This window comes from Methylobacterium sp. 391_Methyba4, from assembly GCF_029691625.1.
GTDB classification, from domain to species: domain Bacteria; phylum Pseudomonadota; class Alphaproteobacteria; order Rhizobiales; family Beijerinckiaceae; genus Methylobacterium; species Methylobacterium fujisawaense.
This window is the reverse complement of record NZ_CP121475.1, coordinates 5,211,364-5,268,170: the sequence shown is the minus strand read 5'-3', so window position 1 is coordinate 5,268,170 and position 56,807 is coordinate 5,211,364. Positions and strand designations below refer to the sequence as shown.

At 71.2% G+C, this 56,807-nt stretch carries 52 protein-coding genes (2 of these 52 only partly in view); 37 read left to right on the top strand and 15 right to left on the bottom strand.

The window, feature by feature from the left end; genetic code table 11:
• The 12 genes from rho to P9K36_RS24790 all read left to right on the top strand — a co-directional run.
• On the top strand, positions 1-952 hold the 3' portion of the coding sequence (rho, locus tag P9K36_RS24845; protein ID WP_043386160.1) for a transcription termination factor Rho. 398 nt of this gene lie to the left of the window's left edge; only the last 952 of its 1,350 coding nucleotides appear in the window; its start codon lies off the left edge, out of view; its stop codon occupies positions 950-952.
• A 373-nt stretch (positions 953-1,325) separates the two neighbouring features.
• Entirely contained in the window at positions 1,326-1,937 is a 612-nt protein-coding gene (locus P9K36_RS24840) for a Maf family nucleotide pyrophosphatase (RefSeq protein ID WP_043353868.1), read from the top strand.
• A 12-nt stretch (positions 1,938-1,949) separates the two neighbouring features.
• Positions 1,950-2,936 carry a cation diffusion facilitator family transporter gene (locus P9K36_RS24835; RefSeq protein ID WP_278306179.1) on the top strand — a complete coding sequence of 329 codons (987 nt, stop codon included), beginning with the start codon at positions 1,950-1,952 and terminating at the stop codon, positions 2,934-2,936.
• Positions 2,933-3,781 (top strand): shikimate dehydrogenase, encoded by an 849-nt coding sequence (locus P9K36_RS24830; RefSeq protein WP_043353865.1) that lies wholly within the window; start codon positions 2,933-2,935, stop codon positions 3,779-3,781. The genes P9K36_RS24835 and P9K36_RS24830 overlap by 4 nt, the downstream gene beginning before the upstream one ends.
• Positions 3,778-4,416, top strand: a complete 639-nt coding sequence (gene coaE, locus P9K36_RS24825) for a dephospho-CoA kinase (protein ID WP_278306178.1) — start codon at positions 3,778-3,780, stop codon at positions 4,414-4,416. Before P9K36_RS24830 ends, coaE begins: the two co-directional genes overlap by 4 nt.
• Before the next feature lie 66 nt (positions 4,417-4,482).
• Positions 4,483-4,698 carry a hypothetical protein gene (locus P9K36_RS24820; RefSeq protein WP_043353881.1) on the top strand — a complete coding sequence of 72 codons (216 nt, stop codon included), beginning with the start codon at positions 4,483-4,485 and terminating at the stop codon, positions 4,696-4,698.
• 71 nt (positions 4,699-4,769) lie between these two features.
• Complete coding sequence (dnaQ, locus tag P9K36_RS24815; RefSeq protein WP_075381006.1) at positions 4,770-5,492, top strand: DNA polymerase III subunit epsilon; 723 nt, start codon at positions 4,770-4,772, stop codon at positions 5,490-5,492.
• A 201-nt stretch (positions 5,493-5,693) separates the two neighbouring features.
• Positions 5,694-6,923, top strand: coding sequence for a PHB depolymerase family esterase (locus P9K36_RS24810; protein WP_278306177.1), 1,230 nt, complete (start codon positions 5,694-5,696; stop codon positions 6,921-6,923).
• A 117-nt stretch (positions 6,924-7,040) separates the two neighbouring features.
• Positions 7,041-7,937, top strand: a complete 897-nt coding sequence (locus tag P9K36_RS24805) for a TIGR01459 family HAD-type hydrolase (RefSeq protein ID WP_043353860.1) — start codon at positions 7,041-7,043, stop codon at positions 7,935-7,937.
• A 220-nt stretch (positions 7,938-8,157) separates the two neighbouring features.
• Complete coding sequence (locus P9K36_RS24800) at positions 8,158-8,556, top strand: DUF350 domain-containing protein (RefSeq protein WP_043353858.1); 399 nt, start codon at positions 8,158-8,160, stop codon at positions 8,554-8,556.
• 7 nt (positions 8,557-8,563) lie between these two features.
• Positions 8,564-9,259 (top strand): DUF1190 domain-containing protein, encoded by a 696-nt coding sequence (locus tag P9K36_RS24795; protein WP_278306176.1) that lies wholly within the window; start codon positions 8,564-8,566, stop codon positions 9,257-9,259.
• Positions 9,259-10,419 (top strand): glutathionylspermidine synthase family protein, encoded by a 1,161-nt coding sequence (locus P9K36_RS24790; RefSeq protein ID WP_075381003.1) that lies wholly within the window; start codon positions 9,259-9,261, stop codon positions 10,417-10,419. The genes P9K36_RS24795 and P9K36_RS24790 overlap by 1 nt, the downstream gene beginning before the upstream one ends.
• A 19-nt stretch (positions 10,420-10,438) precedes the next feature.
• On the opposite strand, the gene P9K36_RS24785 is transcribed toward P9K36_RS24790, so the two are convergent.
• A complete protein-coding gene (locus P9K36_RS24785; RefSeq protein ID WP_053611335.1) occupies positions 10,439-11,035 on the bottom strand; it encodes a hypothetical protein in 597 nt (198 codons plus the stop codon).
• A 376-nt stretch (positions 11,036-11,411) separates the two neighbouring features.
• Here P9K36_RS24785 and P9K36_RS24780 point away from each other — a divergent pair, with 376 nt between their 5' ends.
• Positions 11,412-12,383, top strand: a complete 972-nt coding sequence (locus P9K36_RS24780; RefSeq protein WP_278306175.1) for a YiiG family protein — start codon at positions 11,412-11,414, stop codon at positions 12,381-12,383.
• A 12-nt stretch (positions 12,384-12,395) separates the two neighbouring features.
• Here the strand turns inward: P9K36_RS24780 and P9K36_RS24775 are convergent, their stop codons facing one another.
• Positions 12,396-13,268: a hypothetical protein gene (locus P9K36_RS24775; RefSeq protein WP_278306174.1), complete on the bottom strand. Its 873-nt coding sequence runs from the start codon at positions 13,266-13,268 to the stop codon at positions 12,396-12,398.
• Between the two features lie 717 nt (positions 13,269-13,985).
• Between P9K36_RS24775 and P9K36_RS24770 the strand changes: the two genes are divergently transcribed.
• The 8 genes from P9K36_RS24770 to P9K36_RS24735 all read left to right on the top strand — a co-directional run bounded on the left by P9K36_RS24770 (position 13,986) and on the right by P9K36_RS24735 (position 25,149).
• Positions 13,986-14,564: a peroxidase-related enzyme gene (locus tag P9K36_RS24770; protein WP_043759571.1), complete on the top strand. Its 579-nt coding sequence runs from the start codon at positions 13,986-13,988 to the stop codon at positions 14,562-14,564.
• Positions 14,565-14,641: 77 nt separating this feature from the next.
• A complete protein-coding gene (locus tag P9K36_RS24765) occupies positions 14,642-15,571 on the top strand; it encodes an AEC family transporter (protein ID WP_278306173.1) in 930 nt (309 codons plus the stop codon).
• A 213-nt stretch (positions 15,572-15,784) separates the two neighbouring features.
• Positions 15,785-18,040, top strand: coding sequence for an ATP-binding protein (locus P9K36_RS24760; protein ID WP_043759567.1), 2,256 nt, complete (start codon positions 15,785-15,787; stop codon positions 18,038-18,040).
• A gap of 1 nt (position 18,041) precedes the next feature.
• Positions 18,042-18,503, top strand: a complete 462-nt coding sequence (locus P9K36_RS24755) for a response regulator (RefSeq protein ID WP_043353847.1) — start codon at positions 18,042-18,044, stop codon at positions 18,501-18,503.
• Positions 18,500-20,227, top strand: coding sequence for a response regulator (locus P9K36_RS24750; protein WP_043759565.1), 1,728 nt, complete (start codon positions 18,500-18,502; stop codon positions 20,225-20,227). The genes P9K36_RS24755 and P9K36_RS24750 overlap by 4 nt, the downstream gene beginning before the upstream one ends.
• A 200-nt stretch (positions 20,228-20,427) precedes the next feature.
• The gene (locus P9K36_RS24745) at positions 20,428-21,558 is read left to right on the top strand and encodes an FAD-binding domain-containing protein (RefSeq protein WP_278306172.1); all 1,131 of its coding nucleotides are present in this window, start codon (positions 20,428-20,430) and stop codon (positions 21,556-21,558) included.
• An 88-nt stretch (positions 21,559-21,646) separates the two neighbouring features.
• The gene (locus tag P9K36_RS24740; RefSeq protein ID WP_043386130.1) at positions 21,647-22,252 is read left to right on the top strand and encodes a heme-binding protein; all 606 of its coding nucleotides are present in this window, start codon (positions 21,647-21,649) and stop codon (positions 22,250-22,252) included.
• Positions 22,253-22,542: 290 nt separating this feature from the next.
• Positions 22,543-25,149 (top strand): TonB-dependent receptor, encoded by a 2,607-nt coding sequence (locus P9K36_RS24735; protein ID WP_043759558.1) that lies wholly within the window; start codon positions 22,543-22,545, stop codon positions 25,147-25,149.
• Positions 25,150-25,318: 169 nt separating this feature from the next.
• Here the strand turns inward: P9K36_RS24735 and paoC are convergent, their stop codons facing one another.
• The 6 genes from paoC to P9K36_RS24705 all read right to left on the bottom strand — a co-directional run bounded on the left by paoC (position 25,319) and on the right by P9K36_RS24705 (position 32,878).
• Entirely contained in the window at positions 25,319-27,538 is a 2,220-nt protein-coding gene (paoC, locus tag P9K36_RS24730) for an aldehyde oxidoreductase molybdenum-binding subunit PaoC (RefSeq protein WP_043386124.1), read from the bottom strand.
• 3 nt (positions 27,539-27,541) lie between these two features.
• A complete protein-coding gene (locus tag P9K36_RS24725; protein ID WP_043386121.1) occupies positions 27,542-28,492 on the bottom strand; it encodes a xanthine dehydrogenase family protein subunit M in 951 nt (316 codons plus the stop codon).
• The gene (gene paoA, locus P9K36_RS24720; RefSeq protein ID WP_043759553.1) at positions 28,489-29,079 is read right to left on the bottom strand and encodes an aldehyde dehydrogenase iron-sulfur subunit PaoA; all 591 of its coding nucleotides are present in this window, start codon (positions 29,077-29,079) and stop codon (positions 28,489-28,491) included. Before paoA ends, P9K36_RS24725 begins: the two co-directional genes overlap by 4 nt.
• 356 nt (positions 29,080-29,435) lie before the next feature.
• Complete coding sequence (locus P9K36_RS24715) at positions 29,436-29,633, bottom strand: hypothetical protein (RefSeq protein WP_043353828.1); 198 nt, start codon at positions 29,631-29,633, stop codon at positions 29,436-29,438.
• A gap of 140 nt (positions 29,634-29,773) precedes the next feature.
• Positions 29,774-32,215, bottom strand: a complete 2,442-nt coding sequence (locus P9K36_RS24710; RefSeq protein WP_278306171.1) for an EAL domain-containing protein — start codon at positions 32,213-32,215, stop codon at positions 29,774-29,776.
• Positions 32,216-32,410: 195 nt separating this feature from the next.
• Positions 32,411-32,878, bottom strand: coding sequence for an NUDIX hydrolase (locus P9K36_RS24705; RefSeq protein WP_051044698.1), 468 nt, complete (start codon positions 32,876-32,878; stop codon positions 32,411-32,413).
• A 245-nt stretch (positions 32,879-33,123) separates the two neighbouring features.
• On the opposite strand from P9K36_RS24705, the gene P9K36_RS24700 reads away from it, so the two are divergent.
• The gene (locus tag P9K36_RS24700; RefSeq protein WP_043348059.1) at positions 33,124-33,597 is read left to right on the top strand and encodes a CYTH domain-containing protein; all 474 of its coding nucleotides are present in this window, start codon (positions 33,124-33,126) and stop codon (positions 33,595-33,597) included.
• 267 nt (positions 33,598-33,864) lie between these two features.
• Here P9K36_RS24700 and P9K36_RS24695 read toward each other — a convergent pair whose 3' ends face one another.
• Positions 33,865-34,503, bottom strand: a complete 639-nt coding sequence (locus P9K36_RS24695; RefSeq protein ID WP_236961930.1) for a hypothetical protein — start codon at positions 34,501-34,503, stop codon at positions 33,865-33,867.
• A 375-nt stretch (positions 34,504-34,878) separates the two neighbouring features.
• A complete protein-coding gene (locus P9K36_RS24690; protein ID WP_278306170.1) occupies positions 34,879-35,415 on the bottom strand; it encodes a PAS domain-containing protein in 537 nt (178 codons plus the stop codon).
• Between the two features lie 239 nt (positions 35,416-35,654).
• On the opposite strand from P9K36_RS24690, the gene P9K36_RS24685 reads away from it, so the two are divergent.
• From P9K36_RS24685 to P9K36_RS24670, 4 genes are all read left to right on the top strand, one after another.
• Entirely contained in the window at positions 35,655-35,975 is a 321-nt protein-coding gene (locus P9K36_RS24685) for a hypothetical protein (RefSeq protein ID WP_278306169.1), read from the top strand.
• A gap of 90 nt (positions 35,976-36,065) precedes the next feature.
• Positions 36,066-37,637, top strand: a complete 1,572-nt coding sequence (locus P9K36_RS24680; RefSeq protein ID WP_043348046.1) for an ABC transporter substrate-binding protein — start codon at positions 36,066-36,068, stop codon at positions 37,635-37,637.
• A 525-nt stretch (positions 37,638-38,162) separates the two neighbouring features.
• Complete coding sequence (locus P9K36_RS24675; protein WP_043348042.1) at positions 38,163-39,473, top strand: MFS transporter; 1,311 nt, start codon at positions 38,163-38,165, stop codon at positions 39,471-39,473.
• A 332-nt stretch (positions 39,474-39,805) separates the two neighbouring features.
• Positions 39,806-40,219 (top strand): VOC family protein, encoded by a 414-nt coding sequence (locus tag P9K36_RS24670; protein ID WP_278306168.1) that lies wholly within the window; start codon positions 39,806-39,808, stop codon positions 40,217-40,219.
• A 120-nt stretch (positions 40,220-40,339) separates the two neighbouring features.
• On the opposite strand, the gene P9K36_RS24665 is transcribed toward P9K36_RS24670, so the two are convergent.
• Positions 40,340-41,176 carry a porin family protein gene (locus P9K36_RS24665; protein WP_083683604.1) on the bottom strand — a complete coding sequence of 279 codons (837 nt, stop codon included), beginning with the start codon at positions 41,174-41,176 and terminating at the stop codon, positions 40,340-40,342.
• Between the two features lie 392 nt (positions 41,177-41,568).
• Between P9K36_RS24665 and P9K36_RS24660 the strand changes: the two genes are divergently transcribed.
• From P9K36_RS24660 to P9K36_RS24635, 6 genes are all read left to right on the top strand, one after another.
• Complete coding sequence (locus tag P9K36_RS24660) at positions 41,569-42,099, top strand: GAF domain-containing protein (RefSeq protein WP_274926586.1); 531 nt, start codon at positions 41,569-41,571, stop codon at positions 42,097-42,099.
• A gap of 104 nt (positions 42,100-42,203) precedes the next feature.
• The gene (locus P9K36_RS24655; protein ID WP_164706361.1) at positions 42,204-42,353 is read left to right on the top strand and encodes a hypothetical protein; all 150 of its coding nucleotides are present in this window, start codon (positions 42,204-42,206) and stop codon (positions 42,351-42,353) included.
• A gap of 132 nt (positions 42,354-42,485) precedes the next feature.
• A complete protein-coding gene (locus P9K36_RS24650; protein ID WP_278306167.1) occupies positions 42,486-43,091 on the top strand; it encodes a PAS domain-containing protein in 606 nt (201 codons plus the stop codon).
• Between the two features lie 642 nt (positions 43,092-43,733).
• Positions 43,734-44,192 carry a MucR family transcriptional regulator gene (locus tag P9K36_RS24645; protein WP_043348035.1) on the top strand — a complete coding sequence of 153 codons (459 nt, stop codon included), beginning with the start codon at positions 43,734-43,736 and terminating at the stop codon, positions 44,190-44,192.
• A 319-nt stretch (positions 44,193-44,511) separates the two neighbouring features.
• Positions 44,512-44,853: a hypothetical protein gene (locus P9K36_RS24640; RefSeq protein WP_244538979.1), complete on the top strand. Its 342-nt coding sequence runs from the start codon at positions 44,512-44,514 to the stop codon at positions 44,851-44,853.
• Positions 44,854-44,882: 29 nt separating this feature from the next.
• On the top strand, positions 44,883-45,161 hold the full coding sequence (locus P9K36_RS24635; RefSeq protein WP_043348032.1) for a hypothetical protein: 279 nt from the start codon (positions 44,883-44,885) through the stop codon (positions 45,159-45,161).
• Between the two features lie 9 nt (positions 45,162-45,170).
• Here the strand turns inward: P9K36_RS24635 and P9K36_RS24630 are convergent, their stop codons facing one another.
• Positions 45,171-45,299: a hypothetical protein gene (locus P9K36_RS24630; protein WP_257787387.1), complete on the bottom strand. Its 129-nt coding sequence runs from the start codon at positions 45,297-45,299 to the stop codon at positions 45,171-45,173.
• Positions 45,300-45,504: 205 nt separating this feature from the next.
• Between P9K36_RS24630 and P9K36_RS24625 the strand changes: the two genes are divergently transcribed.
• From P9K36_RS24625 to P9K36_RS24615, 3 genes are all read left to right on the top strand, one after another.
• Positions 45,505-46,074 carry a DUF3016 domain-containing protein gene (locus tag P9K36_RS24625; protein WP_278306166.1) on the top strand — a complete coding sequence of 190 codons (570 nt, stop codon included), beginning with the start codon at positions 45,505-45,507 and terminating at the stop codon, positions 46,072-46,074.
• 332 nt (positions 46,075-46,406) lie between these two features.
• Positions 46,407-47,897, top strand: a complete 1,491-nt coding sequence (locus P9K36_RS24620) for an HWE histidine kinase domain-containing protein (RefSeq protein ID WP_043348026.1) — start codon at positions 46,407-46,409, stop codon at positions 47,895-47,897.
• Positions 47,894-48,259 carry a response regulator gene (locus P9K36_RS24615; protein ID WP_043759537.1) on the top strand — a complete coding sequence of 122 codons (366 nt, stop codon included), beginning with the start codon at positions 47,894-47,896 and terminating at the stop codon, positions 48,257-48,259. The genes P9K36_RS24620 and P9K36_RS24615 overlap by 4 nt, the downstream gene beginning before the upstream one ends.
• Before the next feature lie 190 nt (positions 48,260-48,449).
• Here P9K36_RS24615 and P9K36_RS24610 read toward each other — a convergent pair whose 3' ends face one another.
• Entirely contained in the window at positions 48,450-48,647 is a 198-nt protein-coding gene (locus tag P9K36_RS24610) for a hypothetical protein (protein ID WP_043348020.1), read from the bottom strand.
• Between the two features lie 46 nt (positions 48,648-48,693).
• Positions 48,694-53,154: a S8 family serine peptidase gene (locus P9K36_RS24605; protein WP_278306165.1), complete on the bottom strand. Its 4,461-nt coding sequence runs from the start codon at positions 53,152-53,154 to the stop codon at positions 48,694-48,696.
• 526 nt (positions 53,155-53,680) lie between these two features.
• On the opposite strand from P9K36_RS24605, the gene P9K36_RS24600 reads away from it, so the two are divergent.
• A complete protein-coding gene (locus tag P9K36_RS24600; protein WP_236952740.1) occupies positions 53,681-54,703 on the top strand; it encodes a helix-turn-helix domain-containing protein in 1,023 nt (340 codons plus the stop codon).
• Between the two features lies 1 nt (position 54,704).
• A complete protein-coding gene (locus P9K36_RS24595; protein ID WP_278306164.1) occupies positions 54,705-55,919 on the top strand; it encodes a transporter substrate-binding domain-containing protein in 1,215 nt (404 codons plus the stop codon).
• On the opposite strand, the gene P9K36_RS24590 is transcribed toward P9K36_RS24595, so the two are convergent.
• A protein-coding gene (locus P9K36_RS24590) for an LLM class flavin-dependent oxidoreductase (RefSeq protein WP_278306163.1) crosses the window boundary here: on the bottom strand, positions 55,907-56,807 show its 3' portion. 479 nt of this gene lie beyond the right edge of the window; only the last 901 of its 1,380 coding nucleotides appear in the window; the start codon falls outside the window, past its right edge; it ends in the stop codon at positions 55,907-55,909. The two genes, P9K36_RS24595 and P9K36_RS24590, sit on opposite strands and share 13 nt — an antisense overlap.

The window sequence follows — 56,807 nt, the reverse complement described above, 5'->3', positions numbered from 1 at the left end:
CGGCCCCAAGGACGGCGAGCGCTACTTCGCGCTCCTCAAGGTCAACACGATCAACTTCGAGAACCCGGAGAAGATCAAGCACAAGGTCCACTTCGACAACCTGACGCCGCTCTTCCCGACCAAGCGGTTCAAGCTCGAGCTGGACAACCCGACCAAGAAGGATTTCTCCCCGCGGATCATCGACATCGTGGCGCCGATCGGAAAGGGCCAGCGCGCCCTGATCGTGGCGCCGCCGCGCACGGGTAAGACCGTGCTGATGCAGAACATCGCGCAGTCGATCACCCTCAATCACCCCGAGTGCTACCTGATCGTGCTGCTCATCGACGAGCGGCCCGAGGAGGTCACCGACATGCAGCGCTCGGTGAAGGGCGAGGTCATCGCCTCGACCTTCGACGAGCCGGCCACCCGCCACGTGCAGGTCGCCGAGATGGTGATCGAGAAGGCCAAGCGCCTCGTGGAGCACGGGCGCGACGTGGTGATCCTCCTGGATTCCATCACCCGCCTCGGCCGCGCCTACAACACCGTGGTGCCGTCCTCCGGCAAGGTGCTGACCGGCGGTGTCGACGCCAACGCCCTGCAGCGGCCCAAGCGCTTCTTCGGCGCGGCCCGCAACATCGAGGAGGGCGGCTCGCTCTCGATCATCGCCACCGCGCTCATCGACACCGGCTCGCGCATGGACGAGGTGATCTTCGAGGAGTTTAAGGGCACCGGCAACTCCGAGATCATCCTGGACCGCAAGGTCTCCGACAAGCGCATCTTCCCGGCGATCGACATCACCCGCTCCGGCACCCGCAAGGAGGAGCTGCTGGTCCCGCCGGATTCGCTCAAGAAGACCTACGTGCTGCGCCGCATCCTCAACCCGATGGGCGTCACCGACGCGATCGAGTTCCTGCTCGACAAGCTGCGCCAGACCAAGAGCAACAGCGACTTCTTCGACTCGATGAACACCTGAGGCGCCGGTTCAACGGGCATCCCAACCCGTCGCCTCCTCGGATGCGGCGCAGCCGCCTCGGAGGAGAGCTCCAGGGATCGCAGGGCATCCGGTGGCCTCCTTCGAGGCCTCCGCTGCGCTACGGCACCTCAGGATGAGGGGGAGGGTTGGAGGGCCGGTGTGCCTCTGTCCCGCCGCGGCACGGAAGCGACCGGCTCCGCGATGCGGCCGTTGACTGTCTCCTAACCCCTCCCTGCCAAGGTCCTCTTCGGGCGCCAGGTTGCGTATCGGCGCCGCGACAGCCCCGCCGGCCGGTCCATCCCGGCGGCGGGGCTCGTCGCAGCCCGGGCGATCCCCGGCTTGCACCGATCCCCGGATCCGTGACACTGGCGCGATGCTCCGCTCGCCCTGGACCGGTCCGGATCCGCTCCTCCTCGCCTCGACCAGCCCGACCCGGCGCCTCCTCCTGGAGAGCGCCGCCCTGCCGGTCGAGACCGCCGCCCCGGATGTCGACGAGCGCGCCCTGGAAGCGGAGTGCGCCGGCCTGTCCCCGCCCGACCTCGCCCTGGTGCTCGCCCGCGCCAAGGCGGAATCGGTGGCGGCGCGCCATCCCGGCCGGATCGTCATCGGCGCCGATCAGGTGCTCGATCTCGACGGCACCGTGTTCCACAAGCCGGCCGATGCGCAGGCCGCCCGGGCCCAGCTCGCCCGTCTGTCCGGCCGCACCCACGCCCTGCATTCCGCCGTGGTCCTGGCCGGGGCGGTGCAGGACGCCTTCGTGGAGACCGCCCGGCTGACCCTTCGCCCCCTCGATGAAAGGGCCATCGCGGCCTATGTGGGCTGTGCCGGCGAGGCGCGGGTGCGGTCGAGCGTCGGCGGCTACCAGCTCGAAGGGCCTGGGATCCACCTGTTCGAATCGGTCGTGGGCGACCACAGCACCGTGCTGGGCCTGCCGCTGCTGCCGCTCCTCGCCCGCCTGCGCGGGGCCGGGGTTCTGGATTTTTGAGGGAGCCTCCCCTTGGCCGGGCATTACCATTCCCACGACGGCCATTCCCACGACGGCCACGCTCACGGAGGCCATGCCCATGGCGGCCACGGCGGCCACGCGCACGCGCCGAAGGATTTCGGCACGGCCTTCGCCATCGGCATCGTCCTCAACACCGCCTTCGTGGTGATCGAGGCGGCCTACGGCTATCTCAGCAACTCCATGTCCCTGGTGGCCGATGCCGGCCACAACCTCTCGGACGTTCTGGGCCTCGCGGCGGCCTGGATCGCCGCCCTGCTGGTGCGCCGCCGCGCCACCGCGCGCTTCACCTACGGCTATCGCGGCTCCTCGATCCTGGCCGCCCTGTTCAACGCCGTGGTCCTGCTGATCGCCATGGGGGCGGTGATCTGGGAGGCGCTGGTCCGGCTGGTCCATCCGGAGCCGGTCGCGGGCACGACCGTGATGGTGGTGGCCGCGGTGGGAATCCTGGTCAACGGCCTCACCGCGTGGCTCTTCGTCAGCGGCGCCAAGGGCGACATCAACGTCCGCGGGGCGTTCCTCCACATGGCGGCCGACGCCGCCGTCTCGGCCGGGGTCGTGATCGCGGGCCTCGTGATCCAGCTCACCGGCTTCGCCTGGCTCGACCCGGCGGTCAGCCTCGTCATCGCGGCTCTGGTCGTCTGGGCGACCTGGGGCCTGCTGCGCGACAGCGTGGCGATGTCCCTCGACGCCGTGCCGCCGCAGATCTCCCCCGATGCCGTGACAGGCTTCCTCCTCGGACGGCCCGGCGTTGCCGGCCTGCACGACCTGCATATCTGGCCCATGAGCACCACCAGCATCGCCCTGACCGTCCATCTCGTGATGGCGGAGGGGCATCAGGCTCACGGCCACCCCGGCAACGGCTTCCTCAACGAGACCGCCGAGGGCCTGCGCACCCGGTTCGGCATCGGCCACGCGACGTTGCAGATCGAGGAGGCCGGCGGCCCGGCCTGCCGCCTCGCGCAGGATTGCGCGGCATGAGCGTCGCGAATCCCCGCGCCTTCGTGGTCGGCCACCCGATCGCCCATTCGCGCTCGCCGCTGATCCACGGGTACTGGCTCGCCGCGCACGGGATCCCGGGCTCCTACGAGCGGCTCGACGTGCCGCCGGCGGCGTTTCCGGACTTCATCCGCGCCCTGCCGGATTCGGGCTTCCGGGGCGGCAACGTCACGATCCCCCACAAGGAGGCGGCCTTCGCGCTGGCCGACACCCTGACGCCGCGGGCCAAGGCGATCGGCGCGGTGAACACCCTGGTGGTCGAGCCCGACGGGCGGATCCGCGGCGACAACACCGACGCGCCGGGCTTCTGCGCCCATCTCGACCACACCTTAGGCGCAGCCTGGCCGGCGCGGGCGGGCGGCACCGCTCTGGTGCTCGGCGCCGGCGGCGCCGCGCGGGCGATCGTGGTCGGGCTGGCCGAGCGGGGCCTGCGGCGCATCTGGGTCGCCAACCGGACCGCGGCCCGGGCCGAGGCGGTGGCGGCGCTCGCGCCGGGCATCGGCGCGGCGCTCGCCTGGGACGACCTGCCGGCGGCGCTCGCCGGGACCGGCCTCCTGGTCAACACCACGTCCCTCGGCATGAAGGGCCAGCCGCCCCTCGCCATCGACCTGTCGCCCCTGCCGGCGGAGGCGGCCGTGGCCGACATCGTCTACGCACCCCTGGAGACGGAGCTCCTCGCGGCGGCGCGCCGCCGGGGGCTCGCGGCCGTGGACGGGCTCGGCATGCTGCTGCACCAGGCGGTGCCGGGCTTCGAGGCGTGGTTCGGCCCGCGCCCCGCCGTCACCCCGGCGCTGCGCGACCGGATCGTGGCGGATCTCGCCGGATGACCCCGAAGGCCGGATCCGGACCCGTCATCCTCGGGCTCACCGGCTCGATCGGCATGGGCAAGTCCGCCACCGCCCGGATGTTCGCCGACCGCGGCGTCCCGGTTCACGACGCCGACGCCGCGGTCCACGCCCTCTACGGGCCCGGAGGCGCGGCCGCCGCGGCGATCGGCGCGGCCTTTCCCGGCGTGCTCGACGGCGACGGCGGCGTCGACCGGACGCGGCTGCGCGCCGCTGTGCTCGACGCGCCCGACCGGATGGCGGCGCTGGAGGCCATCGTCCATCCCCTGGTCCGGGCGGCCAGCACGGACTTCCTGGCGCGGCACGCGGCGGCGCCGCTGGTCGTCCTCGACATCCCGCTCCTCTACGAGACCGGCGGCGCGGGCCGCTGCGACGCGGTCGTGGTGGTGAGCGCCCCGCCCGAGATCCAGCGCGCCCGGGTGCTCGCCCGCCCCGGCATGACCGAGGCGGCCTTCGCGGCGATCCTGGCCAAGCAGATGCCCGACGCCGAGAAGCGCACCCGGGCGGATTTCGTCATCGACACGAGCCGGGGTTTTCCCGCCGCCGAGGCCGAGGTGGCGCGGATCGTCGAGCGCCTCACGGCGCATCGTGCGGAGCCGCACCACGGCACCGGATGACACGCCCGCGCGGATGAATATCTGCGGTTGCGTTCCGGGGGGAACACGAACGGCAGGATGGACGTGATGGCACGGCACTCCGGCGGGATGGATCCGGTCCGGTCCGGCGGCCTCGGGGCCGCGACCCTTCTCGTGCTGCTGGCGGCCATGCCTGCGCAGGCCCAGTACGCCGCCAGCTGCCCCCCGCCGAAGAAGTTCGCGGCCGGCGCCTGCGTCACCGCCTGTCCGGGCGGCTACGAGGACCGGGGACCCGTCTGCGTCTACCGCAACACGTCCCGCTGAGGCGCACGGGAGCTTAACCCCTCCGCCTTATCCGGCTAGGGTCCGCCCCCACCCCGCGAGTCGCGAGACCCATGCTGCGCGAGATCGTCCTCGACACCGAGACCACCGGCACGGAGGCGAAGGGAGGCGACCGGCTGATCGAGATCGGCGCGGTGGAACTCCTCAACCACATCCCCACCGGCCGGAGCTTCCACCGCTATTGCAACCCGCAGCGGGCGGTCTCCGAGGGGGCGTTCAATGTCCACGGCCTGTCCGACGCGTTCCTGTCCGACAAGCCGGTCTTCGCGGAGATCGTCGGCGAGCTGCTGGCCTTCCTGGCCGACGGACGCCTCGTCATCCACAACGCGCCCTTCGACGTCGGCTTCCTCAACATGGAATACGCCCGGCTCGGCGCGAACGCCCCGCCCCCGATCCGGCTGGAGGACGTGGTCGACACCCTGCCGATGGCCCGGCGCAAGCATCCGGGCGCGGCCAACAACCTCGACGCCCTCTGCAGCCGCTACGGCATCGACAACACCCGGCGCACCAAGCACGGCGCGCTCCTCGACGCTCAGATCCTGGCCGAGGTCTATGTCGAGCTCCTCGGGGGCAAGCAGACCAGCCTCGGGCTCTTGGACGCGGAGCAAGCCGCCCCGGTGGCCGGATCTTCCGCCCAGGCCGTGGCCCCCGTGGCGCCCCGTCCCTACCGGAGCCGTCTTACCGATGCGGAGCGCGCCCGCCACGACGGCTTCCGCGCGAGCCTCGGTCCTGCCGCGATCTGGGCCGACTATATCGGGGCGGACGATCCCGTCTGATCCGGCGGTCTGATCCCTAAGCCTGCTGCGCGGCGCCGACGGTTGTCGCATTGCACAGGGGCGTTTATTGCAATGCACAAAACATCCTCGACACATCATCTCGCAGGATGGTGAGGGTCGGCTCATGCGATGCCCGCGCGGTGGCGCAGGCGCATCGGGTCCGGCCGTGACAGAGACATTGAGGCAGTGAGGCGCGCACGCATGACCGAGAATTTCGGCAGTCGCGACGGACAGCGCGACGACAAGACCGGCCTGTCGCCCTTCGCCGACATGATCGAGGCCACCCGTCTGACCGGCCTCGGCCGGCTCGAGGAGGCGACCGCCCTGATCCAGCGCAGCCTAGCCGGCCAGAGGGCCGCACCCGCTGAACACGCGTCGACAGACTCTTCCCCGCACCACGCCGATCCGTCGGCCGTGCCGCAGATTCCCGCAGCGGAATCCGGGACGCGGATGCGCGAGGTGGTGGGGCAGGTCGTGCGCGGCCTTGCACCGGTGCTGAAGGGCCTGGGCAACCCGCTGCGGCACCCCGCTCCGCCGCCCGCCGACCGGGGGGGCGGGACCGGGGGCCGCTTCGTCGCCCTGACCCATGCCGAGCCCGCCGGCACCCGCGAGTACAAGCTGTTCATCCCGAGCCATCCGGACGCGGCCGCGCCGCTGATCGTGATGCTGCATGGCTGCACGCAGAATCCGGACGATTTCGCCGCCGGCACCGGCATGAACACCCTCGCCGAGCGCGCCGGCGTGTTCGTGGCCTACCCGGCCCAGAGCCGTCAGGCCCATGCCCAGCGCTGCTGGAACTGGTACGAGCCCCGGGACCAGGGCCGGGGCACGGGCGAGCCGGCGATCATCGCGGGCCTCGCCCGCGCCATCATGGCGGAGCACCCGATCGACCGAGCCCGGGTCTACATCGCCGGCCTGTCGGCGGGGGGCGCCGCCGCCCTGAACATCGCCCGCGCCTATCCCGACCTCTTCGCCGCCGTCGGCGTGCATTCCGGCCTCGCGGCCGGCTGCGCCCGGGATCTCGGCTCGGCGCTGATGGCCATGCAGGTTGGCGCCCCGGGCCTCGGCACCGCCACGGCTTTCGGCAGCCCGGCCCCGGCCACCCGCGTGCCGACGATCATCTTCCACGGCGAGGACGACGGCACGGTGAGCGTGCGCAACGCCGATCAGGTTCTGGCCCAGGCGCACGTCGCCGGTCTGATCGCCCGGTCCGAGACCTTCGAGGGCCGCGGCCACCCCTTCACCCGCACCCGCTACCGGGACGAGGCGGGCCGGGTCGTAGTCGAGGATTGGCGGGTGCGCGGCGCCGGCCATGCCTGGTCCGGGGGCCGCCCCGACGGCAGCTACACGGACTCCGAGGGGCCCGACGCGTCCCGGGCGATGCTCGACTTCTTCGCCGAGCACCGGCTGGGACCGGCCCGGCGCCCGTAAGGGGTTTCCCCAAGGGCCGCGCACTCTGGCGGGTTGTCAGGGCGCGGCCCTGCTGTATCGCAGGGCTTTGCCCTGCACCCACAAAAGGTCCCGGACCTTTTGAATCCAGGACCTTCCATGACCGCGACCGCCACCCCCGCGCCGATCCCGACCCTCCAGGGCCTCGCCGAGGTCGCCGACCGGTACGACCTGATCCTCTGCGACGTCTGGGGCGTGCTGCATGACGGCCAGAAGGCCCACGAGGCCGCCGGCGAGGCGCTGATCCGCTTCCGTGGCCGTCCGGGGGCGCGGCCCCGCCGGGTCGTCCTCGTCTCGAACGCACCCCGGCCCGGCGACGGCGTCGGCCGCATCCTCGACCGGTTCGGCGTGCCGCGGGAGGCCTACGACGCGATCCTGACCTCGGGCGACCTCACCCACGACCTGATCGCCGCGCGCCCGGGCGCCCGGATCCGGCATCTCGGACCGGAGCGCGACCTCGGCATCTTCCAGGGGCTCGACCTCAGCCTCGTCCCGGAATCGGAGGCCGACCTCGTCGTCTGCACCGGCCTGTTCGACGACCGCAGCGAGACCCCGGACGATTACCGGCCGGAGCTGGAGCGTCTCGCCGCCCGCGGGCTGACCATGATCTGCGCCAATCCCGACCTCGTCGTGGAGAGCGGCAACCGCCTGATCCCCTGCGCGGGCCTGCTCGCGGCGGCCTATGCGGAGATCGGCGGCCCCGTGGTCTATGCCGGCAAGCCGCACCGCCCGGTCTACGAGGCGGCCCTCGCCAAGGGGGCGGCCCTCACCGGGGCCCCGGTGGATCCGGCGCGGGTCCTGGCGATCGGCGACGCGATCCGCACCGACATCGCGGGCGCCCGCGGCTTCGGCATCGCCAGCGTGCTGGTGGCCCGGGGCATCCACGCGGAGGAACTCGGCGTCACGGCCGCGCATCACCGCCTGGGCGACGTGGCCGAGTGGCTCGGCCGGCAGGCGGTGCATCCGGACGGGGTGATCGAGCGGCTGGTCTGGTAGCGCCCTTCCGGACCTCGGCGTATTGCCGTCAGTCCAACTCTCTGAAATCCGCGACAAGCTTGACACCGCGCGGGAAATTGCGTGGATTTACGGGCGTGAATCGATCCCGCGTCCAACAATCAGCCCCGACATTCGCTTCGCTCGTCATGCGATTCGACCGGGAGACCTGTCCGGCTGCGGTGCTTTCGACGATCGGGGCCGGTGAGACGGCGGGTCTTGCGTGACCCTGGTCTCCGGACTGCCGGACTTCCTGCTCTATCTCGGCACCGCGACCGGACTGATCGGCCTCTACCTGCTGATCTACACCCTTGCCACCGCGCATAACGAGGTCGCGCTGATCCGCCGGGACGTGACGGCTGCGGCCATCGCGCTGGGCGGAAGCCTGCTCGGCTTCACCCTGCCGCTGGCGGTGGCGATCTACAACGCACGGTCCCTGCTCGACTGCCTGATCTGGGGCCTGATCGCCCTCGTGATCCAGATCGCGATCTACTGGCTCGTGCGCCTTGCGGTGCCGGACCTGTCGCGGCGCATCGAGGAGGATCGCGCCGCCGCCGCGCTCCTCCTGGGCGCGGCCTCGCTGGCGGGCGGCGTCGTGAACGCCGCCGCGATGACCTATTGAGCGGCCGGTGACGGAGACCGCCCCCGCCCCCGCAGCCGTCGGCGCGCCCGAAACCGGTTTCGCCGCCGCCCGCCGCTCCAAGCGCTCGGCCGCCGTGTCGCTGGTTCTGGTCGCGGGCGCCGGCGCGGCCGCCCTGACCCTCGGCGGCCTCGACCCGTCCCAGCGGGAGGAGGAGGCGCTCGTCTACGGGACGCTCGGCGCCTGCATCGCCCAGCAGCTGCGCAGCGCCGAGGCCTGCATCACCGCCTACAAGACCGCGCAGGAGGCCTACGCGGCGACGGCGCCGCGCTACGAGACCGAGGCCGATTGCCAGCGCCACCACGGGACCGGCGGCTGCACGCCGGGCGGGCCGGTCACGGAGGCCGCGCGCGGCCGCTACCTGCCGGTGATGGCCGCCTTCCTGATGGGGCGGACGGACGCGCAGGACCTGCCGGTCCAGCCGCTCTACCCGCACGCCCCCGAAGAGGAGCGCGACGCGGCGGAGGCGGGGACGGCCGGACATGGGGGCGGCTACTGCACCGGCACGGGCGGCCGGGTCGCCTATGCGGGCGGCGTCTCGCGGGTCCATGTCCCCGCCTCGGTCGCCCGCACCACGAGCACGACCCCGCGCACGATCAGCCGCGGCGGCTTCGGCGGCACCGGGCGGGCGACGGCGTTCTCCGGAGGCTCGGGCGGCCGCACGGGCGGTTTCGGAGGCGGCTGATGCGCCGGGTGGCGATCCCGGAGCGGCCCGACTGGCGGCTCCACGCCGCGCGGGCCGGCTTCGCCTTCCACACGTTCGACGGCGCCCCCTACTGGGACGAGACCGCCTACTACGCCTTCAGCCTCGCCGAGATCGAGGACGCCATCGAGGCGCCGAGCGCCGCGCTGCACGAGCTCTGCCTCGCCTTCGTGGACCGGGCGGTCCGCGACGAAGCGATTCTCGCCGCGCTGCGGATCCCCGAGCATGCCTGGGACGCGATCCGGGCGAGCTGGGAGCGGCGCGACCCCAGCCTGTATGGGCGCTTCGACTTCAGCTACGGGGGAACCGGGCCTGCGAAGCTCCTCGAATACAACGCCGACACGCCGACAGCGCTCTACGAGAGCGCGGTCTTCCAGTGGCTGTGGCTGGAGGACGGGCTGGCCCGGGGACGCCTCCCCGCCGGCGCCGACCAGTTCAACACCCTGCACGAGGCGCTGGTGGCGCGCTTCGCCGCCGTGGCGCCCCCGGAGGGCGTCGCCTTCGCGGGCTTCCCCGACGCGCCGGAGGATCGCGGCACGCTGGCCTATCTCCAGGATTGCGCGCTCCAGGCCGGCCGCGCCGCCCCCTTCCTGCCGGTCGAGGCGATCGGGCTCGCCGAGGACGGGCGCTTCGTGGACGCGGCCGGTGCCCCGATCGGCTGCCTGTTCAAGCTCTACCCGTGGGAATGGATGTTCGCCGACCCGTTCGGCCGCGCGGTCGGCACGGCATCGACCCGCTTCCTGGAGCCGCCCTGGAAGGCGGTGCTCTCCAACAAGGGGATGCTGGCGCATCTCTGGGCGATGGCGCCGGGCCATCCCAACCTGCTGCCGACCTACTTCGAGGAGGACCCGGCCAAGGCCGCGCTGGGCCGGAGCTTCGTGAGGAAGCCCCTCTACGGGCGCGAGGGCGCCAACGTGCTGATCGTGCGCGACGGCGCCGTCGCGGCGCGCGACGAGGGTCCCTATGGCGGCGAAGGCTTCGTGCGGCAGGCCCTGGCCGCGTTGCCCGATTTCGAGGGCCGCCGCGCGCTGGTCGGCAGCTGGATGGTCGGCGATCGACCCGCCGGCCTGTGCCTGCGCGAGTCGGACGGCCTCATCACCACCGACCGGGCCCGGTTCGTCCCGCACCTCATCGCGCCGTGACCGCGGCCCGGGTCGCCGGTCACCGGCCCAGCGCCGCGAGTTCGCGCCGCATGTTCGACCGCGCCGGCCCCTCCAGCTCCGCCCGGGCCCGGGCGGTGACGAACAGCGGCCTGCCGGATGCGAGGGCCCCCCGCAGGAAGGCCGCGCGCCCCTGCCGGTAGGCGGCCTCGCCCACGACCGGGACGAATTCCCGCGCCACGCCCGCGGCGTAGCCGTCATAGGCGGCTCGGGCCGCCCCGAGGATCGCCATGTCCAGATCGAGGAAGAGCGCGACGTCCGCGGCGAGCGCGGCCGGGAGACCGTCCGGGACGGCGTGCCGCTCGGTCGCCAGGATCATCGTCTCGGCCGCCGCCAGCGTGGGTGCCGGGACCGCGCCCTCCAGCAGCACCCGCAGGAGCGCGGCGCTGCGGCGCTCGTTGTCCGGGGCGCCCGGCTGGTAGACGGCGTCGTGGAACCAGATCGCCAGTTCCACCGCGTCGGGATTTCGGACGGTCGCGCGGTGGGCGCGAAACGCCTCCAGGAGCGCGTCGATATGCGCCTGGCCGTGATAGACGCGCTGCGGCTCGGCCAGCCGGGCACGCAGGTCAGCCAGGATGCGGGGATGGCCGTCGAGCATCGTCCGATCCTCTATCCGATCCGCCTCCGCGGGACGAGACGGGACCGCACCGATCCGGGTTCGTCGATGGCCCGTCCGCGCGCGGTATGTCGGGCAACGTCCGGCCTGTCGTGGCCCGCTCCGGTGCAAATCCTGGCATCCGCATGCGCCGCCCGGTTCAAGCGGCGCTGTGCGTCCGAAGGCTGAATCGGTCGCGTCCGGCGAGACCATCGTCTCCACATCCATGATCAATCATGCAATCTTCGATTTTGCGCAATGCAATGCCGTTGTCCGTGACAGGGTCTCTACTGGACGGATGACACCGGTTATCGCATCTGGTCTTCACGCCGGGCGCCGGCTACACGGGCTGAACGAATCCGGAGGATCCCCCGCGCCCATGAGAACGAGGACCCTGACAGCGACCACGTGGCTGGTTCTGACGACGCTGCTCGCCGCCGCCCCGGCTCGCGCACAGGCCCCTGCCTCCGCCTCCGCCTCCGCCTCCGCCCCGGCGGGTCAGGCGTCCAAGCCCGATGTCGATCCCGCGCAGGAGACGATCCGCAAGCTCAACGCCTATGTCGGGCTCCTCAACCGGACCCTGCGGGCGCAGGAATCGCTCAGCCGCTATCAGAGCTGGGTCAACATGAAGACCGGCCCGACCGGCCGCGAGCGGATCATCTACGGCCTCTACGGGCTCTACGATGTCCGCGGCGAGATCGCGAAGGCGGAGGCCGCGACTGCGCAGCCGCCCGCGATGCCGAACCTCGACGGCGCCATGACGCGCTACATCGCCGCCTACCAGGCCCTCGCGCCGACGATCACCGAGGCGGAGGGCTATTACGAGCGGCAGGATTACCGCGCGGACAAGATGGAGCAGGGCAAGGCGCTCCACGCCAAGCTCGCCGTCGCGGGGCCGGCCTTCCTGGCGGCGCGTGCCCAGGTCGACGCCGCGCTGCGGGTCGAGAAGGAGAAGAGCGACGCGCTGGAACTCGCCGCCATCGAGGCGCGGGAGGGCCGCAAGGCGCGCTGGCACGTCGCGAACGTGATGACCGAGGCGCGCAAGGTCATGGACCTGCTGCCCACCGACGCCAAGCCGGTCGTCGACATGGCGGCCTTCGAGGCCGCGCTCGGGCGCTACGCCGTCGCCGTGAAGGACCTGGACGGGTACAGCGCCGCCAACCCGAACGCCTTCCACGTGTTCGAGAGCCGGCCGCGCGCATTGCTCGGCAAGCTGCGCGAATTCGACGCCAAGCTCGCCAAGGCCAAGGGGGATGCCCGCCGCGGCGCCGGGCGCGACGTGACCTGGATCGTGAACGACTACAACACGATGGTCTCGACCGCGCAGACGGCCACGACCTTCTCGCGGTGATCGGGGGCGCCGTCAGCGGCTGTCCCGGCCCGGTTCCGTCAGCCGCAGCGAGGTCGCGGCCGTGGTGACGGCCGCCTGCCAGCGCGCCCGCTCGGCCACGGGATAGCGGATGCGCAGGGTGACGAAGGCGCCGCCGCGCCCGCCCGTCCGGAGGGTCTTCCGGTACAGGATGCCGTCGGCGGTCGTGCAGGAAAACACGATCCAGCCGGGCTTGCGCGCCCCGTATTCGGGCGGTTGCCGCAGGCAGGTCTTCCGGTCCGCGGCCACGACGGCGTCGAGATCCTGGTCGAGCCCGTCGTTCAGGCCCGACACCGTCAGGTGCAGATGGCCGTCGGCCGAATGGAAGGCCTGCCCGTCGCCGTTGTCGGGCGGCGGCTCCGCGACGAGGTCGGCGGGAACGTCGATGGAGAAGCCGAAACGGGCATTGACCACGTGCCGGAGCGCGGGTGTGTCCGACAGCGCTTCGCTCCAGTCGCGCCGGACCTGCGCGATCCGCGCGGTATAGACCCGCGTCAGGCAGGCGGCATCCGGGCAGGCATCGCGGATCCGCGTGCGCCAGCGTGCGTGGTCCGCACCGAATGTGTCGATCGCCCGGCCGGTCTCTCCGTCGATCCCACGAGTCTCCCCGGCGATCCTGTCGAACAGGCGCCTGAGTTCGTCGTCCAGCCTCGTCAGAGCGGGGTCGGCACAGATCAGCGTCTCGACCCGGCTCCGGCTCCCGGCGCAATCCGGAGCCGCCTGCGCGGCGGACGCGCCCGCGCTCAGGCCGAAGCCGAGCGCCAGCACGGGGCACGCGGCCCGCCATCGCCGCGGCTGGAAGGCCGGGCGCTCCGCGAACGCCGCTCTCGGCGAGGCCTGACCGGAAGCCCGGGCGGGACCGGGCATCGATCCGCCGCCTGCCGGCCGTGATCGCTTCGGCGGAGGCGTCTTCCGTCGCAGCACAACATCCTCCCTCCAGCGCGCCGCCACATCCCGGAACGGGCCGGGAGCCCGGGTCACCGGATCGTCGGCGGACCGAACGAAAGCTTTCGGGCAGAGTTGAGGCCGACCGTGAAGCCCGCGCAGGGTCGAGGCGGAGTGAAAACGCTGCCGTCGGCGTCGCCTGCGCACCCGTGTGCCCGGCCTGGCGGATGTCGTCTCCCGACCCGGGCGCGCGATACAGGGGTACGCGGCGAAACCACCGGACATTGATTCCCGGAGATCGTTCTCCATGATCTGTCGGACGTTTTCGTTGACAGATTTATTTGCCAAAACAGAAAGGCATCGCTCAACCAACTGTCGATGATCGAGTGGCACGGGCTGCCGCTTCCTGCCGCCCGGTCAAGGCTGCCTCGCACGATCGTGCCGTCGGCCGGATCTTCGCGGTGACGCATGCCGGCAGCCCCGACGAGCGGGAGCGCCGCACAGCATCCCGCGATCGTCACACGACGGCATCCCTGCGAGACCGATCCCGGGACCCACGTTTCACCCGGTCTCGATCGGAAGCGGCCGGTCCGGTGCGCGCGGCCGCGATCGATTGCGCTGAGGAGACCGTTCGGTCTATCGCCTGCGCAGGACGGCCGGCGGCCTCGGGCGCCGGCTCGATCCGCGAGGAGCGCGCCCATGTCAGCCGCACACGCCCCGATCGGCCGCTTCCCGATCCCCCGCCTGGAGGATCTGCCGGCCGACATCCGCGCGCGGATCGAGGCGGTGCAGGAAAAGTCCGGCTTCGTCCCGAACGTGTTCCTGGTGCTCGCCCATCGCCCGGAGGAATTCCGAGCCTTCTTCGCGTATCACGACGCCCTCATGGACAAGCCGGGCAACCTGACCAAGGCCGAGCGCGAGATGATCGTCGTGGCGACCTCGGCCATGAACCAGTGCCAGTACTGCGTGATCGCCCACGGTGCGATCCTCCGGATTCGCGCCAAGGACCCGCTGATCGCCGATCAGGTCGCGATCAACTACCGCAAGGCCGACCTCACCGATCGGCAGAAGGCGATGCTCGATTTCGCCATGCTGGTCAGCCAGTCCGCGCATCTCGTGGGGGAGGCCGCGTTCGAAACGCTCGGGGCGCACGGCTTCGACGACGCGGATGCCTGGGATATCGCCGCCATCGCGGCCTTCTTCGGCCTGTCGAACCGGCTGGCGAACGTGACCGGCCTGCGGCCCAACCCGGAATTCTACACGCTGGGGCGCGGCTGACGGCATGGCCGTCCCGCCAGCGCCGCGGCGCACCTGACCGGCGCAGCTGAAAGCGACACCGCCTTGGACCCTCTCCCGTGACCGGCGCGGTGCTGCTCGCCCTGTTGCCGATCGTGATCCTGACCGCGCTGGGACTGGCCCTGCGGCGGCGTGGTTTCCTGGCCGAGGGCTTCTGGCCGCAGGCCGAGCGGCTGGGCTACTTCGTGCTGCTGCCGAGCCTGTTCTTCCACGGCCTCGCGACGGCGCGGATCGAGGCCGTGCCGGTCGGCGCCCTCGCGCTGACGCTGATCCTGTCGACCCTCGCCGTCGCGGTCCTCTTGATCGTCCTGAGGCCGTGCCTGAGGCTCGACGGACCGGCCTTCACCTCGGTGTTCCAGGGCAGTGTCCGCTTCAACAACTATGTCGGGGTGACGCTGGCCGCCGGATTGTTCGGGCCGCAGGGCATCGCGCTGGCGGCCATCTGCAACGCGGCGATCGTGCCCACCGTCAACATCCTCTGCGTGCTGGTCTTCGCCCGGCACGGCACGGTGCGGCTGACGCCGCGCGGCATCGCCCGGCAACTGGCCACCAACCCGCTGGTGGTGTCCTCGCTCGGCGGAATCCTGGTCCAGGGCCTCGGCCTCGGTATTCCGCCGGGGCTGGAACCAGCCCTGCGGGCCCTCGGGGCCGCGTCGCTGCCCCTCGGCCTGCTCTGCGTCGGCGCGGCGCTCGACTTCGGCACCGCCCGGCACTGGGCGGGGCCCGTGCTCGCCGCCTCGACGATGAAGTTCGTCGCCATGCCGGCGGCGACGGTTCTGGCGGCCCTGTGCCTCGGGCTGCACGGCCCGGCGCTGACCACCGCCCTGCTCTTCCAGGTCCTGCCCACCGCCTCCTCCGCCTACATCCTGGCCCGGCAGCTCGGCGGGGACGCCCCCCTGATGGCGGGGATCACGGCGGCGCAGACCGTGCTGGCCCTGGTGGCGATGCCCCTGGTCCTGATCGCCCTCGCCGCCTGGGTTCCGCTCTAGGCTCCCGGCGCGCCGCCCGGCCCCGTCGTGCGACCTGGCGTCGCGCGCGCATGGCGGATCCGGTCGCCGTGCCCTTCGGCCACCCGGCACCGGCCTCCCGCGCGGACGGTTAGCCCGCCTGTGCCAATCCTTTAGCCCTATAGGAGCGGCACGGTTCGGCTGTTAACACGCTTTAAGTTTTGCGGCCGACCCGATGAGGAGGCGAACCCCGGCTTGAACCTACGAAGCGGCGCGGCTCAGCGTCTTGATGTGACTGCGTGCGATCGCGAGCCCATCCATATCGTCGGCAGCGTCCAGCCGCACGGATTCCTGCTCGGGCTCGACGCCCGGTCCCTCGCCATCGTCCAGGCGAGCGCCAACGCCCCAGCGGCGGCGGCGGTCGGGACCATCCTCGACGCGGCTCTGCCCGACCTTGCGGCCGTCGTCCGGCACCACCTCGCGGCGGCGGAGACCCAGGACGGGGCCCTCTATCTTCGCACCGTCACGCTGGAGACCGGCAGCGGGCGCCAAGCCTACGAGGTGGCGGCCCACCGGGTCGATGACCTTGTGGTGGTGGAACTGGAGGAGATCGACGCGGCCGCCGCCGACATCGGCGTCGACCTGCTCACGCCGCGCCTGCGCGCCTTCGTCGAACGCCTGCACACCGCCAGAACCGTCGAGGACCTCTGCCGGTTCGTCGCCGAGGACATCCGCCAGATCACCGGTCTCGACCGCGCCCTGGTCTACCGGTTCGACCGCGACTGGCACGGGACGGTGCTGGCGGAGGCCGGGAACGGCGTCCTGCCCTCCTACCTCGACCTGCGCTTCCCCGCCTCCGACATCCCCGTCCAGGCGCGCGAACTCTACCGCCGGAACCGCCTGCGCATCATCCCCGATGCCGGCTACGTCCCCGTGCCGATCCGGCCGGCCACCACGCCGTCCGGCCGGCCCCTGGACCTCAGCCAGTCGGTGCTGCGCTCGGTCTCGCCGGTCCATGTCGAGTACATGCGCAACATGGGCACGATGGCGTCCATGTCGGTATCGATCCTCGTCGACGGCGCGCTCTGGGGCCTGATCTCCTGCCACAACCGCGCGCCCAAGCGCGTGCCCCTCCAGGCGCGCAACGCCTGCGACGTGCTCACCCAGATCTTCGCGCTGCAGCTCTCGGCCCGCGAGCGCGGCGCCCAGTCCGAGAGGCGTCTGGCCCTGGGCGCCGTGCAGGCGCGCCTCCTCGGCTTCATGGCCGAGGAGGACAGCTTCGTCGACGGCCTGCTCAACCATCCCGACGACGTCCTGGCCCTGGTGGACGCGACCGGCGCCGCGGTGGTGACGGCGGACCGCTGCCGGCTGCTCGGGGCCACGCCGACCGAGCGCGAGGTCCGTGGCCTGTACCGGTGGCTGTCCGCGCGCGAGGAGGCCGAGGAGGTCTTCGTCTCCGAAGCCCTGTCGGAGGCGTTTCCGGCGGCCGCGGCCTTCGCCGGGCGGGCGAGCGGTCTCCTGGCGGTCTCGGTCTCGAAGAAATACGCGAGTTACATCCTCTGGTTCAGACCCGAGGTCGTGCGGACGGTGAAGTGGGGCGGCAATCCCGTGAAGGCCGTCGAGCCCGATCCGGACGGCGGTCCGGACCGGCTGCACCCGCGCAAGTCGTTCGAGATCTGGAAGGAAACCGTGAAGGGCCGCTCCCTGCCCTGGTCCGACCCGGAGGTGGAGGCCGCCAAGGACCTGCGCGCCTCGGTGCTCGGCATCGTGCTGCGCCGGGCGGAGGAACTCGCCGCCATGAGCGAGGAGCTGCAGCGCACGAACAAGGAGCTGGAGGCCTTCTCGTACTCGGTCAGCCACGACCTGCGCGCGCCCTTCCGCCACATCGTCGGCTACGCGAACCTGCTCAAGACCCGCGAGGGGGCCCAACTGTCCGACAAGGGCCGGCACTACGTGGAGACGATCATCGAGGCGGCCTTCTCGGCCGGAACCCTGGTCGACAGCCTCCTGAGCTTCTCGCAGATGGGCCGGCACGCCCTGAACAAGGTCTGGGGCGACATGAACGCCCTGGTCGAGGAAGTCCGCCGCAAGGTCCTGCGCGACGTCACCCCCGACCGGACCATCCGCTGGGAGATCGCCCCGCTCGGCCGCGCCTATGCCGATCCGGTGATGCTGCGGCTCGTCCTCGAGAACCTGCTGTCGAACGCCGTGAAGTACACCCGCGACACCGCGGAGGCGGTGATCGCCGTGGGCAGCCTGCCGCCCCGGGACGGGGAGGCGGTCTACTACGTCCGCGACAACGGCGCCGGCTTCGACATGGCCTATGTCGACAAGCTGTTCGGCGTCTTCCAGCGCCTGCACCGGGTCGAGGAGTTCGAGGGCACCGGCATCGGTCTCGCCAACGTCCGGCGCATCGTCGAGCGCCACGGCGGGCGGACCTGGGCCGAGGGAACGCTCGGCCGGGGCGCCACATTCTACTTCACCCTGCCCATCCGGGAGGAGGCGCACTGAGATGGCAGGACTGAAACCCATCCTCCTGGTCGAGGACAATCCGAACGACATCGAGCTGACCCTCGCGGCCCTCGAATCGAGCCAGCTCGCCAACGAGATCGTCATCTGCCGCGACGGCGCCGAGGCCCTCGACTTCATCTACTGCCGCGGCGCCCACGAGAAGCGGCAGGCCCAGGATCCCGCCGTGGTCCTGCTCGACCTGAAGCTTCCCAAGGTCGACGGCCTGGAGGTGCTCGCCAAGATCAAGGGCGACCCGGTCACCCGCAAGACGCCCGTGGTCATGCTGACCTCGTCCCGCGAGGAGACCGACCTGGTGCGCTCCTACGACCTCGGGGTGAACGCCTTCGTGGTGAAGCCCGTGGGCTTCGAGGAGTTCTTCGCCGCGATCAAGGAGATCGGGGTGTTCTGGGCCCTCCTCAACGAGCCGCCGCCATACCGGGGAGGCTGGCCATCGAACGCGTGATCGGACGTTCCGCGGGCCCGCTGCGCATCCTGCATCTGGAGGACAGCGATCTCGACGCCGAGCTGATCGAGGCCGAGCTGGAGACGCTCGGGCATCCGGTCGAGATCGAGCGGGTGATGACGCGCGACGCCTTCGCCCGCGCGGCGGTGCCCGGCCGGTACGATCTGATCCTGGCGGACTACGTCCTGCCGACCTTCGACGGGGTGAGCGCCCTCGGCATCGCCCGGGCGCAATGCCCGGACACCCCGTTCATCTTCTGCTCGGGCACGCTGGGCGAGGACGTGGCCGTCGAGGCCCTGAAGAACGGCGCCACCGACTACGTCGTCAAGCAGCGCCTCGACCGGATGCCGCGCACCATCGTCCGGGCGCTGGCCGAGGCGCGGGCGCGCGCCGAGAAGCGCGAAGCCGAGGCTGCCCTGCAGGCGCTCAACGAGACCCTGGAGGCGCGCATCGCCGAGCGCACCCGGGAACTCGCCGCGGCGAACGACGCTCTGCAGGCTCAGATCGTCGAACGCGAACGGGCGGAGGACGCCCTGCGGCTCGCCCAGCGCCTGGACGCGGTCGGGCAGCTCACGAGCGGTGTCGCGCACGACTTCAACAACCTGCTCACGGTGATCGCCGGCAACATCGAGTTCCTGGAGCGCGCCGTCTCCGACGCCCGCTCGAAGCGCCGCCTCGACATGATGCGCGGGGCCGCCGAGCGCGCCGCCCGGCTCACGGCACAGCTCCTCGCCTTCTCCCGGCGCCAGCGCCTGGAACCCACCCCGGTCAGCCTGAACCAGACGGTCGCCTCGATGCGCGACCTGCTGCAGAGTTCGATCGGCGGCGCGGTTCGCATCGAGACCGCGCTCCAGCCCGATCTGTGGCCGGCCCTGGTCGACGCCACCCAGATCGAGCTCGTGATCCTCAACCTCGCCATCAACGCCCGCGACGCGATGGCGGTGGGCGGCCGGCTCGCCATCGAGACCGCCAATGTCAGCGTCACCGGGGCGCCGACGCGGCCCGAACAGCCGGCGCCCGGCGCCTACGTCATGGTGGCGGTGAGCGACACCGGCACCGGGATGACGCCGGACGTGCTGGCCCGGGTGTTCGAGCCGTTCTTCACCACCAAGGAGGTCGGCAAGGGGTCGGGTCTCGGGCTCGCCCAGGTCTACGGCTTCGTCAAGCAGTCCGGTGGCGGCATCCGCATCGACACGGTCGCCGGCGAGGGCACCTCGATCAAGGTCTACCTGCCCCGGGCCGCGGAGGCGAAGGGGGACGCACCCCGCAATGCCGCCGCGGCCGAGGCCGCGCGGATGCATCCGCCCGGAAGCGGCCCCCGGCTTCTGGTGGTCGACGACGACGCCGAGGTGCGCGAGGTGACGACGACCCGCCTGACCGAGGCCGGCTACGCGGTGCGCGAGGCGGCCTCCGGCCTCCAGGCCCTGGCCGCCCTCGAAGCGGATCCGGGCGTCGACCTCGTCGTGATGGATTTCGCCATGCCCGGCATGAACGGAGCCGAGACGGCTCTGGAGATCCGGAAGCGCTGGCCGACGCTGCCGGTGCTGTTCGTCACCGGCTTTGCCGACACCACCGCCCTGACGAAGGCCGGGGCCGTCGGCAGCGACGCGATCGTGCTGAAGCCGTTCCGGGTCGGCGAGCTCGAGGGCAAGGTCGCCGCCGCCCTGGCGGCCCGCCCGCCGGCGCAGCTTCGCCTGATCTCGGGCCGCGACAGGAGCGCCTGAGGCGTCCTCGACCCGGGCCGTGGCCATCGGACGGCCCGCGCCGGCGAAAGGCAACCCCCGGCAGTCGGCGCTGCGACCGGAGCGGGGTGTCTGGCCCTGCCGGTGGTGCCGGCCTCCGGCTACACCCGCGCCCGGGCCGAGATGGGGGATCCGCGCTTTCGCGCAGCTGCCAATCGCGGCACGGGGCCTAGATCAGGGTCATGCCCCCTTCGCGCCCCATGACCCGCGCCGCCGGCCTCGAGGCCCTGGCGACATTCCTGACCGGTCCCGGCGCCGCCTACGCGGCGTCCCGGAACACGGATCGCGGCCCCGGTGCGACGCCGACGACGTCGGTTCTGTCGCCCTACCTGCGCCGCCGGCTGCTCACCGAGGAGGAGGTCGCCCGGGCCGCGCAGAGCGCCTTCGGCATCCCGGGCGCGGAGCGTTTCGTCTCCGAGGTGTTCTGGCGGACCTACTTCAAGGGCCACCTCGAAACCCATCCCGGCGCCTGGACCGGCTATCGGGAGGGTCTGGCGGCCGCACGGACGCGCCTTGCCGCCGAGCCCGGCCTGCGCCGGACCTACGAGCGGGCCGCCGCGGGGCGCACGGGCCTCGACGGCTTCGACGCCTGGGCCGGCCAGCTCGCCGAGGAGGGCTGGCTGCACAACCATGCCCGCATGTGGTTCGCCTCGATCTGGATCTTCACCCTGCGCCTGCCCTGGGAGCTGGGCGCCGACCTGTTCCTGCGCCACCTGCTCGACGGCGATCCGGCCAGCAACACCCTGTCGTGGCGGTGGGTCGCGGGCCTCCACACCCGGGGCAAGCCCTACCGCGCCCGGCGCGACAACATCCGGCAGTACACGGAGGGCCGCCACGATCCCGCCGGGCTCGACGAGGGGGCCGCGCCGCTGGAGGAGGACATGCCCCCGCGGGAGGTGCCCCTCGCCCCGGCCGACACCCCGCCGGACGGGGCGATCGCCCTGCTGCTGCACCTCGACGACCTTCATCCCGAGAGCCTTCCCCTCGGACCGGCCCGCGTGGTCCGCGTCGGCGGCCTTCTCGCCCACGCGGAGGGGGCGGTCGACCGGGTCCGCGCGGCCGACGCGGCGGCGCTGGCGGATGCCCTGACCCGGGCACAGGCGCAGTTCGGCTGCCCGGCCATGCCCGTGCAGGACGGCTGGGCCGGCGACCTGCCCGTGGTGACGGCCTGGGCGCCGGCAGGCCCCTCGGCGGAAATGCTGCCGCGGGATTGCCTCCGGGTCCGCCGCCCCTGGGATTCGCGGGCTTGGCCCCTTGCGAACCGCGGCTTCTTCCGCCTGCGCAGCGCCATCCCCGGCCTGATGGAGGCCTGACGCCGCAGATGGTCGGCGGCAGGCGCCTCCGACGCCATGTTCCCGGGACCGCGGGGCGACGCCCGCGCCCGCATCCGGAGCTTCCGCCATGGACAGGGTCCTGTACGTGCTCGTCACCCTCGTGGAATCGGTGCTCGGGATCTTCGGCGTGCGGGCGCTCTACGAGCAGCCCGCCTACACGGTGGTCGAGCGTCTCGACCGCGGGGTCGAGATCCGGTCCTACGCGCCGCGCCTGGCGGTCGAGACCGATTCCCGCGGCCAGGGCGACGGCGAGGCCTTCGGCCGGCTGTTCCGCTACATCACCGGTGCGAACCGGGGGGGCGACCGCATCGCCATGACCGCGCCGGTGGAGACCGGCGGGCGGCGCATCGCCATGACGGTCCCGGTGGAGCAGGACGGGGCCGGCACGATGCGCTTCTTCCTGCCGCGCGCGGTGGCGGCGGCCGGGGCGCCCGCGCCGACCGAGCCGGGGATCCGGCTGGTCGAGATCCCGGCCGAACGGATCGCGGCGTTGCGCTTCTCCGGCCGTCTCACCCCGGAGGTACGGGCCGCACAGGCGCGCATCCTCGCCGACGTGCTGGCGGCGGCGGGACGGAGAACCGAGGGCGCGCCGTTCGTCATGGGATACGATCCCCCCTTCGCGATCCCGTTCCTGCGCAGGAACGAGGTGGCCGTCCGGCTGGCCTCCCCGTGAGCCGGAGGCAGCGACGGGGGCCGGTCCCGGCCGGTATCCCGATGGCCCGTCGCCGAACTTCCCGATTGCGTAATATTCCCGGAAGTTACTTCCAAATATGCCCAAAGATCCCGGACGATCGTTCGATGATGTTATATCTGCGCAACACTGTGCGTCATTCGATGGTCTTTTCCGGCACGGGCAGGGATTAAACAAAACGTGAATTGCGACCCGAACCCGACCCGAGATCAGTGACGCTCACGCAGCCGACGGGAAGCGGCGCGAGCCTTGAATTCAGGTTGGGGGAAGATATGCACGCCCTACGTGGCAGCTTGATCGCGTCCGTGGCCCTGTTGCCCGGTGTCGCGCAGGCTCAACAAGCCGTCACCCTCGGTGAGATCAGCGTCGTCTCGACGTCGCCGGTGGGTGCGGGCGGCGGCAATTCCAGCGGCGCCCAGACCCTCGATACCCTCGCCCAGACCGCGCCGACGCTGCCGGCTCCGGCCGGCGGGGTGCGCCTGCGGGGCTCGGAGCAGCCGCTCAACAAGATCCCCAGCACCGTCGAGACCGTCACGGCGCGGCAGATCGAGATCGACCGGGGCTCCGACAACGTGATCGCCACGCTGGCGCGGCAGACGCCCGGCGTGAACCTCAACGATTCGCAGGGCAATTCGAACCGGGTCGATCTCAGCTATCGCGGCTTCACCGCCTCGTCCGTGCAGGGCGTGCCGCAGGGGCTCGCCGTCTATCAGAACGGCGTGCGCATCAACGAAGCCTTCGGCGACGTCGTCAATTTCGACCTGATCCCCCCGCAGGCGATCCAGCGGATCGACGTCGTCACCGGCAACCCGGTCTTCGGCCTCAACGCCATCGGCGGCGCGGTCAACATCCAGATGAAGAACGGCTTCACCTGGCAGGGCACCGAGATCTCGGCCTGGGGCGGCTCGGACGCGCGCACCGCCGGCTACCTCGAATACGGCAAGGTCTCCGGCCCCTGGAGCTTCTATTTCACAGGCGACGGCCTGAACGACCGCGGCTGGCGCTACCAGAGCCCGAGCACGATCGGCCGCCTCTACGCGGATCTCGGCTACCGCTCCCAGGATTCGGAGTTCCACCTGATCGGGCTCGCCGCCCGCAGCTTCTACGGCGCCGCCGCCGCGACCCCGGTGGACTTCACCCACCGCGATCCGCGGGCGATCTTCACCTACCCGCAGACCCAGACGACGCAGGTCGGCACGATCCAGCTGACCGGCCGGGTGGACATCTCGCCGACCTGGGATCTCGCCGGCAACGCTTATTACCGGCGCTTCAGCGAGAATTACGTCGACGGCAACCAGGGCAACTTCGAGAATTGCAGCAGCCGCAGCAGCTTCCGGGGCTCGCTTTGCTACCAGGACGACGCGTTCAACGTGAACGCGCCGCCCACCAGTCAGGTGGCGGCCCGCCGGGCCTACGCCAACCAGTTCGCGATCCTGGGCCTGAACAACCGGACGATCCCGTTCCTGCGGAACATCCCCTACGGCACGATCGACACGACCCTGACCGAGGCCGAGTCGTATGGTGGCTCGCTGCAGGCGGCCAACCGCGACCGGATCTTCGGCCTGAACAACGCCTTCGTGGTCGGCGGCAGCGTCGACGCCTCAACCTTCGCGTTCAAGTCGTCCAGCCAGCTGGGCGTGATCAATCCGAACCTGTCGATCACCGTCGACCCGAACAACCCGTATTACGGCACCATCCCGGGGCTCGGCACGCCGGACATCCGCACCCTCGGGGCGATCGGCCTCGCGCCCAGCTCGGTGACCGGCTCGACGTTGTATCTCGGCCTCTACGCCACCGACACGCTGGACCTCACCGACCGGCTGTCGCTGACCGGCGGCTTCCGCCTCAACTACGCCCGCATCCAGACGCGCGACCAGACCGGCTTCTCGCCGGACGTGACCGGCGTGCACGAATACACCAAGGTCAACCCGCTCGCGGGCCTGACCTACCAGTTCGACCCGGCGGTCAACCTCTACGGCAGCTATTCGGAATCGAACCGTGCCCCGACCCCGCTGGAGCTGTCCTGCTCCAGCCCGACCCAGCCCTGCCTGCTGCCCAACTCGCTGGTGGCCGATCCGCCGCTCAAGCAGGTCACCGGCCGGACCTACGAGGCCGGCTTCCGCGGGGTGATCCCGAGCTTCCTGTCGGGCGGCGCCCTGACCTACAAGGCCGGCGTCTACCGCACCGACCTGAGCAACGACCTCTATCAGGTCGCTGTCGCCGGCAATGCCGCCAGGGCCTACTACATCAACGTCCCGGCGACCCGGCGCCAGGGCATCGAGGTCGGCGCCGAATACGCCGTCACCCCCGACCTGCTGGTCTACGCCAACTACGCCCTGGTCGACGCGACCTTCCAGTTCAACGCGACCCTCTCGTCGCCCAACAACCCCCTGGCCAGCACGGGGGCGACCGGCGGTGCCGTGGGCGGCGACGTGATCCCGAACGGCGGCATCCGGGTGCGGCCGGGCGACAAGATCCCGCTCATCCCCGATCACCAGATCAAGGCGGGCTTCGAGTACAACATCACCCCGAACTGGCGCTTCGGCCTCAACGTCTCGGCCTTCTCGTCGTCCTATTTCCGCGGCGACGAATCGAACCTGAACCGCAAGTTGCCGGCCTACTACGTGATGAACCTGACGACGAAGTATCAGGTCACTAAGAACCTGGAGATCTTCGGGCTGATCACCAACCTGACGAACAACCGCTACGCCACCTTCGGCACCTTCGCCGAGACGGGGGCGGTCGCCGGCAACCTGTCGATCAACGATCCCCGGACCACGACGCTGGCGCAGCCGCTCTCGGTCTATGCCGGCCTGACCTACCGGTTCGGGGAAGATCCGGTCCCGATGGCGCCGGAGCCGATCATCCGGAAGTACTGATCCCGCCCGCGGGACCCTGACGGCACCCGCGAGCGCGACGCGGACGGGGTGAACGCCTTCACCGCGCGTGCCTGCGACGCAAACGGCCGGCCCGTGCTGGTGCGGGCCGGGCCGGCCTCCTCAGCGTCGATCCAGCCGGGGACGTCCGCCGGACGTCCCCGGGCCCCGGTCAGGCCGCGTCCGGCATGCGGTCCAGGAGCTTGTCGAGGGTGATCGGGTAGTCGCGCACGCGGATGCCGGTGGCGTTGTAGATCGCGTTCGCCACCGCGGCGGCGATCCCCGAGATCCCGAGCTCGCCCACGCCCTTCGCCTTCATGGGCGAGGACCGCGGGTCGACCTCGTCGAGGAAGATCACCTCCTGATGCGGGATGTCGGCGTGGACCGGCACCTCGTATCCGGCGAGGTCGTGGTTGGCGAAGAAGCCGCGCTTGGTGTCGACGGCCAGCTCCTCCATCAGGGCCGCCCCGGTGCCCATGACCATCCCGCCGATCACCTGGCTGCGGGCCGATTTCGGGTTGAGGATGCGACCGGCCGCGCAGACCGCCAGCATCCGCCGGACCCGGACCTCGGCGGTGTAGACGTCCACGGCGACCTCGACGAAATGCGCCCCGAAGGTCGAGACCTGCTGCTCTTTCGAGACCTTGCCGAACTCGATCGTGTCCTCCGCGACCAGCTCCCCGTCCGCGGCAGCCTGGGCGAGCGGGATCGCGCGGTTGCCCGCGCGGACCTCGCCCTCCTCGAACACCGCGTCGGTGGCGTTGAAGCCGAGCTTCTGCGCCACGGACTCCCGCAGCTTCACGCAGGCCGCATAGACGCCCGCCGTCGACGAGTTGGCGCCGAACTGGCCGCCCGAGCCCGAGGAGACCGGGAAGTCCGAGTCGCCGAGCCGCACCGCCACCTTGTCGAGGGGCACGCCCATCATCTCGGCGGCGGTCTGGGCGATGATCGTGTAGCTGCCGGTGCCGATATCGGTCATATCGGTCTCGACCGTGACCGTGCCGCTGCCGTCCAGCCGCACCCGGGCGCCCGACTTCATCACCATGTTGTCGCGGAACGCCGCCGCCATGCCGAGGCCGACGAGCCATTGCCCGTCCCGGACCTGGCCGGGCTTCGGGTTGCGCTTGGCCCATCCGAACTTCTCGGCGCCGAGCTTGAGGCAGCCGACGAGGTCGCGGTGGGAGAAGCGTAGGTCCGGCTGGGTCGGGACGACCTGCGTGTCGTTGCGGATGCGGAACTCCACCGGGTCGAGGCCGAGCTTCTCGGCCATCTCGTCCATGGCGACCTCGAGCACGGCGAGGCCCGGGGCCTCGCCCGGCGCCCGCATGGCGTTGCCCTCGGGCAGGTCGAGGTGGGCGAGCTTCATGGCGGTGAGGCGGTTCTTCCCCGCGTAGAGGAACTTGGTCTGGTTCACCGCCGTCTCGGGATCGCCGTCCGGCAGGTTGCCGGAAGTGCTCTCATGCGCGATCGCCGTGATGGTGCCGTCCTGCGTGGCGCCGATCCGGACCCGCTGGATCGTAGCTGGCCGGTGCGTGGTGTTGTTGGCGATGAGCGGGCGCGTGAGCGCGACCTTCACGGGCCGCCCCGTCGCCTTGGCGGCCAGCGCCGCCAGCACCGCGTCGGCGCGCACGAACAGCTTGCCGCCGAAGCCGCCGCCGACATAGGGGGCGTCGAGCCGGACCTTGTCCTTCGGCAGGCCGAGCATCTTGGCGAGGCTGCCGTGGCCCCAGCCGATCATCTGGTTGGCGGTCCAGAGCGTCACCCGGTCGCCGTCCCAGGCCGCCGTCGTGGCGTGCGGCTCCATCATGGCGTGGCTCTCGTCGGCGGTCGTGTAGGCCGCGTCGAGGGTCACGGGCGCCTGCGCGAAGGCCCCCTCGAAATCGCCGACGCGCTCCTCGCCGTCGCCGCCGCTGCCCTCGCCGCTCTCGGCCGGGACCGGCTCGGCGGTCTTCGCCGCCGCCGCGAGGTCGAAGGCGCCGGCTTCCGGGGCGTACTCGACCGCGACCAGGAAGGAGGCCGCCCGGGCCTGCTCGAAGGTTTCGGCCACCACCACGGCGATCGCCTGGTGGTAGTGCTGGATCACGTCGCCGCCGAACAGGTAGGCGACGTTCATCACGCCGCGCTCGATCCGGGGCGTGTCGAGGGTGGTGACGATACCGATGACGCCGGGAGCCTGCCGGGCCGAAGCGGTGTCGATGCTGCGGACGCGGCCCTTGGCGATGGCCGAGCCGAGCACGTAGCCGTAGGCGGCCTCGGGCGCCGCGTCGTGGCGCTCGTAGGCGTAGGGGGCGGTGCCGGTGGTCTTGTACTTGCCGTCGATCCGGTCGGTGGGCTGGCCCACGACCTTGAGCCGGTCGATCGGGTTCGGGCCGGCGGGGGTGTCGAACTTCATGGCTCAGGCCCTCGCTTGGTTGAGCGCGGCGCCGAGGGTCCGCTCGGCGAGCTTCAGCTTGTAGGCGTTCTCGGGGGTGGGCTTGGCGTCGGCGAAGACCCGGTCGGTCACGGCCTTCGCGCCCTTCGGCAGGTCGGCCTCGGCCGCCGCGTCCCGCCAGGGCTTGGCGGCGACGCCGCCGAAGGCGACGTGACCCGTCCCGTCCTTGCCGAGGATGGCGGCCACCGAGACCAGCGCGTAGGCGTAGGAGGCGCGGTCGCGGACCTTGCGGTAGATATGCGTGCCCGCCACCGGCTTCGGCAGCGTCACCGCGGTGATGAGTTCGCCGGGCTCGAGGTTCGTATCCCGTTCGGGGGCGTCGCCGGGCAGGCGGTGGAACTCGGCGATCGGGATCCGGCGCTCCGTGCCCGCGGCATCGACCGTCTCGACGGTGGCGTCGAGCACCCGCATGGCCACCGCCATGTCGCCCGGATGCGTGGCGATGCAGGCGTCGCTGCCGCCGATCACCGCGAGCTGCCGGTTGACCCCGTCGAGGGCCGAGCAGCCCGAGCCGGGCCGACGCTTATTGCAGGCCTGGGCCGTGTCGTAGAAATACGGGCAGCGGGTCCGCTGGAGCAGGTTGCCGGCGGTGGTCGCCTTGTTGCGCAGCTGGCCCGAGGCGCCGGCCAGCAGCGCCCGGCTCAGGACCCCGTAATCCTTGCGCACCCGCGGATGGGCCGCGAGGTCGGTGTTGCGCACCAGGGCGCCGATGCGCAGGCCGCCCTCCGCGGTCGGCTCCACCGTGTCGAGGCCGAGGCCGTTCACGTCCACGAGGTGGCGCGGGGTCTCGATCTGCAGCTTCATCAGGTCGAGGAGGTTGGTGCCGCCGGCGATGAACTTGGCGTCGGGCGTCCCGGCGACGGCGGCGGCGGCTTGAGCGGGCGTGCTCGGGCGCTCGTAGGTGAAGGACTTCATGCCTGCCCCCCGGCGACTTCGGTCATCGCCTCGACGATGTTGGAATAGGCGCCGCAGCGGCAGATGTTGCCGCTCATGCGCTCGCGGATCTCGGCTTCGGTGACCCGGGGCGCGGCATCGAGGTCGACGGTGACGTGGCTCGGGATGCCGGCCTTGATCTCCTCGAGGACGGCCACGCCCGAGCAGATCTGGCCCGGCGTGCAGTAGCCGCACTGGTAGCCGTCGTGCTTCACGAAGGCCGCCTGCATCGGATGGAGCTGGTCCGGCTGGCCGAGGCCCTCGATCGTGGTGATCTCGGCGCCCTGGTGCATGATCGCGAGCGTCAGGCAGGCATTGATGCGCCGCCCGTCGACGATCATCGTGCAGGCGCCGCACTGGCCATGGTCGCAGCCCTTCTTGGACCCGGTCAGGTGCAGGTGCTCGCGTGCCGCGTCGAGCAGGCTGGTGCGGGTGTCGAGGTCCAGCGTGCGCCGCTCGCCGTTCACCGTGAAGGTGACGGTGGCGAGGACCGGCGCGTCGGTCCGTGCGGTGGTCTGTGAAGTCCCGGCACCCCGGTCCTGGGGCGCGGCGGCGGTAGCTCCCACCATCAAGTTTCTCTCCGGTTCAGATCACAAGGGCAGGGACGGCGCGTCTCGGTCTCCGGGCCGGCGCCGCCGCCGACGCGCGTCGGCCCATTGAAGGCGGGACACCCGGGGAAACACCGACACCCTGGATTGGCTCCAAGGTAGCGCCCACGTCCCCGATGGTCAGGGGGCGACGGGATCATCGACCCGAAAATCGCGGGCCCCGCGGTCGGAGGCCGCGGGCCCGACCGATCACGAGACGCATGCGCGCCGACCGCGGTGCGGCGCTGCGGGTGGCGCCCGGCGGCGGCCGGGGACGTTGACGCCAAACGAAAGGGCCGACCCGAAGGCCGGCCCCATCGTGCGCCCTGCGAAAATTCCTACTCGGCCGCCGTCATCTCGGGGGTGTAGTGGCCGCACCAGTCCTGGGCACCGACAATCGGCCACAATCCCTTGGACTCGGGCGCGGGCTGGCTGACCGGCGGGTTGAAGCGGCACAGGCCGGCATCGTTCTGGGCGACGGCGCCGTTGCCCTTGTGCTCGTCGAAGAACCGGCAGGTCTCGCACTTGGCGTTCATGGTCAGGCTCCTGTGAGGCCGGCGGCCGGGGCCGCCCTGGCGGGGAACGGAGAGCGTGGACCTTAGAAGTGATCCAATCTGCTGGCCCAACGTCGGACGGATCCGGCGGGTTCCCCATCGGGTAAGGCCGGCGACGGCCCTCACCCGGCCGCGGCGAGGCCCGATCCGGCGGCGACCGCCACCGCGGGAGCGCCGACCGCCGCGGCGTAGTCGGCGATCGGGCGCGGCTTGCCGAACAGGTAGCCCTGCATCTCGCCGCAGGCCTCCTCCGTGAGGAACTTCATCTGCGCGTGGGTCTCGACGCCCTCCGCGACCACGCCCATGCCGAGGCTGCGGCCGAGGCTGAGCACGGCGCGCACGATCACGGCAGCCTGCGGTCCGGTCCCGAGCTGCGCCACGAAGGAGCGGTCGATCTTCAGCTTGTCGAACGGGAAGGCCTGGAGGGTGGCGAGCGACGCGTAGCCGGTCCCGAAATCGTCCATGCTGATCCGGATGCCGTAGCCCTTCAGGCGCCGGAGGATGCCCACGGCCCGCGCCATGTCGTTGATGATGATGCTCTCGGTGACCTCCAGCTCCAGGCGGTCCGGCGACAGGCCGGTCTCTGCCAGGATGGCCAGGACGGACTCGGGCAGATCGGGCTTCTGGAACTGGCGCGGCGAGAGATTGACGGCGACCTTCAGGGGCTGCGCCCATTGCGCCGCCTCGCGGCAGGCCTCGCGCAGCACCCAGTCGCCGAGCACCACGATCAGGCCGGTTTCCTCGGCGAGCGGCACGAAGACGCTCGGCGCAACGCTGCCGCGGACCGGGTGCGTCCAGCGCAGCAGCGCCTCGAACCCGACGAGCGCCCCCGTATAGCCGTCCACCTGCGGCTGATAGTGCAGGCTCAGGGTATCGTCGTCGAGAGCCTGCCGCAGGTCGCGTTCGAGCATCCGCCGCTCCTCGGCCTCCTCGTCCATGGCGGGGGTGAAGATCCGGTACGTGCCGCGGCCCTCGGCCTTCGCCCGGTAGAGGGCGAGGTCGGCGCGGCGGTAGAGGGGCTCCGCATCCATTCCGTGCTCGGGCGCCAGCGCGATGCCGATGCTCAGGCCGACGCCGACCCGGTGCCCGGCCACGCTGAACGGGCTGTCGAACAGGGCGATGAGGCGCTCGGCCAGGGCGGCGGCCTCCGCCGTGCCCCCGTCCGAGAGCACGGCGAACTCGTCGCCTCCGAGCCGGGCCACCGCCCCGTCCCCCGCGGCGCGCCGCAGGCCGGCCGCCACGCGGCGCAGGAGTTCGTCCCCCGCTTGGTGGCCGAGGCTGTCGTTCACGCTCTTGAAGCCGTCGAGGTCGAGGTAGAGGACCGCGCAGGCGCCCCCGCGCAGGGCGATGTCGGCGAGGCTGCGCGCGAGGGTCTCGTGGAAGAGCGCCCGGTTCGGAAGGCCGGTGAGCACGTCGTGGCGCGCCAGGCGGGCCACCTCGGCCTCGGCGGCCTTCCGCTCCGTGATGTCGGTGAAGGTCCGGACGAAGCCGCCATCCGCCAGCGGCACGGTGCGGATCTCCAGCACGAGGCCGTTCGGCCGCGCCCGCTCGTGGACCTGCGTCTGCCCGGCCTCGCCGCGCTCGATCCAGGCCCGGGAGGAGCGGTCCGTGAGTCGGCGCTCGCGGCGGCTTGCCTCATGGCGCAGCACCGCCCGGTAGCTCGGCTGCGCCTGCATCATCGCCCGGGGCAGATCGAGGAGCGCCAGCGCCCGCTCGTTGCACACGCGCACCGCACCGCCCGCGTCGACCATGATCAGACCCTGGTCCATGCTGTCGAGGGTGGCGTCGAGCAGCAGGGTCTTCTCCCGCAGCATGTGGCTCTGTCGGGCCAGGGCGACGTTGATCCGGCGCAGGTGGTCCAACATCAGCGTCAGCGCCGCGAAGGCCAGGATCACCGCCATCATGGCGGCGATGCCGCCGGCCAGCACGCCGCGGGCGAGACCGAGCTGCGGGATCGCCAGGGCGGGATCCGGCACCACCCGGGCGGCCGCCATGGCCAGGAAGTGCAGGACCGCGATAGCGAGGGTCAGGACGGTCGCGGCCGCGAACCGGGCCCGCGGGCCGGCGGGCCCGACATGGATGGCCATCCCCACCGCCGAGAGCAGGCAGCCCGCCGCGATCGCCGTGACGGCCAGGGCCGGGTCCCAGGTGAAATGCCCGGGCAGCCGCACGCCGGCGATGCCGAGGAAATGCATGCCGGCGATGCCGATCCCCAGCACCAGGCCGGCCCCGGCCCCCGCCCAGCGCGACGGCGTGGCCCGGGCGAGCAGGAAGGCCGCGGTGGCGGCCGCGATGGCGACCAAGAGGGAGAGCAGGGTCGTGCGCGGCTCGTAGCCGAGCACCACCCCGGGATCGTAGCCGAGCATGCCGATGAAGTGCGTGCTCCAGATTCCGGCTCCGATCGAGAAGCCCGAGGCCAGGAGCCAGATCGGCCCGTGCCTGTGGGCCTGGACGCGCTGCTCGAGCTTGAGGGCGACCGCGCAGGAGATCCAGCAGATGCAGGCCGCCAGCGCCACCACCCAGGCGGTGTGTTCCTCGGTCAGGCAAGCGAAAGCGCGATACATCGAGGTGCCCCGCCCATCTGCGATGGCCGGAACCGTAACCTGCGGATACTAATCAGAAGTTGCATAAGCTGCGGTCGCGGACGGCCCGGCACCCGCGGGCGGGCGTTTCCGGCGCGATTGTCCCACCCCTTCAGCGCAGCCTCTTTGCCCTATAGCCTCGCCCGGGTCGCGGCGACGAATGGGCCGCAGCGGCCTTCAACCGTGGCTTTCAACCGGCCGCACCGCGAAATCCGCCAGCAGCTCCTGGAGTTCGTCCTCGTGGACGAGGCGTGCCGCCTCTTCGGGGGGGAACCATCGCAGCGTGCGCTGATCCTGCTCCGGCCAGCGCGCATGCTGGGCTTCGACCCGCAGCGGGTAGACGCGGACCATGCAGGGGAACGCCCGGCCGTGATCGAAGCGCTTCTGATAGTGGTACCGACCGACCGGGCTCGCCGCGATCTGCCCTTTGAGACCCGCCTCCTCGAAGGCCTCCCGTTCGGCCGCCTGATGGGCCTTCCGGCCGGACATCGGCCAGCCCTTCGGAATGATCCAGCGGCCCGTATCCCGCGAGGTGATCAGCAGGATCTCGATCCGGCCCTCCGCGTCGACGCGGAACGGCAGGGCCGCCACCTGCTTGAGCGGCTTCAGCGGTTTGACATGCGCCTTCCGGAGCAGCTTCTTCACGTTCGGCCGCTTGGATGACGTCTTCAGCGCCGACCTCGGGGATGTTGGGGGGCGGGGTTTCTGATGTTGCTTTTGCAAGGCCAAGACTCCTCGCGCTTTTACATAAGTTTAATACGATACCAATTCAGCCCGTGCGAATCGGCACCGAGCCATGCCCTCAGCGCTGTGCTCATCCCCGGCAGCCCGCTTGTCTCGGGCCGGCTCCTCCGCGAAAGCTCCTGCGTCAAATGTCCACGAGGCACGGTATGCCGGTCGAGATCGAGCGCAAGTTCATCGCGAACCCGTCGGTTCTGGCGCTGTGCCGGGAGGGGACGCACTTCGTTCAGGGCTATCTCTTCACCGACGCCGCCAACACGATCCGGATCCGCCGCGCCGGGGCGCGCACGCTCATCACGTGGAAGAGCCCGCGCCGGGGCGCCTGCCGGGACGAGATCGAATTCGCCATCCCGCCCGAGGACGGCGCGGCGCTCCTCGCCACGGTGCCGCCCGACCGGCGGCTGGAGAAGACCCGCTACCGGGTCGTCCATGCCGGAGCGACGTGGGACGTCGACGTGTTCGGCGGGGGGCTCTCGGGCCTGATCCTGGCCGAGATCGAGCTGGAGCGCGAGGACCAGCCGGTGGTGCTGCCCCCCTGGGTCGAGGGCGAGGTCACCGGCGACGCGCGCTACCGCAACTCGCGCCTGGCCGCGGGATTGGTGCCGGAGCGGCAGGCGGCTTGACCGTCTGCGCCCCCGCCGGATCCATCGGGTTGGACAGGCGGCGTTCCGATGGGACGCCGCCAAGCGCCGGATTGCCGGGACGAGCCGCCCGGCGTGCCGCTCCCGGGGCTGACGGATCGAGCCGGTTCCGGACCTGATGGAGCCCGCCGGCCGAGGGCGCCGGGCCGGATTGCGAAGCCTGTCTGCGCGGATGGCTCGAGACCTTCGGACCGTGCTGTCCCTGACGGATCCGGGCGAAGGCGCCAGAACCGGTCAGCGCAGCCTGGGTCAGCGCAGGGCCGGCGGAAGGCGCCGCTTCCAGCGTTCCCCGAGCCGCAGGTCCTTCGTTCGCCGCCCGGCCGTCGATCGCGGCGACGGACCTTGACCGGACGCGGCCGCCAGGGGGGGCGCCTCCGCGACGGGCAGGGGCGGCTCTGCGGCCGGACGCGGCGGTGCCGCCTGCACCTGGGGGGCGATGTCCTGCTCGGACGCGGGAGCCCGGGTACGACGCGGCCGCCGCACCCGAGGTGCCGGCACGGCCTCGTCCGCCGGTTCGGCCACCGGCTCGTCCGGAATCTCGAACATGGGGACGAGGCTCGGCAGAACCCGGCGAGCCGGTGTCTCCGGCGCCTTCCGTTCCGGGCGTTGGGCCGGTGCCGCCTGAGGCACGGATGCCGGCGGCTCCATCGCGGCCTGCGCCAGTTCCGGCCATAGAGTCTTGTCCGGGCGGGAGCGCGCTTCAGTGGCAGTCAGCGATGTGCGGGCCGGACGGGTCTGCTTGACTTCGACCATGAACGGTCGCGCGCTGCGGCGCTTCATGTAAGACGATCCTTGGAAGCATTCGAGCCCGCACATCGGCGGCACGAACATATCCAGATTAAGCCTGATCTCGGCCGTTGTCCAGAAAGACGGGCGCGTACTGATCAAATTTCTTTGTAGTTGAAATCGGCTGCCGTCATATCCAAGCGGTGAGCCGAGAAATGGAAGTCGTGTTCACCGGGGCCATTCAGGAAGGTGTTGCGTGCTGCCGCAGGACGGGCGCCACCCGGCCGGCCCGCGTGCGGGAGCGGCGGCGGCGAGGACCAGGGTCCTTCCGGATCGGGCGGCCTGCGCCGGCGCGGAGCTCGGCCGGCGCCCGCACCCGGACGCTGCCGTCCGTGATCGTCACCGCGGCGGTGCCGGACGCGGCGCCTTCGGCAGCCTGCAGGGCGCCCTGGATCGTCGCCGACAAAGTCATCACCTCGGCGAGAACTTGCTCATGGCCGATCGTCGCGCGTGATGATCGGCGATCGATCGCCGACGTCAGTTCAGGCGCCGTCGCTGCTCCACCATGTGCCGCTGTGCCAGCCGCCGTCCCAGCGCCATCAGCAGCGCGTCCGCCTGGGCCTTCAGCACCGGATCCCCGGCGGCGACGATCGCGTCCTGCGCGGCGATGGCATGCTCGACCGCCCGGTCCAGCGGCGTCTCCCCGGCACCGGGCGTGACCTCATCGGAGAGGCCCTCGCTCGCGCGCAGCCGCGTGACATCCACCAGGATTCCGCGACCGCCGGCTGGCCGGCCCGTATGGTCGCCGAAGATGCGGCCGCGGGCCAGAACCCAGTGCGTCCGGCCGTCGATGGAGATCACCCGGTACTCGGCGATGTACGGGCTCCCCTCCGCGGCGCTGCGGCGGATCAGGCCGATGACCCGTTCGCGGTCGTCGGGATGGGTGATCCCGTCGTAGAACGCCAGCGGCAGACCCGCTTCGGCCTCGGCCGGATCGACCGTGAAGAGGCGAGCCGCGAAGGCATCGACCCGTACGCGGTCCGTGGCGGCATCCCAGTCCCAGTGTCCGATCATGTCCGCGGTCTCGCCCGCGATCGGGAACGCCCTGGAACGGTTCCGACCGGCGTGCGGCTTAGTCTTGGGCATGGCGGTGTTCGTATTCGTCCCCGATCACCTCTTATTAGGATGTCTGTCACAACCTCAAGGGATTCTTAGCGCAATTATGCAACTGTTGCTTGCTGGGCACTCGCGTGTCGGCATTCTTCTGTATTATGAATGCTCCCGCCAGCCTGCGTGCCGAAGCTTGACCGCCGATGGGACCCAAAGCACCTGATCCGGGCGGATCCTCCGGGGATGCGGCGCCGGAGGACAACCCTTTCGATCACCGGGCCCGTCCGCCCGAATCGGCGACGGGGCGGCTCCTGCAGCGGATCGCCGAAGCCCTGGCGATTCCGGCAGCCACCTTGTACGGCCCGCGCGCCGCCGAACGGGAGGATGGCGGTGCCGAACGGCGCGCCGACGAGGCGGAGGCTCTCCTGTCCGCCTTCCGGCGGATCGAGGATCCCGAGCTTCGCCATCGTCTCCTGGACCTCGTGCGGAATCTCGCGGAGCGACGCGCTTCGTTTCACCCGTGACGCGCTTCGCCCCTGATCCGCTTCGCCCGTCACGCGCTTGGCCCGCCACGTGCTAACCTTTGCCGGGTTGCAACGCTCGGGCGAGTCGGCATGCTGAACAGACGATCCTTCATGGCCCTGTCGGGCGCCGCTCTCGCGGCCCCGGCCTTGGCGCAGGGCAGTGCCGCGCGGACGCTCAAATTCATCCCGCAGGCCGACCTGACGGTGCTCGATCCGATCTGGACGACCGCCTACGTGACCCGCAATCACGGGCTCGCCGTGTTCGACACGCTCTACGGCACCGATGCGCGCTATGCCGCCCAGCCGCAGATGGTGGCGGGCCACACGGTGGAGAACGACGACAAGCTCTGGCGCCTGACCCTGCGGCCCGGGCTCACCTTCCACGACGGCAGCCCCGTGCTCGCCCGCGACTGCGTGGCGAGCATCGCCCGCTGGGGCAAGCGCGACGCCATGGGCCAGACGCTCATGGCCTACACGGACGAACTCTCGGCCCCCGACGACCGGACGATCCAGTTCCGGCTGAAGAAGCCCTTCGCACTCCTGCCGGAGGCCCTCGGTAAGGTCGGATCCTCGATCTGCGCCATCATGCCGGAGCGGCTCGCCAAGACCGACCCGTTCACGCAGGTGACCGAGATGGTCGGCAGCGGCCCCTTCCGCTTCAAGGCGGACGAGCGCGTCGTCGGCGCCCGGGTGGTCTACGAGCGCTTTGCCGGCTACGTCCCCCGCGAGGGCGGCGAGCCGCAATGGACCTCGGGTCCGAAGCGCGTCTTCGTCGACCGGGTCGAGTGGCACGTCATTCCCGACCAAGCCACCGCCGCCTCGGCCATGCAGACCGGCGAGATGGATTGGTGGGAGCAGCCGCCGGCCGATCTCGTTCCGACCCTGGGCGGGCTCACGACGCGGATCACCGACCCGACCGGCCTGATCGGCTGCCTGCGGATGAACCAGCTTCAGCCGCCCTTCGACAACCCGGCCATCCGGCAGGTGCTGCTGAAGGTCGTCGACCAGACCGACTTCATGCAGGCGGTGACCGGCACCGATCCCAAGCTGATCCACGTGCCCACCGGGTTCTTCTGCCCCGGCCTGCCGATGGCGAGCGATGTCGGCCTCGATGTCCTCACGAGCAAGCGCGACTACGAGGCGGCCAAGACGGCGCTGGCGGCGGCGGGCTACAAGGGCGAGAAGGTGGTGCTGATGGGCGCCTCGGACTTCCCCAGCCTCAAGGCGCTCGCCGACGTGGCGGCCGACATGCTCACGCGCGCCGGCTTCAACGTCGACTATCAGGTCATGGACTGGGGCTCGGTGGTGCAGCGGCGCGCCAAGAAGGACCCGATCGCCCAGGGCGGCTGGAGCGCCTTCTGCACCTTCTGGGCGGGGCTCGACCAGGCCAACCCGGCAGTCAGCGCCTTCCTGCGCGGGACCGGCCAGAGCGCCGCGATCGGCTGGCCCACCAGCGAGAAGATCGAGGCGTTGCGGGACCAGTGGCTGGACGCCCCGGACACCGCCGCGCGCAAGCAGCTCGCGGGCGCCCTTCAGCGGCAGGCCTTCACCGACCTGCCCTACCTGCCCCTCGGGCAATATTTCAACCAGACCTCGTACAAGCCGTCCCTGACCGGCGTGCTCGACGGCGTGCCGATGTTCTGGAACGTGAAGAAGGGGTGACGGGCGGCGGACTGCCGTCCCGACCCGGACCTGCGGCACGGCGGTCGCTCCGAACCAGACCGAGGCCCCGGCGTCGAGAGCCGCCCGCCGTGTCTCCGTCCCGGCGAGCGGCGCCGGCAACCCGGAATCGCGGGACGTCACCGAGCGTCGCGCGGCCTGGATGGCCGCCGGATGGCGCTTCGCGGCCCGCAGGTGCGGCAGCCCGGCGCGCGCGCCTGCAGGCGATCGCGGCCGGCAGCCTGGCGGACGCATACGCCGTCGGGCTTCGACAGATCCGATCCGTTGAAGCCCGATGGCGCTTCCCAGCCGCGGCGGCCGCGGGTTAAGCTGAGGTTGGCACAGGTCACAACCAGAGATGACCGGCCCGCGAGGAAGCCCGAGACGAGACGCCCGGCCCGCCGCTCACGGGGGCCCCGCGGCGACGTCGAGCCCCGTGCGGGCCCGGCCGTGACCTGGAGCCGTGACCTGGATCGATCCGGACCCCGGGGGCCCGGCCCGAGCCCACGACACGCGCGAGGATAGGCCATGGACGACGCCGCCCTGGAACGCTCGGCGATGCGCAGGATCGGCTGGCGGCTCGTGCCGTTCCTGATCCTCGCCTACTTCGTGTCCTTCCTGGACCGCGTGAATGTCGGCTTCGCGGCGATCCAGATGAACCACGATGTCGGCCTGTCGGCGACCGTGTTCGGCTGGGGCGCCGGGATCTTCTTCCTCGGCTATTTCCTGATGGAGATCCCCAGCAACCTGATGCTGGAGCGCTTCGGGGCGCGGCTGTGGATCGCCCGGATCATGGCCACCTGGGGCCTGATCTCCGCCGCCATGGCGCTGGTGCAGGGGCCGTGGTCGTTCATCGCCCTGCGCTTCCTGCTGGGGCTCGCCGAGGCCGGCTTCTTCCCCGGCGTGATCCTCTACCTCACCTACTGGTTCCCCTCCGCCTACCGGGCGCGGATCATCGGGATCTTCATGATCTCGATCCCGATCTCGTCCTTCCTCGGCTCGCCGATCTCCGGCGCGCTGCTCAATGTGACGGGGTTCGGCCTCGCCGGCTGGCAGTGGCTGTTCATCCTCGAGGGCCTGCCGGCGGTGGTCCTGGCCGTCGCGGTCCTGTGGTTCCTGCCGGACGGGCCGCGGGAGGCGGCGTGGCTGCCGGCGGCCGAGCGGGACTGGCTGGAGCGGCAGCTCCGGTCCGAGGCGGCGCGCAACACCCGCCGCGGCGCGCCCGCGAAGCCGCCGCTCTGGGAGATCCTGCGCGACCGGCGGCTCGCCCTCTTCGCGGCGATCTATTTCGGCTCGACGGCGAGCAGCTACGGGCTGTCGTTCTGGACGCCGCAGATCGTCAAGAGCTTCGGCCTCGGCAATGTCGAGACCGGGCTCCTGAACAGCATCCCGTACGGATTCGCGTCCTTGGCCATGGTCCTCTGGGGCCGGCACAGCGACCGGACCGCCGAGCGGCGCTGGCACCTCGCGCTCTCGTTCCTGGTCCTGGCGCTGGGGCTCGCGGGCGGGACGGTCCTCTCGGGGCTCGGCCCGGTCGTGGCGGCGCTGACGGTCGCGGCGGTCGGCGTCTACATGCTCAAGGGGCCGTTCTGGGCGCTCGCGACCGAGCAGATGCCGCCCGCAACGGCGGCGGCGAGCATCGCGGCGATCAACGCGGTCGGAAATCTCGGCGGCTTCCTGGGCCCCTACCTGATCGGCGCGATCAAGGACGGGACCGGCAGCTTCACCCTGAGCCTTCTGCCCCTGGTGGCCTTCGCCTTGCTCTCGGCCGCCCTGTCACTGGTGCCGGGCCGTGCCCCGCGTCCCGACCGGGGTACGCCGCGCCCGTCGACCGTCTGAGCCCGGCGCGGCGGCGAACCGAGTCCGGGACCGGCCGGTTGGCCCTGGTGCCGCCATCGCCCGGCACGGGGCCGATCCGGACCGGATCGGGGCCCGCCGGCCGGGCGCACCGATGACCGGGAGCCGGACCCATGACGTTGGACGACGCCTTGCAGGACGCCGTCCGGGCGGAGCCGACGCGTCAGGCCGAGGCGGATCGACCGCGAGGCTCTGCCGATGGTGACCGCCGGCGCGGTCGCCGGCGGCTCGCGCGACGTCGCGGAACATCCCCGCCGGACGATCGAGCCCGGCGGCCGGGCCGCCCGTGACCGAGATGCCGTCAGGAGATCGCCGTGCCCAAGCTCAACGCCATCCTGGAGACTGCGCTGTACGTCGCGGATCTCGACCGCGCCGAAGCCTTCTACCGCGACACGATGGGATTGCCCTGCCTCTTCACGGATTTCCGCATGCGCGCCTTCGACGTCGGCGGCCGCGGCGTCCTCCTGCTCTTCCCGGAGGGCGGGTCCCTGCAGCCGATCGAGACGCCGGGCGGGCTCATCCCGCCGCATGACGGCCGCGGCCCGGCCCATGTCGCGTTCTCGATCGACGCGGACGCCCTCGCGTCCTGGGAGGAGCATCTCGCGGCCTCCGGCGTGTCCGTCGAGGGGCGCACCCGCTGGCCGAGGGGCGGCGTCAGCGTCTACTTCCGCGACCCGGACGGGCACCTGCTGGAGCTGGCCACCCCGGGCCTCTGGAAGGGCTACTGAGACGGCGCCGGGCCGCGTCGGGGCGGCCCTCAACGCCGAAGGGGCCGCGTCCTTTCGGACGCGGCCCCTTGCGAGCTCGGCTTGGCGCGGCGGTCGGGATCCGACCGCCGCGGCGCGGTCTTAGTAGGAGCCGAACTTGTAGTTCAGGCCGGCGCGGACGACGGCGAACTCGTCGGAACGGCGGCCGATGCCACTGTAGACGACGGGGAAGTTGTTGGCGGCGTTGATGACGAACGCGCCCTGGTTGCGGGTGTTGCGGTCGAGGTTGACGTACAGGCCTTCGACCTTGAGCGTCACGGCCGACGAGCGGAAGAAGTTCAGGAAGGAGTCGGTGGGGAGCGCGTACTCGACGCCGCCGCCGACGGCCCAGCCGGTGCGGAAGCTGTCGTTGCCGGCGTAGCCGCCGAAGGAGCGGTCGGCGCTGCCGGAGCCGTAGGCGAAGCCGCCGGTGCCGTACACGAGGGTGCGGTCGAAGGCGTAGCCGAGGCGGCCGCGGACGGTGCCGAAGAAGTCGAGGCTGGAGAGGCCGCGCGGGTCGGTGACGTAGTAGCCGGGGGCCAGCGCGCCGGCGACGAAGGCGTTGTTCCGGTTACGGCCGAAGTCGAGGTACTGGGCATCGGCCTCGATACCGAACACGACGCCGGAGCCGGGGGTCAGCTGCCAGTTGTAGCCGATCTGGCCACCGCCGGAGAAGCCGTCCTGGCTGCGGTTGCGGAAGGAGGCGACGGTGCCGGGAGCGGCGTAGGGGAACGGCACGGCGAAGGTGTTGCCGGTGTTGCGGTCGCTGGCGTCGAAAGCGTAGCCGGCGTTGATACCGAAGTAGGCGCCGGTCCAGGTGAAGACCGGGACGGGGGTGAAGACCGGCGGCGGGGCGGCGCGGCGCGGCAGGTCGGCAGCCGAGGCGGCACCGGTCAGGAGGGCCGTGGCGGCGCTCGCGAGAAGAAGCTTCTTGATCATCTGGTCCTCTGTCTCCCGTTAGGCGGGATGTGTGCGGGGCGGACAGGACGTCAGGATGTGCGGACGCGATAGTGCATTGTTGCAACAGCGTCGGCGGGGGTCCGGAGGCGGTGGACCGGAAGGTGCGCTGGAGCACATCATCTCGGCGTCGTGATCGAAGGATCGGGAACTATTTCGTGACATCTGCCACGTCGCCCCGCCGCGATGACCAATATGTCGGGCGTCGCCCGCTCATCTCTCCGCGTCTCGCCACGCGCGGGCGATCCGATCACGCCGAACCGCTTCGGCGAAACGCTTGATCCAAGTTGTTGTCCGCGCCGTCGCGCGCAGTGAGGCTTCAACCGAAGAAGACGCCCGAGGCGACCCCGAGGCGACGTCGCGGAGGGCGCTTCATGGATCGATCGGCCTGCTTCCACGACGCGTCCCAGATGGCTGAACGTCCCCTGGATTCCGACGCCGGTCTGGTTCGGGCCTCGTGCCGGCTGGCGACCGCCCGCTTCCTCGAGGACATCGTGACGATCCTGCGGGAGACGGCCCGGGAGATCGCCGGCTCCGATGGGATTGCTGTGGTGCTGCGCGAGGGCGACGCCTCATTCTACGCCGCCGAGGACGCCATCGAGCCGTTGTGGCGCGGCCGCCGGTTTCCGTTGACCGACTGCGTTTCGGGACGGGCCATGCTCGATGGCGCGACCATCGTCGTGCCGGACATCGAGTGCGATCCCCGGGTGCCGATCGCGGTCTACCGACTGACCTCGATGCGCAGTCTCGTGGTGGTTCCGATCGGCTCCCCCGAGCCGGTCGCCGCCCTCAGCGCCTATTGGTGCGCCTCCGTCATCCCCGACGACGGGACCGTTCGCCGGCTCGAGGGTCTGGCCCGGCACGCGGCGGCGGCCTTGGATCGGATCCGTCCGAGCGGGCCGTGACGGTCGGTGCCGGCCGTTCGGATCCTGCGGGCCGGCGGGATCGATCGGCCGCTCAGGCCGTTCCCCGCCTTCATCGCCCTGCACGGAAGTCCCAGACCCTCCTCATGAAGCGCCTCACCCTCATCGGCATCTTCGTCGCCCTGCTGCTCGCCATTGTGGCGATCGCGGCCACGTGGTCGACGGTCACGCCCGTCAATCCGGCCGTCGCGCCGGATACGTCGTCGACACCCAACCCCACCGCCCAGCGGAAATGATGCGGCATGACGGGCCGCCCGGCGTGCCGATCCTGATCGACCGGACCCGCTGATGAAATCTCCGTCGAGATTCTGGCAAAGAGGCACATTTCTATGCCAGATCATCCCGGTTGTGCGGCCGGGATTCGCGTCATGAGTGAGATTTCGAGGACGCCGATCGACGCGACCGACGGATTCAATACGCCGTTCGACCGGTTGCAGGCCGCCCTCGATGCATCCGGCGTGGTCGGCGCCTGGGATTGGGACATCCGCCGCGGCACCATAGTCTATGATGCCGGGGCGGCCCGGTTGCTCACCGGCGATCCGGCCCTCGCCGGTACGGAGATCAGCGGCGCCGACGCGCTGGCCGCCGTCCATCCGGACGACCATCCGTGGCTGCTGGACCAGGTCCAGCGGGCCGTGCGGTCGGGTGGTCTGGTGCTGGCCGAGTACCGCGTCGTGCAGGGCGGAGCCGAGCACTGGCTGATCAGCCGCGGACGGACCGTCCCGGATTCCGCGGGGCGGCCGGTCCGGGCGCGTGGCATCATCATCGACATCACGGAACTCCGGGAAGGCGGCGGCCGCTACATCTTCACCAGCGCGGCGGCGCCGGACGACCCCTTGAGCCGTGCGGCCGATCTGGCCATCGCGCTCAGGCAGACGCTCGGCGAGGATGCGGCGGCGGAACTCCGCCTCGCGGCCGACGGATTGTTGATGAGCCTCGGCCGCGCCCTGGCCCGGACGATGGGTCGACGCTGAGCGGGATCCGGGTGACCGCCGACCGGACCGCCCGCGCGATCCTCCGGGAGGGTCCGCCGGGCTGGCCGGGAGGAACGCAAGCACAGGATCTCGAGGCCGCCCGCGAAGCGTTCGGAACGCGTGCGCCGGACGTTCGGCCGGCCCGGCGAAAGCGTCCGATCCTGCGGCTCTCGGCAGCGGTCCCGCGTCCGCGGCCCTGCGGATCCCGGGCCCGACGAAGCTCCCGAAAGCGGCGGCCAGGACACCCGGCCGCCCGAGCCGCCGCGCGGCATGCCAACCTGGAGCGCCTGACGGCGATCGCCGGCACGGTCCGGGGCCGTCGCGCCGGGCCACCGCCGACCGTCGCGTCGGCGACGCGCCTGTTCGCGATGCCATTGCCGGTTCCGGCAAGCGGGCGGCTGCGCCGCACGGGTGCCGAATCTGGCCGCCACCCGGGTGTCCATGATCCCGGACGATCTTCGGTGGCACGAGACGGGTCGTCACGCGATCCCGGTGATCGACGCGGCGCCATCGCCTCTCGGAGGCCGTAGGGCACGAGAAAATCGGAATCTATTCGATGAGTCTTCGTTCAATTTTTACCTTGTTTAAACCCTTGTTGAGCCCAAACGATCTGAACGTAAACCGCTATTTGGAAATCTGCACATGAACGAGACCTTCGATGAAGCCTCCAACACCTTGGCCGTTATAACGGCCGAGCTTGTTGCGGCCTACGTGTCGAACAATCCGGTTCCGGCCTCGGAGTTGCCGGCCCTGATCGCGCGGGTGCATGGCGCGGTCAGCGGGCTCGTCGCCGGGACCCTGACGCCGGAATCCGGGGCGGCGCCCCAGGCCGAGATCGAGAAGCCGGGCGCGGCCCAGGTCCGCAAGTCGGTCCGGCAGGACGGGATCGTCAGCTTCATCGACGGCAAGACCTACAAGACGCTGAAGCGCCACTTGGCCAGCCACGGCCTCGATCCACGCAGCTACCGGGACCGCTACGGCCTTCCGGCCGACTACCCGATGGTCGCCCCGGGCTATGCCGAGCAGCGCTCCGCCCTCGCCAAGGCGATCGGCCTGGGCCAGCCCGGCGCCATGGCCCGTCGCGGCGGCGCGAAGCGCTGATCCCCCGCGGGCGTGACGCCGCCGGACGGCGCCGCGTCCCGTTCCCCCCCGACGGAGCCGGGATCGTCAATCGTCCGTCACGGCGACGGATCGGCCGGGGGCAGCCGCGGGGAGATCGTCCGCCTCCGTCCGGCCACGGCATAATCCCAGGCGATCAGCCGTCTTGCCGGTCGAGGCGCTGCGCCATCGCCTTTCGCCGCCCGGTGATCGGCAAAGGCGATCGGCAAAGGCGATCGTCTCGGCCTCCCTGAGACGAATCTCCGCAGGTCTCGTCTCGGGACCAGGGTGCATCGCGCTCCGAATCTGTATAGAACATATCATGAACAGAGCGCTTCGGATCGGCAGTTTCAATCGCCGACGCGTCCTGTCTCGGATCGCGGTGGAGCCCTGTGGATTGATCGAGAGAGCCTCAAGGCCGACGCGGCTGTACCGTTTCCACTGTACGGACGGCCACGAGCTGGTGACCGACCTGTGCGGCAGCCGGTTGCCCGACGGGGCGCCGATGCGGGCCCATGCCGAGCGCGTCGCCCTCGCTCTGATGGAGCGGGTCGTGGAGCGGTTCGATTGGTCGGGCTGGCAGGTCGAGGTCTACGACGCCAAGGGGCGGCGCGTCTGGATCCGGGCCTTTCCCGACGTGAACGTCGACACGCGGGCCGCCTGAGGCGGGCGGCCGCCGAGAAGGAGAAGCAGATGGCCTACAAGCCGAAATCCGCCGCGGAGACCAAGGCGCGGGATCTGGGGCTCGCCCTGGCCCGGATCGCCGAAGGGGCGGGCCTGCCGGCGAGCATCGGGGTCGATCAGGTGCGGCGCGCGAGTCCGCGGCTGACCCCTCTGGCGGTCGGCCAGATGGTGCGCAAGGAGCGGGACACCGTGGAGGCGACCCTGGCCGAGCGCGGACTGGCGCTCGTCGATTATTCCGATCAGGGGCCGGGTCGCGGGATGGAATTCTGCATCGACACGGCCACCTGAGCGGCTCGATCAGGCGGTCGCCGGGCGGCTGCGCAGGAGGCGGCCCAGGAGGCGGAACGGCAGCAGCGGCAGCTTGATCAGCGCCGTGACCACCAGAACCGCCACGACGGTAAGAAGCGCCAGAACAGAGTTCATCATGCGCGTCGGACTCCCATGACCGGCTCGCCCCTCGGGCCGGGAGTGCTACGAGGCGCCCGGAACACGGCGAGACTATGAACGGGTCAGAGCCATTCGGTCGCAGCCGGGCGTCGGGGATGAGCGTGGGTATGCGGCTCCGCTCGGGTGGTCCCACCCCGCAGGCCCACGCCGCGCCGTCGGGAAGCGGTTCGGGGAGGAGTTCGACATGTGCAGGCGTCTCGCCGGCGGCTGGGCCGGGTTCGCGGTCACGGTTCTGCTGCCTCTGGCCGGACCAGCCGCCGCCCAAGTCCAGGCTCAGGTCGTCCAGGCTCAGGTCGTCCAAGCTCCGATCGTCCAGGCTCAGGTCCATGTGCGCTATGCCGATCCGGACCGGTTCACCGATGCCGAGAACCGGTTCGGCTCCGGGCAGCCGCTCCGGGTCACCCTCGCCGAGCTGACCCGGATCTTCCGGGATCTCGGCACGGCGCGGCTCCGCCCGGATGAGCGCCTCGACATCATCGTCCTCGATGTCGATCTCGCCGGCTTCGAGCGCCCCGGCTTCGCGACGCCGACGGGCCTGCCGGTCGTGACGGATGCGACGCCGCCACGGATCCGCTTCGCCTATGTCCTGCACCGCGGCGATCGAATCGTCGCGCAGGGCGAGGACACGGTGACGGATATCAACTTCCTGCTGACGTCTAACCCGCGTTTCTCCACCGGCAGCCTGTATTACGAGCGCCAGCTCCTGCGCGACTGGTTCGCCCGGCGCTTTCCGGAGCCGGCGGGCCGCCGCTAGGGCACGTCACCGGCGGTTCGTCCCTGCATTCGTCCTGTCGGATCCGACAGGGCCGCGGACATCCGCCGTGGCGCTCGTGGAGCGCGCTGTGGCGTGGTGGCGTGAAGACCGATGCGATGTCGCGACATCCGGCTTTCGGGACTCGTCGGATGGTCGCAAGACCCGGAGCCGATGGCCGCTTCGACGATGAGGGCGCCCCTATCAAGCCCCGGGGCTGTGTAGTACCTGGTCATGATCTGCACGACGGGCCGCCCCCGGGCCGGTCGCGGAACGGTCCCCGCTCGAGTCCCGCGGCGCTCGCCCGGGCTGGAGCCTCTTCAGTCGGTCACCGCATGAGCGAGGCCTGCATCTTCTCGGCCGGCTGCAGCGAACTCGCGGACCTGGTCCGGACCTATGATTGGACGCAGACGCCGCTGGGGCCCCTGGCGGATTGGCCCCAGAGCCTGATCTTCACGGTCAGCACCCTGCTGCAATCGCCGGTGCCGATCGTGCTGCTGTGGGGCGAGGACGGCATCATGATCTACAACGATGCCTATTCCGTCTTCGCGGGGGCGCGCCATCCCAAGCTGCTCGGCTCCAAGGTGCGCGAGGGCTGGCCCGAGATCGTCGATTTCAACGACAACGTGATGCGTGTCGGACTGGCTGGCGGGACGCTCTCCTACAAGGACCAGGAACTGACCCTGCACCGCTACGGCCAGCCCGAGCCGGTCTGGATGAACCTCGACTACTCGCCGGTCTTCGGCGCGGATGGTCGGCCCGCCGGGGTCATCGCCATCGTGGTCGAAAGCACCGAGCGGGTGTTGGCCGAGCGCCGCCTGCGGGAGAGCGAGGAGCTGTTCCGCACCCTCGCCCAGGGCATCCCGCAGCTCGTCTGGCGCGCCGCGATCGACGGTGCCTGCATCTGGTCCAGCCCGCAATGGCACGCCTATACGGGTCAGACCGAGGCGACGAGCCGGGGCTGGGGCTGGCTGGACGCGGTCCATGCGGACGATTACGCGGCGGCCGAGACCGCTTGGCGCGAGGCTCCGGTGAGCGGCCACCTCTCCTTCGAGCACCGGCTCCGCAACGCGGCCGAGCAGCGCTTCTGCTGGTTCCAGACCCGGGCCGCCCCGGTCCGCGACGCGCAGGGCCGGATCGTCGAGTGGCTCGGAACCTCGACCGACATCGACGATCTGCGCCAGTTTCAGGAGCGGCAGCAGGTCATGGTCGCCGAACTGCAGCACCGGACCCGGAACCTGCTCGGCGTCGTGCGCTCCATCGCCCAGCAGACGATGGCTCAGACCGGGCCCGGCGAGACGTTCCGGGAGCGCTTCAACGACCGCCTGTCCGCCCTCTCCCGGGTCCAGGGCCTCCTCTCCCGCTCGGATCAGGAGCCGATCACGCTCCGCGCCCTGATCGAGACGGAACTCGCCGCCCTCGACGCTCCGGCCATGCAGGGGCGCATCCGGCTCCACGGCCCCGTGGTGCGGCTGCGTAAGGCGACGGTGCAGACCTTCGCGCTGGCCCTGCACGAACTCGCCACCAACGCGCTGAAATACGGCGCGCTCACCAGCGAGGAGGGGCGCCTGACGGTGACGTGGCGGACCTACCGGGCGGACGATGGCGGCGGCCGGCTGCTGGTGGAATGGGTGGAGGACGGTCTCGTCCGTCGACCGGATTCGGCGGACGCGCCGCCGCGGGGCGGATACGGGCGGGAACTGATCGAGCACGCCCTCCCCTATGCCCTCAAGGCGACCACCAGCTACGAACTCGGCGACACCGCGCTCTATTGCGCGATCAACATTCCCCTCCCCGACGGAGAAGCCGCAGGCAGCCCCGCATGACCCCGACTCCACGCCCGCTGGCCGGCAGGCGGGTCCTGCTGGTCGAGGATGACTACTTCATCGCCATCGATCTCAAATCCGGCTTCGAGGCGAGCGGTGCCCAGGTGCTGGGACCGGTGCCCAGTGTCGGCGAGGCGCTGGCGCTGATCGCCCGCACGGCCGCGATCGACGCCGCGGTGCTCGACATCAACCTGCAGGACGAGCTCGTCTATCCCGTCGCCGACGCGCTGTACGCGCGGGGTGTGCCGTTCCTGTTCGCGACCGGCTACGATCCGGTCGCGGTGCCGTCCCTCCACGGAGCCGTGGCCCTCTGCCAGAAACCTCTCGACCCGCAGATCGTGGCGCGCGCGCTGTTCGGCTGAAGCACCGGGTCCCGCGTCCGCGCCGGACCCGGTTGTCGGGGCTTCGGCCAATCGGGCGGGTGTTTCCCGTGAAACATCTCCGCCTGCGCGCCGCTCTGCATCGGAGCGCCGTTACTGTCCCGAACGACACGAGACGGGCTTCGGACGGAGCGGCCATGCATCGGCGGGGATGGTGGGGCCGCCGTGCGGCTCATCGATCCCCGAAGGCGCGCACGAGGGCCCCGGCGGCCAGCCACAATCCTCTCAGGAGCCATCCGACCAGCCGAACCGCCTGGACCAACAGCTCGATCCCTTCGAGCAGATCGACCAGCCGCCGCAACCGGCCGGGCCGGCGCGATGCCGGCTCGGCCTCGATCGACGGATCGCCCGATTCTCTGCGGTCCTGCATGCCTCTCTCCGGAGCACGGCGCCGGCCTGCGTGCGGTCGGCGTGCCTCACCATGCGGCCTGGAGGCCTGCGGCGAAGACCTGGGCGGTGGCGCCCGGACGCACGTCACCGGTGTAGCCCAGGGTCAACCGCACGCCGTCCGCCACCGGCCCGGTCAGGCTCACCCCCAGGACCGCCCCGTCCCGGCCGAGGGCGCTGGTGCGGGCGGCAAACTGCGCCCCGAACAGGCCGGAGCGGACCACCGCGTAAGTGTCGGCCAGCTCGTGCGCCCAATAGGCCCGACCCTCCAGCCGGAGGTCCGGCACGCCCGCGAAGGCCACGCTCGCCACGCGGCCGCCCACGAGGCTGCGCGCTGCGTCGAGATCGGCCACCGCGAATCCCTGGCCGCCCAACCCTTGGCCCCCGAACCCCTGGCCCACCAGGCCGCCCCGCTCGGCCACCCGGCCGCGCGTCAGCCGGTCGTAGCTGAACCCCACCTCCGGCACGACCTCGACCGGCAGATCCACGGCCAGCGCGTACCCGGCAAAGCCCGCCACCCCGCCGTTCCAGCCCGACGCCAGCCCGCTCGCCTGCGACACCGCCGTGCCCAGGGCCACCGTCCGGTCGATCCGCCCGTCCGCGTACGACACCCCCGCCGTCCCGCGCAGCACCACCGGCCCCAGACGCGTCTGCGCGTACAGGCTGCCGCCGTAGCTGTCCGTGGTGAACCGGCCGAGCCCCGCCCCCCGCGACGTGCCGGTCTCGCGCAGGTAGCTGAACGCCCCGCCCACCTGCGTCTCCGCCCCGACCTGCCGGTCGACGCCCACGAGCAGGCCGCCCGTGCCGTAACCGGCGCCCGAGGCCGCCCGATCGCCGGCCCGGTCGCCGAACCCGTACAGCGCGTCCGCCCAGACCCGGCCCTCGCCCACCGCCAGCGGCTGGTCCGGCACCCCGGCGGCGCCGCGCACCTGCAGCGCCGTGCGGTTCGGGCCCAGGCCCGGATCGCCCGCGCCGAACGCCGCCGTCCCGCCGCCCAGCCCGCGCTGGTGCCGGTCGATCGCGTCGGCGATCAGCCGGCGCGCGGAGAGATCGGTCATCACCGCGTCGCCGTAGCTCTGGCCCGACAGGCTGGCCAGGCCGCCCGGCAGGGTGGCCGGGCTAGCCGCGTAGAGCGGATCGTAGACCCGCGCCCGGGCCGCGTCCGGCCGGGTGCCGGCGGCCGGGCGGGCGATGTCCAGCGCCGCGCCCACGGCCTGGGCGTTGCCGGTCTGGGGGAGGCCCAGCCCGGCGAGGTTGCCGTAGGCCGCCGGCGTGACCACGAGGTCGAGGCCGGTGGCGGCGTAGAGGGCGTCGAAGCGCGTGCCGGCCGGAAGCCCCGTCGTCGGCTGGGCGAGGCCGGTGAACGAGCCCGACAGCCCCCCTTGAGCGGTGAGCACGCCGAAGCGCTGGCCGAGGGCCGGGGTGAAGCCGTTGGTGGCGTTGCCGGTGAGGCCGCGCAGCTCCGGCACGAGGGTGCCCCCCGCCGACACCGTGCCGGTGGCCCCCAGCGCCAGGAGCCGGGCGTAGCTGCCGGCACCCGTGCCGGTGCCGGGTCCGTCGATGTCGAGGCCGAGACGGCTGCCGGGGGCGAAGGCCACCGGGCCGAGCACCGGGAGGGTGCCGGGGGAGTTGCCCGGCCGCAGGGCGCCGGCCACCGTGACCGGGGCGGCGATCGTGCCGATGCCGCGCAGGGTGCCGGCGGCGGCCACCGTCACGGGCGAGGCCCAGAGGCCGTTGAGCGCGAGCGTGCCGGCCTGGATCGTGGTCGGGCCGGAGAAGCGACCGGTGCCGGTGAGCGTGAGCGTGCCGGTGCCGGCCTGGGTCAGGCTGGTGGGGCTGGCGGTCTCCAGGATGGCGCCGGCATAGGTGGTGGAGGCCGGGCCGGCGACCGTGAGGGCGCCGTTGCCCAGGACGGCGGAGGCGGGGCCGGACAGGCTCGCCACCGTGAGGGCGCCGCCGCTGAGGTCGAGGGCGCCGGCATTGGTCAGGGTGGTGAGGCCGGCCAGCGGCCCGGTGACCTGGATCAGCCCGGTGTTGGTCAGCGCGCCGTTGAGCTGCCCGGACAGGCGGGCGAGGCCGGTATTGGTCAGGTCGGTGGTGAGGGTGCCGTCGCTGGCGACGAGGCCGGCATTGCCGAAGCCGGCCGGCGCGGTGAGGCTGGCGGTCTGGGCGAGGACGACGATGCCGGCATTGGCGAGCGGCCCGGCGAGGCTGTAGCGGCCGCCTGCGGTGACGGCGAGGGTCGCGCCGGCGGCGTTGGCGAGGGTGCCATCGCTGGCGACGTTGCCGGAGACGGCGAGCAGCCCGGCGTTGTTCGCGATGGCGCCGTCGATGCGGCCGGCGCTGGCCAGCACGGTGCCGGTGTTGGTCAGGCCGCCCGCGAGGGCGCCGCTGCTGGCGAGGCTGCCGGTGTTGGTCACGCGGCCCGCGATGGCGCCGGTGTTCAGGGCTGTACCGGTGTTGGTCAGGCCGCCCGCGATGGTGCCGCTGCTGGCGAGGCTGCCGGTGTTGGCCACGCCGCCCGCGATGGCGCCGGTGTTGAGGGCTGTGCCGGTGTTGGTCAGCCCGCCCGCGAGGGCGCCGCTGTTGGCCAGGCTGCCGGTGTTGGCCACCCCGCCGGTGATCGTGCCGGTGTTGAGGGCCAGCCCGGCATTGGCGAGGCCGCCCGCGATGGTGCCGCTGTTGCCCAGGACGCCGAGATTGCCGACGCCGCCGGAGACCAGGCCGGCATTGAGGAAGCGCGCCGCGGGGCCGACGCGGACCGGTGCGGTGAGGCTGCCGGTGGCGGTCAGAGTCAGGGTGCCGGCGCCGACCAGGGCGCCGCCGGTGACGGTGTTGGCGGCCGACAGGACGGCGGTGCCGGATCCGGTCTTGACGAGCACGCCCGGCTGGCTGCCGTCGGCGATCGGACCCGCGAAGGTGGACGTGCCGCCGTCGATCTGCAGGGTGCCGGGGCCGGAGAGGGTGAGCGGGCGGGCGGTGGCGAATCCGTCGGCCAGGACCTCGAGGGTGCCGCCGCCGAGGGTCAGGCCGGTGCCGGCGGCGCCGAGGTTGGCGTCGCGGGAGACGGCGAGGGTGCCGCCGTAGACGGCGGTGCCGCCGGCATAGCTGTTGGTGCCGGCGAGTTCGAGGGTGCCGAGCCCGGTCTTGATCAGGCCGCCGACGCCCGAGATGTCGTTGGCGAAGCGGCCGTAATAGGCTTGGCCGTTATAGGTGGTGTTGACCGTCCAGGTCGAGGTGAACTGGCCCGGACCGTCGATCGCCTTGCCGAGGTTGAGCAGGCCCCAGCCGAAGGTGGCGTTCGGGGCGTCGGCGGGCCCGTCACCGAGATGGGTGGCGGTGGTGAACATGGTCTGGGCGATCTGCGGCGCCGTCAGGAATGGGAAGGCTTGAAACAGGACGGCTGCGGCACCGGAGACGTGCGGCGCTGCCATCGATGTACCATTTTTCAACCCGTATCCGCCGCCCGGAACGGTCGAGTAGATACCCACGCCGGGCGCGGCTATACACCAAGCTGCTGTCACGCCGCATAGATTGCTGAAAGATCCGATTTGATTGTTTTTGTCAGTTGCGACGACTGAAACGATGTAGCCTGACAAGTCGGAAAAATCGACCTTCGACTGATCGATCGGCCGATTTTGACCATCATTGAGCTGATAGACGCCGCTGTTTGCGTTGCTTGGACGTATGAAAGGATAGAACGCAACGCCGGTCGGATTGATGGCGACTTTTTCCTGATCTTCACGCTCATTGCCAGCCGCAAAGACTAGCAGCATACCTTTGTCTGCGGCACGTTTGAGGGCGCTGTACTCCGCCAGTGCGTCACCGTATTCGTATGATTGTATTTTCAGCTGAACGTAATAAGGATTAGATATTACATTGCCGTTATCATCGAGAATGAGCTTGGTCGGCAAGGAGGGGCCATAGCTGCCATTGAGAACTCGCGCCCCATTGGCTGCCGCGAAATCAACCGCGGCATTGGCATCGGTCGAGATTTCGTTGAGGCCCAATCTCTGCTTGATAAAATTGGCCTCGGCCGGGCCCATGATCGCATTCAGTGAGAGCAGCGTGCTTTCAAAAGCGACGCCCATCATCTCGCCGCCGGCTGCAGATGCCCCAATCGTTCCTGAAACGTGCGTCCCATGACTGTTGAGGTCGACGAGAAGAGTGCTGCGGATCGCTCCAGGGGGATCGGTGAGCCAAAAGTTCCGAGAGGCAGACGATATCCGCCCAGCAAATTTCGGGTGATTGGGGTCGATGCCGCTATCGACAACTGCCACCGAGACGCCGAGCCCCGTATAGCCACGCGCGTAAGCCGTCGCGGCATTGATCGCGGCGAGCCCCCAATCACCTTGGTAAGCCGACCAGTTCGAGAAATCAGCCGCTGTCAGTCCGAAAGTCGAGGGCGAGCGCGCCGGCACGGTCTGCGCCGCCACAGGTCCCAGAGCCAGCGCGAGCGTGGCGAGCGAGCTGCCGACCAGCAATCCCATCCGGACGGGGCCGCACCGTCGCGTTCCGGCGCCCGTGCTCTTGCTCGGATCACAGGATCCGGTCGCATGCTCGACGTCGCTATACTGTTGGACCATCGGACTGACCCCCGTCATGCCTGTCACAGACTTTGCGCGGGGGTTAGAAAATGCGGCTTTAACGAACTATCACATTGCAGCCACACTCTGCGCCGCGCGTAACATTCTGAAACGGGGATCCCCCTTTCTGAGACGGAAGGAACCATCCCACCGGCGCGCAGGTCAGAATCCTCCGATGCTGGGCCCGCTGCGGCCCGGTCGGGCGACACCTGCGTCGAATCGCACGCCGCAGCGACAAACGACAGTGTACAGCTGCTCGGGTCGGCGGGAGATAGGAGGACTGTCCGGATGGACGCGGCTAACGTGCGGGACGACCCGACCGCGTTGCCACGCGTCACCTTGGGGCAGGCCCTCGTTCTTCATCGGTCGCGCTAACAGCAGGTGTCAGGCTCCACGTATGTCTTCCGAGGAGAGAAACCGGGACCCGGACGTGGCACCCGCCGGCGGCGACGCCCCGGGCGGCGAGGTCGCCTGCCTGCGGTTCGAGCCGCCCGGTGATCCGGAGGCGCTCGGCCGGGCCTGGCAGGACCATCTCGCGCCCATCTTCGACGTGAGCTTCCGCCCGGAGACCGATCTCACCATCCCGATCGCGATGCGCAGCTACCATCTCGGCGACCTGCTGGTCGGCGACGTGGTGGCGCCGGCGCACACCCTCGTGCGGACGCGGGAGATGATCGGCCAGCAGGGCCTCGATCACATCCTGCTGCAGTTCTACCGCCGGGGGCAGAGCCGCGTGGAGACCGATCACGGCACCGGCCCGGTGAACGAGGTCCAGTGCATCGTCTTCGATCTCGCCCAGCCCGTGCGCATCGTCGCGGGCGCGGTCGACGCCACCAACGTCGTGATCCCCCGCGCGCTTCTGGAGAAGCAGGGCTGCCACCCGGACGCCCTGCACGGCCGCCCCCTCGACCATGACGGCGACCCGTTCGGGCGGCTGGTCCACAATTTCGTCGCCAACGTCGTCGCCTGCGGCGACCTCCTCGACCGGCGCGAGGCCCTGGCGGCCTCGACGGCGATCACCCAGCTCTGCGCCAGCTGGCTGCGCGGCCAGGAGGAGGGGCGCCCGTCCCAGAACCAGGACGTCCGGATCCGCGTCCGCCGCCTCGTCGAGGCGGAACTCGGCAACCCGAAGCTGACGCCCGCCCTGGTCGCGGCGCGGCTCGGCCTGTCGCGCTCGACCCTGTACCGCCTGTTCGCCCCCAACGGCATCGTGGCGTATATCCGCGACCGGCGCCTGATGGCGGCGATGCGGATGCTCGTGCGCGACGATGCGTCCAAGCCCCTGCGCATCTCGCAGGTCGCCTTCGCGGTCGGCTTCTCGGACGAGCGGACCTTCCGGCGGGCGTTCAAGCGCCGGTTCGGCTTCATCCCCAGCGATGCGTCCCAGCGCCTGGACGCCCACCCCGACCCCGCGCCCGGGGCCGTCCTGCGCAACTGGATCGAGAGCCTCTGACATGCCGCGCCCGTCCACCGGTCGACGGCGCGCCGTCGCGCCTGCGGGCGTCGTGGCGTTCTGCCTCTGCCTCGCGGCCGCCGTGCCGCTCGCCGCGGACCCTTTGCACGCCGAGACCCGGGACACGGCTCGGGCGGCATCCGAGGGCGTGTCGGAGGGGCCGCCCCTCGCGCTCCGCACGAACGATCCCGAGACGTGGCGGGTCGCGACGCATCCGGTGCCGCCCCTGGTCATGGAGGCGGAGGGCCGGCTGCGTGGGTTCAGCATCGATCTCTGGAACGCCATCGCCCGGGAGCTGGGCGTCCGGACCGCCTTCGTCCGCGTCGACGACCTGCCGGCGCTGTTCGGGGCGGTCTCGGACGGGCGCGCGGACCTCGCCATCGCGGCGGTGTCGATCACCGCGGAGCGCGAGCGGCGGTTCGACTTCTCGGTCACGATGCTGGAGACCGGCCTGCGCATCGCCGTCCCGGCGGCGCCGGACGCGACCGGCTCGGCCACCGGCCGGGCCCTCCGGGCGCTCCTGAGCGACGCCACCTTCCTGCAGGTCCTCCTGGGGCTCGCCGCCCTCATCCTCGCGGTGGCGGCGCTGATCTGGTGGCTCGAACGCCGCCATCCCGGCGGCATGGCGGCGCGGGCGCGGCCGGCGCACGGCTTCGCCCACGTCCTCTGGTGGGCGCTGAGCAGCCTCGCCGCGCAGGCGGAGGAGATGCCGCGCAGCCCCCTCGCGCGGGCCATCACGGTGGTCTGGCTGTTCACCTGCATCGCCCTGGTGGCGTGGTTCACCGCCGGCCTGACCAGCACGGCGACGGTGGAGCGCCTGCGCGGCGCGATCAACGGCCCGCAGGATCTGCCGGGCAAGCGGGTGGGCACGGTCGCCCACACCACGTCGGTCGCCTATCTGGCGGACCACTTCGCCACGCCGGTGGGGTTCGCGAGCCTGGAGGAGGCCTGCGCGGCCCTGCAGGCCGGCACGGTCGCCGCGGTGGTCTACGATGCCCCCGCCCTGAGCTACTACGCGACGCAGCCCGGCCACGCGCCGCTGCGCCTGATCGGGCCGGCCTTCAACCGGCAGGCCTACGGCATCCTGTTCGCGGCGAACGACCCCCGGCGCAAGCGCGTCAACCAAGCCCTCCTCGGCCTCAGGGAGGATGGCCGCTACGACGAGATCTACAGCCGCTGGTTCGGCTCCGAGAGCGGCGAGGCTCAGGATCGCTGAGGCGCGCCGCGGTGGCGGTGGGCCTCGGCCGGGTGGCGCGCGGGCAGCCGGTCCCCCTGGCCGAAGAGCTTCGCCCGGAGTGAGCCCTCGGCATAGGCGGTCTTGTAGAGGCCGCGATCCTGCAGTTCCGGGATCACGAGGTCGATGAAGTCGGAAAAGCTCTCCGGCACGACGATCCGGCTGAGGTTGAAGCCGTCGACCTCGCCCTCCTCGATCCAGGCCTGGAGCTCGTCGGCGATGGCGACCGCGTCGCCGGTGAGCACCGGGTAGCGGCCGCCGAGCTGCAATTCGGCCAGGAGGTCGCGCTTCGTCAGCCCGCGCTTGGCCGCCGCCGCCGTGGCCGACTGGATGGCGTTGCCCGGCGCGTAGGGGATCGCCTCGTCGAGGCCGTAGCGGGCGAAGTCGATCCCCGTGGAGGCGGAGAAATGCGCGAGCCCCGCCTCCGGGCTCGCGTAGGACAGGTATTCGTCCCGCTTGGCCTCGGCCTCCGCCCGGGTCCGGCCGGGGATCACCGCGAGGCCGACGAAGACCTTCACGTCGTCGGGATTGCGGCCGGCCGCGACCGCCTCAGCCCGGATGGCGCGGACGGACTCGCGGGCGGTGGCCGTGTCGCGGGCGGAGATGAACACGCACTCGGCGTGGCGGCCCGCGAAGGCGCGGCCGCGGCCCGAGGCGCCCGCCTGGTAGAGGACGGGCGTGCGCTGGGGCGACGGCTCGGACAGGTGGTAGCCGTCGACCGCGAAGAACTCGCCCCGGTGGTCGACCTTGCGGATATGGGCCGGATCGCTGAACACCCGGGCCGCCCGATCGCGGCGCATGGCGGCGTCGTCCCAGCTGCCCTCCCAGAGCCGGTAGAGAACCTCCAGATACTCGTCGGCATAGTCGTAG

Coding starts and splice junctions, on each gene's coding strand:
- P9K36_RS24840 (WP_043353868.1), top strand. CDS start 1,326: ATGCTCCGCTCGCCCTGGACCGGTCCGGATCCGCTCCTCCTCGCCTCG.
- P9K36_RS24830 (WP_043353865.1), top strand. CDS start 2,933: ATGAGCGTCGCGAATCCCCGCGCCTTCGTGGTCGGCCACCCGATCGCC.
- coaE (WP_278306178.1), top strand. CDS start 3,778: ATGACCCCGAAGGCCGGATCCGGACCCGTCATCCTCGGGCTCACCGGC.
- P9K36_RS24820 (WP_043353881.1), top strand. CDS start 4,483: ATGGCACGGCACTCCGGCGGGATGGATCCGGTCCGGTCCGGCGGCCTC.
- dnaQ (WP_075381006.1), top strand. CDS start 4,770: ATGCTGCGCGAGATCGTCCTCGACACCGAGACCACCGGCACGGAGGCG.
- P9K36_RS24810 (WP_278306177.1), top strand. CDS start 5,694: ATGACCGAGAATTTCGGCAGTCGCGACGGACAGCGCGACGACAAGACC.
- P9K36_RS24805 (WP_043353860.1), top strand. CDS start 7,041: ATGACCGCGACCGCCACCCCCGCGCCGATCCCGACCCTCCAGGGCCTC.
- P9K36_RS24790 (WP_075381003.1), top strand. CDS start 9,259: ATGCGCCGGGTGGCGATCCCGGAGCGGCCCGACTGGCGGCTCCACGCC.
- P9K36_RS24785 (WP_053611335.1), bottom strand. CDS start 11,035: ATGCTCGACGGCCATCCCCGCATCCTGGCTGACCTGCGTGCCCGGCTG.
- P9K36_RS24780 (WP_278306175.1), top strand. CDS start 11,412: ATGAGAACGAGGACCCTGACAGCGACCACGTGGCTGGTTCTGACGACG.
- P9K36_RS24775 (WP_278306174.1), bottom strand. CDS start 13,268: ATGCCCGGTCCCGCCCGGGCTTCCGGTCAGGCCTCGCCGAGAGCGGCG.
- P9K36_RS24770 (WP_043759571.1), top strand. CDS start 13,986: ATGTCAGCCGCACACGCCCCGATCGGCCGCTTCCCGATCCCCCGCCTG.
- P9K36_RS24755 (WP_043353847.1), top strand. CDS start 18,042: ATGGCAGGACTGAAACCCATCCTCCTGGTCGAGGACAATCCGAACGAC.
- P9K36_RS24745 (WP_278306172.1), top strand. CDS start 20,428: ATGCCCCCTTCGCGCCCCATGACCCGCGCCGCCGGCCTCGAGGCCCTG.
- P9K36_RS24740 (WP_043386130.1), top strand. CDS start 21,647: ATGGACAGGGTCCTGTACGTGCTCGTCACCCTCGTGGAATCGGTGCTC.
- P9K36_RS24735 (WP_043759558.1), top strand. CDS start 22,543: ATGCACGCCCTACGTGGCAGCTTGATCGCGTCCGTGGCCCTGTTGCCC.
- paoC (WP_043386124.1), bottom strand. CDS start 27,538: ATGAAGTTCGACACCCCCGCCGGCCCGAACCCGATCGACCGGCTCAAG.
- P9K36_RS24725 (WP_043386121.1), bottom strand. CDS start 28,492: ATGAAGTCCTTCACCTACGAGCGCCCGAGCACGCCCGCTCAAGCCGCC.
- paoA (WP_043759553.1), bottom strand. CDS start 29,079: ATGGTGGGAGCTACCGCCGCCGCGCCCCAGGACCGGGGTGCCGGGACT.
- P9K36_RS24715 (WP_043353828.1), bottom strand. CDS start 29,633: ATGAACGCCAAGTGCGAGACCTGCCGGTTCTTCGACGAGCACAAGGGC.
- P9K36_RS24710 (WP_278306171.1), bottom strand. CDS start 32,215: ATGTATCGCGCTTTCGCTTGCCTGACCGAGGAACACACCGCCTGGGTG.
- P9K36_RS24700 (WP_043348059.1), top strand. CDS start 33,124: ATGCCGGTCGAGATCGAGCGCAAGTTCATCGCGAACCCGTCGGTTCTG.
- P9K36_RS24690 (WP_278306170.1), bottom strand. CDS start 35,415: ATGATCGGACACTGGGACTGGGATGCCGCCACGGACCGCGTACGGGTC.
- P9K36_RS24685 (WP_278306169.1), top strand. CDS start 35,655: ATGGGACCCAAAGCACCTGATCCGGGCGGATCCTCCGGGGATGCGGCG.
- P9K36_RS24680 (WP_043348046.1), top strand. CDS start 36,066: ATGCTGAACAGACGATCCTTCATGGCCCTGTCGGGCGCCGCTCTCGCG.
- P9K36_RS24675 (WP_043348042.1), top strand. CDS start 38,163: ATGGACGACGCCGCCCTGGAACGCTCGGCGATGCGCAGGATCGGCTGG.
- P9K36_RS24665 (WP_083683604.1), bottom strand. CDS start 41,176: ATGATCAAGAAGCTTCTTCTCGCGAGCGCCGCCACGGCCCTCCTGACC.
- P9K36_RS24660 (WP_274926586.1), top strand. CDS start 41,569: ATGGATCGATCGGCCTGCTTCCACGACGCGTCCCAGATGGCTGAACGT.
- P9K36_RS24655 (WP_164706361.1), top strand. CDS start 42,204: ATGAAGCGCCTCACCCTCATCGGCATCTTCGTCGCCCTGCTGCTCGCC.
- P9K36_RS24650 (WP_278306167.1), top strand. CDS start 42,486: ATGAGTGAGATTTCGAGGACGCCGATCGACGCGACCGACGGATTCAAT.
- P9K36_RS24645 (WP_043348035.1), top strand. CDS start 43,734: ATGAACGAGACCTTCGATGAAGCCTCCAACACCTTGGCCGTTATAACG.
- P9K36_RS24640 (WP_244538979.1), top strand. CDS start 44,512: ATGAACAGAGCGCTTCGGATCGGCAGTTTCAATCGCCGACGCGTCCTG.
- P9K36_RS24635 (WP_043348032.1), top strand. CDS start 44,883: ATGGCCTACAAGCCGAAATCCGCCGCGGAGACCAAGGCGCGGGATCTG.
- P9K36_RS24630 (WP_257787387.1), bottom strand. CDS start 45,299: ATGATGAACTCTGTTCTGGCGCTTCTTACCGTCGTGGCGGTTCTGGTG.
- P9K36_RS24625 (WP_278306166.1), top strand. CDS start 45,505: ATGTGCAGGCGTCTCGCCGGCGGCTGGGCCGGGTTCGCGGTCACGGTT.
- P9K36_RS24620 (WP_043348026.1), top strand. CDS start 46,407: ATGAGCGAGGCCTGCATCTTCTCGGCCGGCTGCAGCGAACTCGCGGAC.
- P9K36_RS24615 (WP_043759537.1), top strand. CDS start 47,894: ATGACCCCGACTCCACGCCCGCTGGCCGGCAGGCGGGTCCTGCTGGTC.
- P9K36_RS24610 (WP_043348020.1), bottom strand. CDS start 48,647: ATGCAGGACCGCAGAGAATCGGGCGATCCGTCGATCGAGGCCGAGCCG.
- P9K36_RS24605 (WP_278306165.1), bottom strand. CDS start 53,154: ATGGGATTGCTGGTCGGCAGCTCGCTCGCCACGCTCGCGCTGGCTCTG.
- P9K36_RS24595 (WP_278306164.1), top strand. CDS start 54,705: ATGCCGCGCCCGTCCACCGGTCGACGGCGCGCCGTCGCGCCTGCGGGC.